The sequence below is a fragment of the Candidatus Eremiobacterota bacterium genome, assembly GCA_031082125.1.
In the GTDB taxonomy this organism is placed as follows: domain Bacteria; phylum Vulcanimicrobiota; class CADAWZ01; order CADAWZ01; family Ess09-12; genus Ess09-12.
This window is the reverse complement of sequence record JAVHLM010000014.1, coordinates 97,726-155,396: the sequence shown is the minus strand read 5'-3', so window position 1 is coordinate 155,396 and position 57,671 is coordinate 97,726. Positions and strand designations below refer to the sequence as shown.

The window sequence follows — 57,671 nt, the reverse complement described above, 5'->3', positions numbered from 1 at the left end:
GCGGCCGAACATGCCGCTTTTTATAGTCCCCGACTCGTTGGGAATGGCCACCTTGACCCGGAATGATTTTGTCTTGAGATCCGCCGCTGCAATGACAGTTTCAACGGAGCCGATAAAGCTCTTGCCCGGCAGGGCATCCAGAAAAACCTGCACCTTGTCGCCATCCTTTATCTGCTCGATCTTCTCTTCACCGACTTCCCCCTCGAAATTCACTCTCGAGTTATCGACAATCCTCACAAGAGGCTTCCCTGTGGACATTGCGTTGACAATCTCGCCAGTCTCTGTTCCCTTGAAGGTGATATAACCGGAAATTGGCGCCTTGATCCTGCAATTCTCCACATTGATGCGTGCCAGGTCAAGGCTGGCAGCCAATGCTTCAATCTGGGCCTTCGCTCCCTCTATTTCGTCGCTGCGCATCATCTTCTGCGCGGAATTTGCATGGGCGAGCCTTACCGACTCCTCAGCATTTTTTATGAGGCTGAGAGCCGTCTCATACTGCTTCTTATTGGTATTGTACTTGAGCTCGTTGATCTCGAGCTGCTGCTTGGAGATGGCTCCCCTGTCGAAGAGCCGCCTCATACGGTCCCTGTCTATTCTGGCATTCTCCATGTTCAGTTTGATCTGCTCGGAATTGAACTGGGCCTGGATCTTGCCCTGGAGAGCCTGGTTGATCCCCACGCTCACCTGTGAATCCTGGAGCTCATAGCCTGTCCGGGCCTTCGAGAGGTTGGTCCTCGCCATGGCGAGGTTCGCCTCCACAGAACGCATCTGCGCCTGGAGTTCGTCATCCTCGAGCTGTACAAGAAGCTGCCCCTCGCTCACCTTGTCGCCTTCCTTGACAAGAACTTCACGGACCTTGCCGGGTATCTTGGAGTATACCTCGACTTCATGGACGGGAACAATGGCGCCGGTGAATCCTATCGTAGGCTGCATGGTTCCCTGGGATACCTTGAACACCCTCACGGACCTCCCGGCAGGCTCTTCCTTGATCTCAGGGGCATGTGCCTCACCCTTGCACCCTGGCAGGAGCGGGAGAACAATAACCGCGCAGGCGAGCAATGCCCCCCGCAAAAACTTCCAGCGCATTGGTGCCCTCTCAGGCAGCCTTTCCTGGGAAATTATGTCAATACCCTGGGTAGAAAAACTTGGTTTCTCTCGCATATTCCACTCCTTTCACGAGGACGCCCATGTTATGGAGAAGGGCTGACCATGATCTCTGGTATTCACAGTAGGAAGAGAGAAGAGACGCATGGGAGGCCAGGTAGCTCACCAGGGCGTTATCGAGCTCCAGGTAAGTGCCCACACCCTCCCTATATCTTACCACGGCTATATCATAAGCCTCTTTTGACTGGTCAAGGTTCGCTTCGGCTGTCTCCATCTTCTTCATGCTCTCCATCACGTCTATGTGAGCGGTCTTTACCTGCTGGGCGATGTCCCTGCGGAGCTGATCGAGGGCCAGATTCGCCTGGGTGAGAGCCTCCTTGGCCTGCTTCACCCTGGACCATGTGTTCCCGCCGTCAAAAATGGGTATCTGGAGCGCAAGCGTGGTGTTCCATGCAGAGGGAACAGTACCGAAGTTCTCTGTCTGGTAATCGTAGTTGCCGATCAGCACCAGGCTGGGATTCATTCCGCCGTACGCGAGGTCCACATTGACCCTGGCGATATCGACGGCCAGGTTGACCTGAGTCATCTCGGGCCTGTTGTCATATCCGATCTCTGTGGCTTCCTCGACAGGGAGAAGATCATAGACTTGAAAGCGGGGCCTTTTCACATCGAGGGCCGTTGACTGTTGGAGGCCCAGAGTGGTTCTCAACCTGGCCTTGGTGACCTCAAGGCCCTTTACCGCAGTGATGACTGCCTGCTCGGCCTGTTTGATATTCACCATCGCATTGAGCACTTCGAACTTGGGGAAGATACCCTCGTCATAGTGGGCTTTGGCGATGGCATACTGGAGCTTCCGCGCATTGATGGCCTCCTGCGCCACCGCTAAGAGGCCCTGGGTTTCAAAGACGGTAAAGAACTGCTTCAACACGTCAAGGTACAAGTTGGACGTCACACGCTCCACCTCGACGGAGGAGACAATATAGGCGAGGTAGGCCTTTTTCTTGGTATTTTCAATCACCCCGAAATTACTCACCAGGTACTGCGCGTTAAAGTTGAAGTCCGTGATCATGTCTGCGCCGAGCTTAAAGCTCCCCATCCCGGGAATGGTGAGGGTTGGAATGGGCCCCCTCGTGGTGAGGGAATTGTTGGAGGTAAGGGTGGGATTGCGCTTGCTCTTCACCTCGTCTATCCTGTAAGCCGATTCCCTGCTTCTTGACTGCGCCGCTGACACATCATTGCTGTTGGCGAGGGCAATCTTCAGGCACTGATCTATCGAGAGGGCTCCTGTTTTGTCGCCTCCGCCGTATTCCTTGAAAAAGGTGGTAAGGTTGTCGATAAAATGCCTGTTCTCCACATCGAGCACCGTGGGCACCGGCGACTCCCTTGAATCGGGAGGGATGACAATGGGAAGCGGTGAGGCAAAAGGATCGGGCTGGCTACCCTGCGCGGAGAGAGGCACTGCCGCCGACAAAAGAACGATGCACGCAGCCATCACAAATGGCGCCGCAAACTTTGGCAGTGCAGTGCAGTGCGATCTGATGCTTCTCACCGCTTGATTCCTTCCAGGATAGTAGTATAGAGGTGTTTTACCACTTCTTCCTCTCTGAGCTTTAAACCGAAGATGAGCCTGTGGCGGGCAAAGATGTAAAGCATTCCCAGTATGGAAAGGGCTGAGAGATAAGGGTCCACTTCCTTGAAAACCTTGAGCGCCACACCTTCCCTGATCACCTCAGCAATGGCATTGAGAACCTTCATGACATGGCCCCTGAGCTTGTCTCTCACTCTCTCACCAGGCCCCATGATATCCTGCATCAAGATCCTGAAGGTGTCAAAATGAGCCGAATCTGAATAGAGCTCGCCATAGAGCGTCAGCACCACCATGAGCCTGTCAGGGGGCGTGCTCTTCTCTTTCATCTTCTCTTCAAGCCTCACGATGATGGCCGAAAAAATCTCCTCGATAATGCTGAAATAAAGGTTTTCCTTGCTCTTGAAATAATAAAAGAGCATTGCCTTGTTCACCTCTGCCTTATCGGCTATCTCCTGGACCGAGGTGCCCCAGAAGCCCCGCTCGGCAAAGAGTGTCTGTGCCGAGTGCTTTATCCGTTCCTGCGTAGTGGCTGCTGTGTTATGTTTCATGGCACAATGCTCTATTCGATCTTTATATATACCGGAAGCGCCTGGAACTCCCGGCGCTCTTCGACAAAATTAACCAACTGGATAATTAACTTCATTATAAAGGGTGGGAAGTGAAATGTCAAGAGGATTATTTCTTCCTGTCCACGTTGATCTTCAGCGCCTTTATATCCTCGCTGAAGCAGTCAATGATCTCTGTGGCAAGCGACAGGATGTCTTCCCTTTTCATTCCTGCATGGCGGCACATGAAGTAAAACTTTCTGCTCACTTTTTTCAGCGCATGGGACTTTTCCGACTGGGTCTGCGCTTCAATCACCGCTTGAAAAGCGCTTTCAAGAGAGATCTCGGGGGTGGGAACATGGTCCATGGGCTTTTATTGATCTCCTCTCATTGTCTCACATGCGGCTCCTGCCGGGAACATGGCGCTACCGGTACCGCTCCCGGTACTGCTTGAGATCTACCACTTTCTCGTCACGCTCCCTGAGGCGCTCGCTTGCTTTCTGCAGCATGGCATGCTCCTCGCTGCTGAGTGACTGCAGGCCGCTCTTGTTAATCTTATCAAGAATGCTGTCCACGTGCTCCTCCAGGTTATGGTTCTCCCGCGGGGATTCGTCAGTCCTTTGTTCTTTCACCGGCATCACCTTCCGGGCGGTCTTTACTGTCTTGTAATTCCTGGCCGCCGTGTACATCTCCTCAAGCTTGTAATTGTACTTCAGGTAGAGGTAGCCGGTGACAAGGCCCCCTATGTGGGCAAAATGTGCAATGCCGCTCCCTGTGGTGGTGATGGTCACAAAGAGCTCGATTACGGCAAAGAGTATCACAAAGTACTTCGCCCGCATGGGAAAGATGAAAAAGACCAGCACAAGCGCATCGGGAAAAAGCATGCCAAAAGCGACGAGAAGGCCGTAAATTGCCCCGGAGGCGCCGATGGAAAGGCTGTTCCAGGAAAATATGCAGACGAAGAGGGCGGCGCCAAGGCCCGTAATGAAATAATACCTGATGAACTTTCTGCTTCCCATGGCATCTTCCACGGGCCCCCCGAACATCCAGAGGGCAAGCATGTTGAAGACCAGGTGCCCCAGGTTCTGCTGGGAATGGACAAACATATAGGTGAAGAACTGCCACACCTTGAATCCCATAACAGCCTCTCTGGGAGTGAGGCCAAGAAGGCCGGTGAGTTCACCGCCAAGGAGGTAATCAAGGATATAGACAAGGATATTGATGATGATGAGGAGCCTTACCGTCCTGGTAAGCCTTCCGAAGATACCCAAGGAGTCTCAACTCTTTTCATCTAAAATGCTTCCTGTGAGAACTATAGCACAGAAAAGAACCTCTTGTAAAGGGCTCTCGAGCCCTCGGAACCACTGGAATGAAAAGCGGCAGGGTTTCTCTTCCCTGCCGCCCATAGGGCCATCGTGAAAAACCTGTTGCCGGGGGTCTCAGTCCAGGATCACGTCAGTGGAGCCGAGCTGCGTTGCTTTCTCATGGGCCCGCAGCGAATAGATGGGACAGCCCTTGATGACATAGAGGCGGGCCAGTATATCATATATGACAGGGTTCTGGGGGTCCTTGTCCTTGATCTCGTCGCATAGATGGAGAAGCTTATCCCAGCATGTATATTGAGAGTAAAGGATGAACATCTCCGTGTAGGCAATGGAATCGAACTTGGGATCCTTCTGCTTGAGGCGCTCGAACTCTTTCTCCCTGCTGAGTACATCGCGTGCCTGGTAGAGGGTGAGAATCTTGAAGGGAGTCTTGCGCACAAGCAGGTCATTGGACTTGGTGAGAACCTGCCAGTAGTAGAGCCCCGTGCCCTTGGTGAGGCTGGGATCGCTGTAAGGATATTTGAAAGTAGGCTCCATTGACTCCTTCTCATACTTGAACACATCGTTTTCATCGAAGAGCTGGAGACGGTAGGGAGGCGTCTTCAGATCATACCAGTAGAACACGGGAGGGAAGGTCCAGTTCTTTACCCACGACGACGCGATCATCTTCTCCCTGTCCTCTTCACCAGGATCATTCACATTCTTGTAAAAATCCTTCCGTAGCTTGTTGAACATCATGTAAGGGAGCTCTCCATCGGAGGTGCTTGCCCGGGGCTTGAGCTTGTCCACTGTGCCGTTATAAGGCGATATGTTCCTGAAGGCAACAGTCCCCTCGGCATTCTCCCTGGCCACTTCCATGTGGTCGTCAAAAAAGTAGATGATGGAGAGCTTTCCCCCCTTGCCTACCCTGAACTTGGTCTCGGGGGGGAGAAGGTCCAGAAGGTAGCACTTGCGCCATTCCTGCTTCGGAAGCTGGATCTCCACATTGTCAAAATTGGTTGCCACGATGGCTACGGGGAGGTTTTCGTCAAGGTCCCGGGCAATCTTGGCTGAAGCCCCTCCCGGGGAGAGCGCTACGGCAAGAAAGGCCAGCAGCACCGCCAGGGACAGGAAACGGAATATTCTCATTGTGTTCACCTCTCATTCAATGATTCTTGAGCCGGGGTATTTCTTTCTCCCCATAAGGTTCTTAAAAAAAGAGAAAATACCTGCTTGCACGGTATTTTCTCTGAAAACCGATCTCAATAAGGCGAAACCCTTCCTCAGCTGCTGAGCTTCCCGAGGGCCTCATCCCACTTCGTATCCTGGGAAAGCTTGAGCTCCTTGTATTCATCTGAAGGAGCCGACGGGTACGAGGGGAGCTCTATGGTGAGGCCATGGGCTCCCTTATGGGCTGCTGTGTGCTGCTCCGCGATGACGGCAGTGCCAATCGCCTCCATCATTGACTTTGCAGCGGTCTTGAGCTCTTCATCCTTGACATCCTTGCTGTTGATAATCCTCTCTGCAAAATCGAACTGATCCTTGAAGCCGTACCAGGATTTTGTGGATTTGATGATGTTCCGAAGGGTCTCCCTGGGAGTAGCGGTGGCCATCAGTTTGTCGGCAAAGGCATCGGTAGCTGCTGCCACGTCCTTCATCTTCGAGAGATCGACGGCTGAGAGTGTCGAGAGGCTGTGCTGAAAACCTTCAGCATCCTTGATGATCTTCTTCGCCACTTCCTCGGGGGTGATGTCGAGCTTTTCCCTCAGTGCCCTCTGGAGGTTCCTGAGGCTTTTCTGCGTTAATATCTGCGGATAGGGCCACCCGTCGGCACCCTCGGTATTCTCTGACGCCACCATGAAGCCCGCTGAGTCTTTAAGTTCATATCCCACCTCTGACGTCGCCATCAGGCAGGCATCAAATCCCACGATATCGAGCTTCTGCCCCCCTTCTTTCGCGGCATCCTCAAGAGCCTTATTGATGTCCCTGGTCTTCATCCATCCGCCATGGGAGTCATCCTCGACGGCGCCGGGCCACCCGCCGCCGTGATCGGAGATGATTACCATGTAGTGCTCTGCCGGATAATTTTTCATCCCCCATGAGATGAAGTCAGTGAGCGTCTTGGGATCGGCCATATTGACCTGGCCCATATCATTGAGCACCGGTGAATTGAGGTTCTTGCCGTCACTGTCATTATTGAGAAAATAACGATGACATCCCGGCCACGCACCGCTCATCGACGAGGGATTTTTCCCGCGATCGAGCTGCAGCAGCACGTTGGTGTTCTTGTCTGATCCCACCGATTCGAGATCAATGGCATCCTGGAGAAGGGCATCCTCAAGGTTATTGTCGGCGGCCGAGTAAAGCATGACGGTCCATTTTTTCTTTTCCACGCCGGGAGTACCGTCATCGGGGGGTGCCTCTCCAAGGCTCACCGTGTCGCACGATGCTCCTTCATTCTCATGAGCCTGGGGGGCCGGCATTCCCTGGGCCCTCTCAAAATATGGTGAATGTCCCGCGGGCTGAATCTGGGTCATTGATAATGCACCTCGCTTACTTTAAATATACTCCTATTATATCTTTTAATGCCTGCCGGGGGAATTGACAAAATGTAACATTATGGCCAGGAAAACTCCTTGGTGATGTTGGTGAGCATGAGATCCCTCACTTCCCTCTCATGGGCGGCATTCCCCAGGACCCACATGAGCTTTACAAGGGCCGTTTCAGGGGTCATGTCATGAGCCATGAGGGCTCCCATCTCCTTGAGAAGCTTCCCCGAGGGGTAAAGATCCTCGGCCGACCCCATCTCGCACTGCGTGGCCACCACAATAGTGACTCCGGCCTCTATGGCCCTCCTGATGCCTGGCACAAGGCCCTGGGGCCCTATGGGAAGATTTCCCGTGCCGTAGGTCTCAAGGACAATCCCCCTGGAGCCTATTGACACGAGGCCGTCAATCGCATCGTTTGAAAGAGAGGGGAAGACTTTGAGCAGAAAAACTTCTGTCACAAGCCGGGGTCTCAGCAGGGGGCGGGCCTGTGAGCGGTGCCGCGCGTCCCTTGAGAGGCTGAGGCGGACGCCGGCCGTCCCCAGGGGATCATCAGAAAAGGACTTGAAGGCGTTGATGTCAAAGCCGCTTATCTTGCGGGCCCTGTTGCCCCGCAGAAGCTGGGTGCCGAAAAAGATGCAGACCTCGGCAATGTCCATGAGGGCATATCGCACGGAATTGATGAGGTTGTTTCTCGCGTCAGTGGCAAGCCTGCTCGCCAGCGGTATCTGGGAGCCGGTGAAAATGACGGGCTTGCCCAGGTTCTGGAGGATGAAAGAGAGGGCTGCCGCAGAATAGGCCATGGTGTCGGTGCCGTGGAGGACCACAAAGCCGTCATAATCATCGTACCGTTCATAGACAAGCCTTGCTATCTCGACCCAGTTGGAGGGCTTCATCTCTACGCTGTCAATGTTGCACACCTGGCAGGCATCTACCAGGGCAAGGGACTTAATCTCAGGGACAAAATCCAGGATCTCCCGGGCCGTGTGGAGCGACGAGAGGGTCTCCGAGTCCATCGCAATGGTCCCGCCGGTAAATATCAAGAGCACTCTGTTCCCGCACTCGTCCCTCATTGGGGCTCCTCTCCGCAGAATGGCTTCCTCACGGGAGAGTATTCTCCAGGTCTCACCTCTCTCCTTCCCGGGCGGGAGCCTGCAGGTTTTCAGCGCTTTTAGTGAGAATTTAACGTCAGGGCCATCTCATATGAAAATATTGCTAGTCGCGCTTGATATCAACGAGGAGACCGTCCAGGAGCTTGCCACGCCTTTCGGCCTCATGTACCTCGCGTCATACCTCAAGTCCCGATGGAAAGGCAAGCTTGAGATCTCCCTCATTGACGGAGCACGTGATGATATCCCCGAGGAGGCGGACCTTATAGGTATCTCCTCGATGTCCCGGTCATACCGGAGAGCCTGCGCACTTGCCCGGAAAGTGAAAGAGAGGAGAAAGATCCCCCTTATCGTGGGAGGCTCCCACATCACGGCCCTGCCCCATACCCTCGATCCTTCCTTTGATATCGGGGTGAGAGGTGAGGGCGAGGCCACCTTCCTTGAGCTGGTGACCCTCCTCGCGGAAAGGGGGAGCTTCATCCCTGAAGACCTGGCAAAAATCAGGGGGATAGTCTTCAGGGAAAAAGAATCTTTGAGGCTCACGGAAGACCGCCCGCCCCCTCCCTCCCTCGAAGAGCTTCCTTACCCCGACAGGAGCCTCTGGGATCTCACCGGGAGGGCGAAATACCTCTTGAGCTCGAGGGGATGCCCCTTTGACTGCGTCTTCTGCGCGATAGCGGGGAGCCGCTACCGCTTTGCGCCGGCAGATTATGTCCTCAAAGAGCTGGAGAGCCTTTACCAGGCATACAAGCCGCCACAGATTGTCTTTCAGGACGATCTCTTCACGGTAAACCCATCCAGGCTCAGGGCCATTGCCGAGGGAATCGAGGCCAGAGGCCTCAGCAGGAAGGTGGCTTTCGCCGTTTCACTCAGGGCGGACTCAATAAGCGAAGAGACTCTGAGGCTCCTCAGAAAGATGAACGTGGCCCGGGTTTTTATGGGCATAGAGTCTGGCTCCGAGGGGATGCTCCGCTATTACAAGGCAGGCAGGATAAGCGTTGAGGACGTGCAAAGGGCCCTGGACCTCTGCCTGAAATTCGGGATACCAGTAGAAGGCTCCTTCATCATAGGCGCTCCCCGGGAGACGCGGGAGGACCTTCTCGCAACCTACAACTTCATTTTTCAGAACTACAAGCGCGGGGCCCTCGACGGGGGAAGCATAAACATTCTCACGCCCTATCCCGGAAGCCATGTCTGGGAATACGCAAAGGCACGGGGGATTGTAAGTGACACAATGGATTTCTCCCTGCTGAACATGACGCTCAACACCTTCAACCCTTACACCTGCCTCTATCTGAACGAAATAATCCCCCTTGAGGAGTTCATTGAGTACCTGGAGATTTTTGAGGATCTTCACTTCACCATCATCCAGAAGAGCTACAGGACCCTCGGCAAGAGCTATGAGAAGCTCTTCTTTCAGAGCAGGCTTGACAGAAAGCTTCTCGAGAGATTCAAAAAAGAGAAAAGCCCCTAGCTTCAGGCAGGTGAGGAACAGGAATCGCAGAAGAAGGCTCCTTCCCCAAGGATCGTCTCTGCAGGCGACAGGCATCTTTCCAGCAGCATGGGAGAGGTGAGGTACTGAGTGCATCGCTGACAAAGGGGCCCGAAATGGATAAGGGACAGTTCCATCCCCGGTGAAGCCGTGATACAGGGGCACTGAAGCGTCGATGCGACGATCCGGCACAGAAGGCCCGCCTTTTCTTCATACCCTTTCTCAAGCCGGGTGAGCACGATGAGACGGGGGGAAAATAGCTCATGGTAGAGAGCCAGGCCCATCACCCCGGTCCTGCCGCCGGCGAACCTGTCGGGAAAACTTCTTGTGATATCGAAATTCTCCCGCTCCAGAGAGCCCATCTCTGCGAGGAGGAGAGTGTTGGCTCCCAGGATGCGGTCCCACGGAAGCTCAAGAGGCTCGGGAGGTGCTTTTGCCAGCAGCACGCTCCTGTCACGCCAGTAGATAAGGAGGTTGACAGGCCTGTATTCCTGTCCCCCGCTTCCGGCTCTTCCAGGGAAAGCCACCATTGAGATATCACCGTCATATATGCAGTACTGAAGAGAGGGAGAAACATCAAGAATATGGAGGGTCTGCACAAAGTCCCTGTACCTCGCGATAATCCCAGAGAAGGCTCCGAAGACCTCCGGGGTAACAAAAAGATCAAGCTTCCGGTAAGGAAGGTCCTCCCTCAGTGAATAGCCTGCCTGGAGGAGGCGCTGGGCTTCGTCAAAGCCTTTCTCCTTATCGCGAAGCAGTGTCATGACCTTGTGGCCGGCAGCGAGAAATTGCTCGTGGCGCACCTTGGCCTCCCGCATCCCGCGGGCCCTGGAGAGGGCGCTCAGCAGCATCTCAAGTGCGGAGGCTGTCTGGTTCTCCGGTGATGTCACCACCACTGCATCTATGTCACGGAGCGAAAAAGGCCCCCCTGAAAATGAATGTCCCGCGGGATTCACAAGGATGCCCCGGGACCCGGCCCGCAGAAAGTATCCCTGCCCCTCCAGGACCGCAAGAAAGGGGTCACTCTCGGATGCCGGTTCCTCAGAGTCTGCAGCGGTGGCGATAAATTCACGCTCATGCTCCCCATCCCTGCTCTTCCTGGCCCTCTCCTCTATCTCATACTTCCAGAACTCGTTCAATATGTTGTTTACCAGCGCCTCATGGAGCTCTTCCCCGGTTTTCTCCTCTCCGGTACTGGCCTGGGTTTCTTTTCTCTTGTAGCGGCGGAGATATTCATATTTAAACTCAAAGAAGGGGCGCCTCGCATCAGAGGAAGGCAAGGCCTTCAGAACCCTGTAGATAAGGCGCGCGGCATCGTCATACTCCCCGGCGAGCTCAAGGGTCACGACTTTCTGCATCATCACCTCGACGTTCTTGGGGTGCAGTTCCAGGCTCCTGTCAAAGCATGCAATAGCCTCACGGTAAAGCATCCTCCTTGCGAGAACCTTCCCCATCTCAGCGAGGACCGCGGCATTCCCGGGGTCGCGCTGATAGTATCTTTCAAAGGATGCAGAGGCCTCCTCCCAGAGTTCACATGCCGCAAGTGCTCTTGCCTTTGCGAGAAGCGCCGGGGAATGGCCCTCGTTGAGCTCCAGGACCCTGTTGAAATGTGCGAGCGCTTCTCTGAAACGGTGGGTCTCAAAAAGAGAGAATCCTTTGAGGGAGAGCACTTCCGGGTTATTGGGCGAAACAAGCAGGGCTTCATCAAGCACGGCGAGTGCCTCCCGGTAGCGCTCCTCCTTGAAGAGGGAGTACCCGAGATGGTGGAGGGCTGTCATATCCTGAGGAACTTCCCTGAGAACATGCCTGAAGCATTCCTGCGATTCCTTGAACCTCCCGAGCTTCTCCAGGGAGAGGCCCTTGTGATAACGTGCCTTCACGTTCCCGGGAACTTTTCGAAGGACCATGTCGAAGGCTTCAATGGCCTTCTCAGGCATACCCAGATAATAGTATGAGAAGCCTTTCTCCAGGTAAAGCCCGGGCTGATCGCTGTCAATCCCGAGGACCTTGTCTGCCTCCTCAAGGGCTTCTCTCCAGTTGCCCAGCATGTTAAGGGAGCTCACTTTGCTCACTAAGGACTCGAGGTAGGATGTGTCAATCCGTATGGCTTCCTCAAAGCTTGCAAGGGCCTTTTCATGGTCGCCCATCTTTGTGAGAGACTCGCCTCTGCTCTTCCAGGACTCCTTGGAGTATGGATCTGCCGCTATGCAGATCTCAAAAAGCTCTATGGCTTCAGGGTGGTTTCCCATTGCGGCGAGTGCAAGACCCTTGTGGTAGAGAATCGTGTAATTCTGGGGTTCCAGGGTAAGAACGCTGTCAAAATACCTGAGGGCCTCGTCGGAATTTCCCAGTTTCTGGCAGAGGATGCCCATCCTTCCGAGGAGGGCCGGATTTGAGGGCTCCACCGCCCTTGCCCGCCCATAGGCCTCAAGGGCTTCATCATGATGCTCCAGGTCATCGAGCACGATCGCAAGGTTGAGCAGTGCCATAAAATTCCTGGGTTGCCCGGCAAGCACATGCTCAAGCCCGTCGAGGGCGAGGTCATGAAATCCCATTCTGCGGAGTACGATGGCTCTCTCAAGGACGAGGTGCAGGTTTTCAGGCTCCCTGCCGGCGAGAGAATCATAAACGCCGAGCGCACCGCGGAGGTCACCCAGCGCAGCCAGCAGTGAAGCCCTGTGCATCAGGGACCTCAGGTGTGATCCGTCAATGGCAAGGGCCTGGTCAACAAAGGCAAGGGCCTCATGGAACTTGTTCAGCTTCGCGCTGCATATGCCCGCATCGAGGAGAAAAACGGGGTTCTGGGGTTCAAGATCAATGGCTTTTCTTATCTTGAGGAGGGCGTCATCAAACAGCCCGTTGATGGCATTGAGCTTCCCCTCAAAAAAGAGCTTGTAGTGATAATCACCAGAGTCTCTCGCCTGGCGGATAAGCTCCTTGCATCTGAATATGGCTTCATCCTTACGCCCGATGGCATCAAGGTCGTTATTCAATGCCGGATAATCCATAACTCTCCTGTGGCAGGTGAGGGGGGCTACTCAAAATCTCTCTTGTCAAGCCCTTTCAGAAAATCACTGGGCTTGAGATTTTCTATGTATTTCTTGAATTTCTTGAGATCCTGCTCTTCCGCCGACTTGTCAACGACGGTCTCTTCAAGCACAATCCTCTCAGACACGAAGATAGGGGCATTGGCCCTCAGCGCAAGGGCAATGCTGTCGCTGGGGCGGGCGTCAATCTCTATGGTCTTGCCCTCCATCTCCAGGACTATCTTGGCATAAAAGGTATTGTCATGGAGATCGTGGATTACTATACGGTTGACTGTGGCCTTGAGCGATTCTATGATGGACTTCATGAGGTCGTGGGAAAGAGGGCGGGGCACCGGTGTTCCTTCAAGGGCCAGGGCAATGGCTGTGGCTTCAAAGGGGCCTATGAGGATGGGAAGATAGCGCTTCCCTTCAAAATCCCTCAGTATCACCACGGGATCATGGGTGAGGAGATCGATGCCCAACTTGTCAACCTTCATCTTTCTCATGATTAAAATCCTTTTCCAGTAATTTTCACCGCAATAGACCCTACAGAATCCATCTTTATATATCCCGCCGGAAATTCCTTCTTTTTTGCCGGCGGGGTGCTATTTGAGCGACTGCCTGATGTCATTTGCAAGCACAAGGAGCTCTGCCAGGTCGATTTTGTACTTTTTTTGAAAATTCATCAAGGCGGTGACCAGGCCTGTGACCTGCTCCTTTGAAACACCATAGTCCGTTGCAGGGTCCCCCGTTTTTTCCGTCTGTGCCTTCGCCCTTTTGTCGATGACGGAAAGGCCCATATCAGAGAGGTTTTCCACTATGGGCACAAGGTCCTGGGCAAGAATTGCGTGGGAGCGCGAAAAAGTCATGAGCCTTGCAAAGATCTTCTGCATGTCCTCACCCGAAGGCCCCTTGGCCGGTGGGTCTGAGCTCTTCTGAAAGCTCATCACCACTGCAGTCACATCCCTGCCGAGGGCCAGGACATCTTCACCTGTGATCTTGTATCTGCCCATGAAGCCGCCAAGATAGGTAAAGAAGTCCTTCACTCCCTTTTGCGCCGTGGCAAGGTTTGCCGTTGAGGTGCCCTGCTTCTCGCCGTAATCTGCGATCAGAGTCACGAGTTTTACCGCTTCGCCACCGAGAGATTCTATATCGGCATCGGAGAACTTGTATTTCTTATAAACGCTGTCTATCGTTGCCGAGAGCGTTTCAAGGAGGCGCGAGTCAACCTGGTCACCCGCGGCCTGCTTGAACTCTTCAAGCATCATCTTGTTCTGCCCCTCCGCACAATATCCCGTCCCGGGAATAAGAAAGAGCGAACAGGCCATAATAACAGAGATGGCAGCTCCTGCAAGAAAAAGTCTCATTTTGTCACATCCTTTCACCAATTTCTGGAGATATTACGAAAAAAGGGCCTCCCCTATTCCATTGCCTCTCCTTCCCTCAGGGTTCAATCCTTATGAGCTCGAAGTCGGTGGTGCCCCCGCCGAGCCTTTCGGCCTCACTGACATGCAGGCGGGGGTCAATGCCATAAAGGTCCTGAAAAACCGATGCACGCTCCCCGGCGAGAAAGGCCTGATCACATGCCACAAGGTCATGGGAGGCAAAATACCCGATGTCGCCCATCACTAGCCTTCCGGGGGCTTCGATACAGTCGCAGTGCGCCGAGATGTTCATCGCCACGTTCAGAAACGCTTTCTTCTCCCCGAAGCGCTCCACAACAGCGCAGGCCGACGATGCAATGGCCTTCCCCAGATTCTCAATGCCCACAAGGGCTATGGCTCCTTCCGGACAGTAATCCATGCATATGGTGCAGCGCATGCAGAAGGGGCTTGTGTTCACCATACGGCCATCAACGACCTGGGGGAAGTGCCAGGGGCACTCCTCATTGCAGCGCCCGCACCCGTTGCATTTCCCGCTTTCGAAGGTGGAGGAGACTTTCCTGTGGAGAGAGAGCTTCGTCTGCCTGGTGACACATCCCATTCCCACGTTCTTGACGGCCCCGCCGAATCCCGTCATGCGGTGGCCTTTGCAGTGGCTCACCACGAAGAGGAACTGGCACTCGGCAAGGATATCGGCCATCAATATCTCCTCGGCAATCCCCTTTCCCTTGAGAAGGATGCCCCTGCTCCCGCCCAGGCCGTCACCGCAGATAAATGGCGCCCCTGTAGTCGAGAGGCTGAATCCCTGGAGATTGACGGTCCGGTAGTACCCGAGCCCCGTGGCTCTCGTGCATAAATAGAGCGCTGTCGTGTCCATGAGGAAGGGATCGCCTCCCCTCTCCTTGATGGCATCAAGGACAATCCTCAAGGTGAGAGAATCGACATGGTAAGGATTTCCCAGTTCTCCGGGGTGGAATTTCACCGCCACCACATCGCCCCTGCTGAGGGAGGAAAGAACACCGCTCTCGGCAATAAGGCGCTTGATGCCGAGAATCCTGTTCCTGGTGGGATGGGACTCGAGAAAATGCACTTTCGCCATGGGAACCCGCTTTCCGGTGCAGGTCACTACCCTGCCACCTCACTGATCAATTCTTTTCTTTACCGAGCCTCTCCTTTAAAGGTCAAGGGAGGTTTTATGGGCGGCAGTCTCGAATCTGCCTCTGATGGATGAGCTTTACGATGCCTTTATCAATGCCCGAAGAAGGAAATTGCGCTCTTTTCTTGCAATTTCCGGCGTGGCAGTGGGCATATTTATGTTCATCGCCGTGGGCTCCATCTCCGAATATTTTCACGAGCTCTCGGCCTGCTTCAGGAGGACCTTCTCGGGGAAGCTCTTTCTCTGCGAAAAGATGAGCTTCTGGGCAGGAGGAGGCCTCATTTCCGAGACAAAACTCTCCCTCATTGACGCTATACCGGCCATCAGGACCTCCATCCCCCTGCTGATCGGGCGAATTGATCCCCAGGAGCTCTTCACCCTCGGGATGCCTCCCACGCTGGTAGGCATTCCGCCTGACAAGGCCCCCCTCTACCTGGACAGGGCGCCCCTCGCCGAGGGGCGCTTCCTCATGCCTTCGGACACCGAGGCACTTGTGGCCGGTTATGACGTAGCCACCCGCTACCGCCTGAAAACCGGTGAACCCTTTCTCGTGCGGGGCAGGAAATTCACCGTGAGGGGAATTCTCAGGAAAACCTCCACCCTCATTGACAGGCAGGCTCTGGTTCCCCTCTCCGCAGCTCAGGAGAGCCTTGGGCGCCCCCACCTCTTCACCAGTATCATCATTATCCCCAGAGATAATGAGACCGCGGAAAAGGCAGCCGGGGACCTCAGGGCGCTCATCCCGTGGGCCCTGGTGATCTCGCCGCAGGAGCTCCAGAAGGAGATAGATGAGAATATGGCCTACTGGGAGCTCCTCACCATGGTGCTCCTTGTCCTTGCAGGGATAGCATCTATGCTCTGCGTATCGGTGATAATGGTAATGGCCGTATCGGAGCGGACAAGGGAGATCGGCCTCAAGAAGGCCCTCGGTGCTGAAAACAGCCATATCATCAAGGAACATCTTGGGGAAGTATTTCTCATATGGGCGGCGGGATGGCTCATGGGAACCCTTTTGAGCCTCACCCTCATCACTGTTTACCACCACCTGCCGCAAAGCTGGAGCATCTCAATCTTTCTCGTTACGCCGCGCCTTCTGGCCATTTCACTGCTGTGGACCTTCACTGTCGGTATAATCTCCGCCCTTGTTCCCGTCAGGCAGGCCCTCGCCATTGATCCGATAAAAGCATTGAGGCAATGAGCTGATGAACCTTCTTACCTGTTGCGGACTCCGAAAAACATACCGGCGGGGGCCCCACACCGTGGAGGCCCTCAAGGACATTTCCCTTTCCATAGAGAGCGGCGACATCATTGGCATCCTCGGCCGCTCCGGGAGCGGCAAGACCACGCTGCTGAACCTCCTCGCCTTCCTGGACAGGCCTTCGTCGGGGACCATCACCCTGAAAGGGAGGGAGATAAGAACCGAGAACCCTGCCCTCCTTGCCAGGGAGAGAAGAGAGCACATCGGCTTCATCTTTCAGCAGTTCAACCTCATTGCTCACCTCACTGCAGCGGAGAACGTGGCATTGCCTCTGAAGTATTGCGGCATACCAAGGCGAAAAAGGATGGAGCGGGCCTGTGAAATGCTTGAGATGGTGGGAATGGGTCATCGCACCGACTTCAGATGGGGCGAGCTTTCTGGAGGTGAGGCCCAGCGGGTGGCAGTAGCAAGGGCTCTGATCAATAGGCCGTCGCTTCTATTTGCCGATGAGCCCACTTCAGAGCTCGACAATGAGAATTCCGAGATTCTTCACCGCCTGATTGCCAATCTGGCAGGCACCATGGGAGCCGCCGTGGTGATCGCCACCCATGACCCCGCCATCGCCACCTGCACCACAAGGCTCTTCACCATCAACGACGGGACCCTGGAAAGCGGGCAGGGCTGATCTGGATGCATGCCTCTTATTTTTTCTTCTTTGGACCGCCCTGCGGGGGACTGCCGGGACCGCCCTGCGGGGGACCGCCTGGACCACCCTGCCCCGACATGGAACCGCCGGGGCCCATCATCCCGCCTCCCTGAGGACCGCCGGGACCACCCTGCTGAGGACCACCGGGACCGCCGCCCTGCTGAGGACCACCGGGACCGCCGCCCTGCTTGGGGCCGCCGGGACCGCCCTGCTTGGGACCGCCGGAACCGCCGCCCTGCTTGGGACCGCCGGGGGGAGTGAGCTTTATGAACTTTCTGGGCTTTTTGTCGTCCTTCACTACCTTGTCCCATTCTCCCATTCTCCCCTCCAGAAAGGAGACCCAGTTCTGGGAAAAAGTGTCGGGATAGGCCTTGCAGAGCTCACCCATCATCTTGTGGAGCTTCAGCATCTTTTTGTTGGTCGTGATGCATATGGTGCGGGCTTTCTGAATCGTATCATAATTTTCAGGATCAGCTTTGATCTCTTCCAGGATCTTCATCTGCTCATCAATAATCTGCGAGAGCTTGAACTTGATCCTGTCAGCCTGGGGAGTATCGGCAGTGAGGTTTCCCATCTTTTCGAGGGTATCCTTGTAGTATCCCTCAACGGCTCCTATCATATCCTTGGGAATAGCCCATGGAACAGGCATTTTCTGGCTTCCCTTCTTGTCATCAGGCCCCCCCTGAGAATCACCGGGGCCACCCTGGGGACCGCCCTGCTGGGGACCACCGGGACCGCCCTGCTGGGGACCACCGGGACCGCCCTGCTGGGGACCACCCTGCTGGGGACCACCGGGGCCACCCTGCTGAGGACCACCCTGGGGGCCACCCTGCTGGGGACCACCGGGACCACCCTGCTGGGGACCACCGGGGCCGCCCTGCTGAGGACCACCCTGGGGACCACCCTGCTGGGGACTGCCGGGGCCGCCCTGGGGACCCCCGGGACCACCCTGCTGGGGACCACCGGGGCCGCCCTGGGGACCCCCGGGGCCACCCTGCTGGGGACCACCGGGGCCGCCCTGGGGACCCCCGGGACCACCCTGGGGACCCCCGGGACCGTTGGGAGGTATATCCATCTTGGGGAAAGAGCTCACCTTGTAGATGACATTCAGAAACATGTTATAGCCCCTTGTAAAGCTGTCGTAAGGGCCATAGAGAAAGGAATAAAGGAAGGCTGACACTTTCTCCTGGGTGTTATCCTCCTTGAGACGGGCGGGATAATCATCCTTCCACACCACGACACCTATGGATTCCGTTTTTGTCCCGGCGATAACGGCCAACTGCTTTGCGATTTCATCTTTCTTCTTCTTCTCCTGCTCTGCCCGCCGCTCGTCTCGTTTCTGCTGAATATATCTCTTCATTTTGTCAGTCTCATTCTTGTCATAGAGATAGGTGACAAGGCCAAAAATGATGAGGCTTACCACTAATGACGAATAAAAAAACCTCTTGTAACCGGGGCTTCGATCCGTTGAATTGACAAAATCAAACATTCCCATCGTGCTTACCTCCAGTAAGTTCCTAGGATTTATTGTAAACTTTTTCTCATGAAGAGTCAACGGGGAAAGGTATGGCCTTGGAAAGATTCATACATTTTTCCTCTCTTGAAGGAACATGAATATAAATGTCACAATATATACTGACGCACATGGCAAGCTTTATATTTCCTGTAACAGGCTAAGGTTTATACTGATGCAATCTGGTATGCTTTCAAGTATAAGAAGGATACGCAGAGAATACCTGATACCACGCGGGGGTTTCTCTTGATAGAGATAAAGGGTCTCACCAAGGTATACAAGCTCGGCAGAATTGAGCTGCCGATCCTCAAAGGAATAAGCTTTACAGTGAATGCCCGGGAGTTTGTAAGCATCATGGGACCCTCGGGGTCGGGAAAATCAACGTGCCTTCATATTCTCGGCTGCCTCGACAGGCCCTCGTCGGGCTCCTATATGCTTGACGGCAGGGAGGTAAGCAGGCTCTCGGACAGCGAACTTGCCAGGGTGAGAAACAAGAAAATTGGCTTTGTGTTCCAGAGCTTCAACCTGCTCCCGAGGGCCTCGGCGCTCCAGAATGTAGAGCTTCCCCTCATCTATGCCGGAATATCAAAGAGAATTCCGCGGTGCAAGCAGGCCCTTGAGAGGGTCGGCCTCGGGAAAAGAATAAAACACCGTCCCTCGGAGCTCTCCGGAGGCGAGCAGCAGAGGGTCGCCATTGCAAGGGCCATCGTCAACGACCCCGCCATACTGCTGGCTGACGAGCCCACTGGAAACCTTGACAGCGTCTCCGGCAAAGAAATTATGGCCATCTTCACCGAGCTTCACCGGCAGGGCATGACGGTGCTCCTGATAACCCATGACCGGGGAGTTGCACACTACGGAAGCAGGATAATCCATTTTCTTGACGGCGCCATATCAGAGGAAGAGGAGATCGCGGCAGAGCACCCTCACCAGGAGGGAACCACCGGGAGCCCCCCGCCTGAAAATAATGCGCCAGAAGGGGGGAAGCCATGAGGAGAGCTTTAAGAGCCCTTGCAATCTTCCTGGCAATGCACCTGTGCCTGTCTGCCTCATGCTGTTTTTCCCAGGAAGACGTGGCAGGCACCGCTGATGTGCTCTCCCTTGACCGCTGCGTGCAGATCTGCCTTAAGAGGAACTTCAGCCTCATGCAGGCCCTTGAGCTGCTCATAGAGAAAGAGGCTGATTATTATGTCTCGATGAGTGACAATCTCGCCACGAAAGTGGGCTCATATTACAAGAACGGTACCACAGTCCTCAATCATGGGTATGAGGAGATGGAGGCGAAGGGCGAGCTTTCCTATAAGATGCCCCTGGGGGACACGGTAAGAGCCTCCAGTGAGATCATAAGGACCAATTTCACCGACCTGGCAGGCTACGATCTCTCCCTTGAATACCGGCACCCCATGGCCAAGGGCTATGGCCCCCTCATCGGCTGGAAGGAAGTGAGAAAAAGCCAGAGAAACTGGACCATCCAGGAGCTCCAGTACTTTCTCTCAAAACAAGGCGTGGTTTCTGAGGTAATAAGGAAGTACTTCACTCTTCTCCAGTCAAAGAAACTCATTGATGTCAATGAGGAGGCGGTAAAGAGCGCCCGGGAAAATCTCCGGATCACCAAGAAAAAGTTTGACGAGGGGATGGTCTCAAAAATTGATCTCACCCGCGCTGAGATCCTGCTGGTGGAATCGCAGGACGGCCTCCTGAGCGCCCAGAAAACCTGGCAGGACAGCAGGGATTCCCTCCTTCTGACGATGGGCCTCGACGCGAGGAGGAAATATGACATTGATTACACCGTGCCTTATACCCCAAGCGACTTTCTCGAGGAAGAGTGTCTTGATCTTGCCCTCCTGGTGAGAAAAGAACTCATGGTGAGCGGCGAGGATCTCATCCAGAACCAGGAAAACGTCGTTATCGCAAAAAACAACCTCATGCCGCAGCTTGACCTCGTGGGAGGCTACGGTGCCACGCGGAAGGATTTCCTCTTCGGCTCGGGAAGCACCGGCTCTCTTCTCTATCCCGCCTGGAACGCGCGCATTGAATTCTCCATCGACATCAGCAAGCGGGCTCTCAGGGAGGAGCTTCTGAAGGCCCAGAGGCTCGTGGCGCTTGCCGAGCAGAAAATAGCCGACCAGAAAAGAGAGATTGTCAAGGAAGTGAGGGAATACATCCGTCTTGTGAACCTCAACCAGAACAAAGTGCGGCTCCGGGAGGAAAATCTCAGGGCGGCCGAGGAAAGACTCCACCTGGCAAAAAGGAGCTGGGAGGAGGGGCTCATCAACAACAGGGAGCTTGTTGATGCCCAGCAGGCCCTGGTACAGGCCCAGAGCCAGCTCCTGCGCGCCAAGATTGACTATATCATCGCCGAGTATGAGCTCAGGAAATCCATTGGCTATGACCTCTCCTACCTTATCAGGCAGGAGAACAGGGAGAAAAGAGCTCCCCGGCCCGCCAGAACAGTGACAGAATGAAATAAGAAGGGACAAGCTCCATGAAGGCTCTGAAAGTGCTTTTCACCCTGGCGCTCATTGCCGGCCTCCTGTACGGCGGCTACTACGCCTATGCAAGGTTCATACCCAGGAAAAAGGAAGTCGTGAGCATTCCCACGACAAAAGTACAGCAGGGCGACTTTGTCATCAAGGTGACTGAGATAGGCAAGGTGAAAGCCCGTAAATCCGTGCAGATCTCTGCGCCTTTTGGAGGCAAGATTATCAAGCTCTGCAAGGAGGGCTCCATAGTAAAGCCGGGAGATTTTCTTGCCCAGATGGATACAACGGAGCTGACACGCAAGCAGAGGGATGAGACCCTCAGCTACGAGCAGGCCCTTGCTGACGTCCAAAAAGCCGAGGAGGAGCTCAGGATAGCAAAAATCAGCGCCCAGCTCGATATCAAGGACAAGCTGTCGCAGCTTGATTATGACAGGAGCGAGCTGGAAGATGCGAAAAACAAGCTCAAGAGGCAGCAGCGCCTTTTCGCCGAATCAATCGTCATCAAGGCCGATGTGGAAAACGAGGAGGTGAAGGTTCGGTCAAAAGAGCTGGCGGTAAAGAAAGGGCTGATTGCCGTGGAGATAGCAAGGAAGAAGAGCCTCTCAGACGAGAGCAAAAAGCGCGCCGAAATAAACATCCTTGGCTTGAAAGGCAAAAAGAACAGGCTCGATGCAGAGGCGGCGACGGAAGATCTCAGCCAGGCCACCGTAAAAGCCAACGCGAGAGGCATCGTGGTGTTCCAGGACGTGTGGAGGTCAGGCCAGATGGGAAAGCTCAGCGAGGGTGATGACGTGCACCGCCGGGAGAACATCATGGAGATCCCGGATCTTGCGTCGCTCCTCGTGATAGTGCCGGTAAGAGAAACAGAGATTCACAGGGTGAAAGTGGGCGCAAAGTGCACCATAAGCCTGGAAGCCGATCCCAGCTCGCTGTTCCATGGCAAGGTGGAAAAAATTGACAGGATAGCAAAAGAGCCTCATCCCTGGGAAAATCCCACGGCGCCCGGCCAGAAAACCTTCGAGGTCACCATCGGCCTCAAGGAGACCGATGCCTCAAAGATCCGCCCCGGCATGACGGCCAACACCGATATAATTGAGAAAAAGCTTGAAAAAGTGCTGAACCTCCCCATTGAATGCGTCTTTTACCATGAAGGCAAGAAATTCGTCTATATCAAGGAAGGCGAAAATTACGTGAAAAAAGAGGTCGATGTGGGCGAGCGGAACGAGAACTTCGTGGTGATCACGAAAGGCCTCAAGGGAGGCGAGGATGTGGCGCTCCGCGATCCCACCAAGTCCATTGAAGAGTCCGAGGCTACCTCAAAGAAGGAGAATGGCTCCTCGCCTGTGGACCTTGTCCCCAAGAACGGAAAAAAGGGAAAGGGGAAATAGCTCCTGAGGGAGCCTCACCGGAATGAACCTATTTGAATCGCTTCTCACAGGCTTCCGCGAGCTCTGGTCCCACAAGATGCATTCACTGCTCACCATGCTCGGCGTGATTTTCGGCGTGGCAGCAGTGATATCAATGGTATCCATCCAGGAGGGAGCGCGGCAGGAAGCCATTGAACAGATAAGGCGCCTCGGCACCAACATTATCCTCGTGAAGAGATTGAACGTCGAGGGAGAAGAGCTTGAAAAATCCGACAAAAAATCTCCATCGGGGCTCTGTTACGGTGACGCCGGGGCCCTCATGGCCACATGTCCCCTTATCAACGGCGTTGCCTGCCTGAGAGAGGTCACTACAGAGATAAGGGGGGCCGGCAAGAAGCCTGTCAATGGGAAAATCTTCGGAGTGACGCCCGATTATCCCCTGATCACCAATATGAAGCTCCGGAAAGGGCGTTTTATCACCTATCACGACATAGACCGCTTTGAAAATGTCTGCGTACTTGGTGCCGCCGTCAGGAGGCAGCTCTTTGCCTTCGAAGACGCAATCGACAAAAAGGTGAAAATCGGGAAGCGTTTTTACATCTGCATCGGTGTAGTGGAGGACCGCTCCTCTTCAGGGGGGTCAACAATAATGCAGTCCAGGGACATGAATCTCGACATCTATATCCCCATATCCACCTCAGTGCAGCAGTTCGCCCTCTCCACATCGGCCACCAACATAAGGGGCGGGGGCTCCATGGCTTCCCTCAGGGATGTGATACAGCGCATGAAGGTCCGCTATATTCTTGAAAGAGCCCCTGTTTCAGAGATAGTGGTCCAGGTCATGGAAGAGCGCCAGATCCTTGAGATAGCTCACATCATAAAGACAGTGCTGGGGCGGAGGCACAATAATATCAATGATTTTGAGATCGTCATTCCCCTTGAGCTTCTCAAGCAGAGCCAGGAGACCCAGAGGATTTTCAACATAGTGATGGGCGCTATTGCGGGGATTTCACTGCTTGTGGGGGGCATCGGCATCATGAACATCATGCTCGCCACCATCACGCAGAGAACAAGGGAGATCGGCATACGGCGCTGCCTGGGAGCCACAAAGATCAATATCCTGATCCAGTTCCTTATGGAGTGCCTGGTCATCACGACACTCGGAGGGATTATTGGCGTGGCCGTGGGAATTCTTCTTGCGAAAAGCATTTCCTACTATGCCCAATGGACAACAGTGATATCTTATCTGGCACTTGTCGTTGCCCTCTCCGTCTCAATAGGAACAGGGGTGATCTTCGGCCTCTACCCGGCGTACCGCGCAGCATCCATCGATCCCATCACGGCTCTTAAATACGAATGACAGGAGTGCTCTCATGGAACTCACCATTACCACCTGGAATGTGAACTCTCTCAGGGTGCGCCTCCCTTCCGTGCTGGAATGGATCAAGGCCCATGGGCCTTCGGTCCTCTGCCTCCAGGAGACCAAGATCCAGGACCACGACTTTCCGGCGGGAGAGTTCAGCGCCCTTGGTTACGAAAGCGCCTGGTACGGCCAGAAAACTTACAACGGCGTCTCGATACATACAAGGGGATCCCACAGCGATGTTCGCCAGGGACTCCCCGACGCCGTCTTTAACGAGCAGAAGCGCGTTATTTCCCTGGTTTATGAGGGTATCACGGTGGTGAATGCCTATATTCCCCAGGGAGAATCGGTGGAATCAGACAAGTTCGCTTACAAGCTCGCCTTTCTCTCCCAGCTTCGAGATTACCTTTCAGAGCTCATGGCAGGCCGCGAGCATGTGGTCCTCGCCGGCGACCTCAACATAGCTCCCGATGAGCGTGATCTCTTTGATGCAGAGCTTTTCCGTGGCCAGGTGATGTTTCACCCCAGAGAGCACGCCTTCCTTGACGAGTTAAGGGGTATGGGACTGAGTGACGCGCTGCGTATCCACAGCGGCGGGGGGGGAATATACAGCTGGTGGGATTACCGGGGGGGAGCTTTCTGGAAAAACCAGGGCATTCGCCTTGACCACCTGTGGATAAGCCCTTCCCTTGCGCCCTTCTGCTCGGGGGTGACGGTGGATACCTCGGAGAGGAAAAGGAAAAAGCCCTCCGATCATACGCCGGTGACGGCAACGCTGAGGAGATAACCGATGTTCACGGTGCTGAAAAAAATTGCCTCATTTATCCTCTTCCTTGCCGGGATTATCCTGGGCTTTTACGGCGCCGTGCTCTTCATCGTGTACCTCCTCGGGCTCCAGCATATCAGTATCGCCCTTAAACCTCTGGGGCAGGATGAAAAAAAACCGGGCCGCGTGGAAACACCGCTTCGCGAGAGGTATTACGTGCCCTACCGGGTAAAAAGGAACGCCCGGGGCACGCCGCACACGCCAAGCGAGTTTGAAGGGATAGTCGATGCCGATAAGCTCATGGATATAGCGAAAAAGTCCCTGGACCTGAAAGACTACGAGAGGGCCTCTGAAGCCATTGGGAGACTCGAGGAGCTTCAGCCGGAGTACCGAGACCTGGCCTGGTACAAAGGGCTCGCCGCCGAAGGGGAGGAAAACATTGAAGAGGCTGCAAACAACTTCGATGCTTACGCGAAAAATCCTGGCAGGGACTTCCAGAAGCTCCTCTATATCGCTGATTTTTTTATAAAGCAGAAGAAATATGCGAGAGCTTCACAATATATCAGGGATTCCAGAGAGATCAAAGAGACGCCTGAATCATATTATCTGTCGGCGCGGTGCTCCTACTTCAAGGGCGACTACAAAAAGGCGATAGCGGACCTCAGGCATATCATGAAAAGCGAGAAAGACTACCCCGATGTTATCGAGCTTCTCGCGGAGTGCCAGCTGAAGTCTGGCCAGGCTCAAGATGCCATCAAGACTTACGAGGAAGCTTACAGGGTGGAGCCCAGACCCTCGTTTCTCAGGAAGAAAGCAGATATAGAGAGCGCTGCCGGGAGCTTGAGGACCGCCATGGCGACCCTCAAGCATTACCTCAATGTTGAGGCAGATCCGGAAAAACTGAAAGAAGCAGAAAAATTTCTTAAAGACACCACCCTGAATGCCATGAAATCGGTGCCGGCGGAAGTGGAGCGCCGCACGGATTTTCTCCCCGGGATCAGAGTAATGGGAATCATGCGCTCCGGGGGAAAAGCAAAGGCTTACCTTTCAGTGGAGGGCGCGATAGAAGAGGTAATGCAGGGAGACATGGTGGCAGACCGCTACCTCGTCCTTTATATAAGGGAAAGCCACATCATCCTTATTCACGGCGAGGACTATTTCGTGCTGCGCCCCAACTGAAGCCGGGGGGGAGGGAAAGGCTTGACAGGCGGCGAGCCATGGCGTATAATGAGTGAGCCGTGGAAAGCAGGCACGCGATGCGTATAATGGCCTCCGGGCCACCTGCCGAGGCAGGACAGGAAACACAGATCACTTTCTCCTGGTGTAATCTTGCCTTCCCTTTCTGCGGAAGGCTTTTGTTTTTTAAAACACTATTTCAGAAAGGAGGTGAAAACCTTTGAAAGGAACCCATAAGCAGGTGATGGCAAAGAAGGATAAGATCCTTGCCGAGCTGAGAGAAAAATTCGGCAAGGCAAGCATCATTATCTTCACCGATTACAGGGGCCACGAGAGAGGCCTTAATGTAAAGGACATCAGCGAGCTCAGGAAGCGCTTAAGGGAGCACAATGTCGAATACAAGATAGCGAAAAACACTTTGATTTCAAAGGTTCTAAAGGAAAAGGGGCTTGAAGGAGCCGACGAGTACCTGAAAGATCCCACAGCGGTAGTGATAGGCTACGGCGACCCGGTGATGGCGGCCAAGACGCTCACCACCTTCGCCAAGGAGAAGAAGACGCCCGCTTACCCCGACGGACTGCCCCTCATCAAGGGGGCGCATCTTGAAGGGCAGAAGCTCAACAGGGCCGCAACAATGAACGTGGCAACCCTTCCCTCGAGGAATGACCTGATCGCGCAGCTCCTCTCCCTCATGAACGCGCCGGCACAGAAGGTCATGGGCATTCTCCAGGCACCAGGCAGGGATATGCTGAGCATTCTGGACCAGTGGAACAAGTCCCGGGAGGGAAGCCCGGCATCGTAAAGAACATTCCCGCATATTTCAATTTCACAGGAGGACAAAGAAAATGGCTATTGACAAGAAAGAACTGGTAGAGGTAATCTCAGGCCTCACCCTTATGGAAGCTGCCGATCTGGTGAAGGAGCTCGAGGAGAAGCTCGGCATCAAGGCATCAGCCCCCATGGCAATGATGGCAGCGATGCCCGCCGCCGGCGCAGCCGCCGAGGTGAAAGAAGAGAAGACCGCCTTTGACCTGGAGCTCACCGAGGTGGGCAGCAACAAGATCCAGGTCATCAAGGTGGTCCGCGAGGTCACCTCTCTCGGCCTCAAGGAAGCCAAGGACCTTGTGGAAGGTGCTCCGAAAGTGGTAAAAGACGGCATCACCAAGGAAGAGGCTGAAAAGATTAAGGCCAAGTTTGAAGAAGTCGGCGCCAAGGTCGTCATAAAGTAGTTTTACAACACATCTGCCTCTCCGGGCAGGAGGGAGCCTCTTGCTCCCCCTGCCCGGTCACAGGCATCCCTGGATTCCTGAACTTCCAGTGCATTCCCCCTCAAGATAAGCGTCACCGCGCCGGAACAGTCTGTTCTTAAAACCCTTATCCCCTTCTTCTCAAGTCTCTCTATCACTTTTCGCGAGGGATGGCCATGGATATTGCGGCGCCCCACTGAGATGAGGGCATACTCCGGGGCAGCACTCCCAAGCAGCTTCTCTTTCGTGGAAAGGCTGCTTCCATGGTGGGCAATCTTGAGCACCTGGGACTGAAGGGCATGAGGGCGGCAAAGAAACTGCTCCTCGGCAGACCCTCCCAGGTCGCCCATGAAAAGCATCCTGGTCTCTCTATAGACAAGCTGCACCACAAGCGACATGTCATTTTCATCAACTCCCGTGAAATCACGCGGGGGCCACAGGACCCGGAGGCGGGCGCCGCAGGGGAACAAGAACTCATCGCCGGCATAAGCTTCCCTCTCGGGGATTGTGCGGGCAGAGAGCATGCTCACTAGCTCGCCATAGATCCCGCCCCGCGTACATCCCGGCCCATGGACGAAAAGCCCAGTGGGGATGGCTTTTAGCACGGAAACAAGCCCCCCGGCATGATCATCATGACGATGAGAGAGCATCACAAGCCCGAGCCTCCTTATCCCCTGAGCCTTGAGGAGGGGAACAACGACACGCTCGCCGGCATCGAATCCATTTTTTCCTGCCGCTCCGCCGTCTATCAGTATGGCAGAAGAATCAGGAAGGCATATCAGGATGGCGTCCCCTTCTCCCACATCCATGACGATGACTTTAAAAGGCATAGCTGAAAAACCGGGCCATGGTGCGAGGAGCCCGCAGATAACAATAGCCCATGCGAGGACTCTCCTGAGCAGGACGGAACCATAGCCTGTCTTTAAAACCGCCAGCGAAGCGACGATAAGATAATACCAGAGGATAAGGGACCATGAAGGCCGCACTACAGGGAGAGAACAGCCCGGCACCGAGGAGAGCGTCTTCTCCGCCCAGAGCATGAACGAGAGAGCCAGTTCGTTAAGAAAGGCGCAAGGCGCTCCAAGGGGAAGCCATAGCAAGCCAAGAATCCCTTCCAGGATCCCGAGGTGGAGAAGAGCCACCGCAGGCGGCACCACCACCAGGTTGAAGAAGCAAGACAGGGGAGCGCACTGGAAAAAGTGAAAGGCCACAAGAGGAGTAAGAATGAGCTGCACGGCGCAGGAGATAAGAAAGAGCTCAAGAAAATAGCGCAGAAGCCCTTTTTTCCTCTCCCAGCACTGCTGGAAGAGGGGCACTCCGATAATAATACCCGCCACGGCACCGCAGCTGAGCTGAAACCCTATATCGAAAAGGCTCTGCGGGCTCACCGCCATCATGACAAAGGCGGCGCAGAAAAGGGTGTTTGCCAGATCCGCCTCCCTGCGGGCAAGGCGGGCCAGGAGGCACAGTGATGCCATCAGAGAGGCCCTCACTATGCAGGGAGTGGCACCGGCCATGAAAGTATAAACCACTATGACAGGAAGGGCAAGAAGGGAACCATGGCGGCGGCTCAAACCAAGGAGACGGCACAAAGCGAGGACCGTACAGGTGAGGAGCGCCACATTCATTCCTGACGCCGCAAGGAGATGAAGGGTCCCCGTCACCCTGAACTGCTCCTGCAGGTCATCTGAAATGGCACTCTTGTCGCCAAATACTATCCCCGAGAGAAGAGCGCATTTTTCAGAAGCATGAGAGGCCTTGAAGACCTTCTCCATTGAGCTCCTCATATATGAGGCCATCCAAATGAGAGGATTCACCGCACCCCTTCCCCTCCAGACAAGAGCGCCCGGCCGGCGGATCTCAAGCTCGTAGCCATACCCATCAAAGCGCCGGGCCCTCTCGTTGTTGAAAAGACCGGGGTTTCTGAGCGAGAGGTATTCTCTCAGGACCCCGTAGGCTTCTATCTGATCACCGCACACGAGGCCGCCATGGTCAGCTGCGGGAGCGGCTTTCACGAGAATCCTTACAGAGGGGACTTCCACTTTCTTCCCGGAGCACGTCACCCACTGGAGAGCAACCTTCAACCTGGCGCCTGACAGGGAGTCATCGGCGGCCAGAATTGTCCCCCTTATGCTGACAGGGCGTCCGGCAAAAGCTCTCAGAGGGGAGTGCCTGTGAAGGTGATCCCTCACCCTGTAGGAGACAAGACCTGCGAAAAAGCATACGCACATAAGGAGACAGCAGAGGTCCGGGATCCGTGCACACCTTGCCGCAATGAGCCCTGCGAAGAGAAGCACCAAAGCGATGAGGAATCCGGGAGCGCGCAGAGATGCAGTCAGAATGCCTGCCGAAAAGAGAATAGCCATCGCGATTACAGGGCGCTCCCTCATGATTCCTCCTTTATGAAGCACCTTGATCCTACCTCGTGAACATCAAAAATATGTTGCCCCTTTGTTTCCACGAAGTAAATTATGGCGGCCAGGTTATCCACAGCTTCCCGCTCAGAGGTATATGAGAGAAAAGGGCGAATCATACTTCTATGAAGGGGGCTACTCTCAAAGAGCGTTACCGTGTGCTTGATTATGTGGCCTCAGGGGCAATGGGCAATGTGTACAGAATCCTCCATCTCCCCTCAGGCGCTCTCTATGCCCTCAAGGAGCTCATCGACACCTCCCCCGATCCTCTGGATAAGGAGGCGGGGCAGCTGCGCTTTCTCAGGGAAGCCGATCTTCTCGCCTCCCTCTCCCACCCGTCCATACCCAGAATCCATGATTACTTTGTAGAGAAGGGACGCTGCTTCATGGTAATGGACTATATCTCGGGCATGGATCTGGAGGAATACCTTTCCTTCGTAGGGAATCCCGGCCTCGATGAAAAAGAGGCGCTCGCCATCGGCATCAGGCTCCTGGATACTCTCTCGTACCTCCATCAGCAGGTCCCTCCCATCATTTTCAGGGACCTCAAGCCTGCCAATATCATGCGCTCAAAGCAAGGGAACATTTATCTGATAGACTTTGGCATTGCCAAGGTTCTGAGCGCCCGCCAGAAGGGGGCAAACCTGGGCACGGCCGGTTATGCGCCCCCGGAGCAGTATATGGGGACTGTCGATGAGCGCTCTGATATTTACAGCCTTGGCGCCACGCTCCACCATCTGCTCACGGGACGCGATCCCCGCAATGGCGAGCCATTCACCTTCCCTCCCGCAATGTCCCTGTGCCCCGCCATCAGCGAGGCGCTGGAAGCGGCGCTCCTCAGGGCGCTTGAAAAAGACACCCGCCGCCGCTTCAAAAGCGCGGCAGAAATGCTTGAAACGCTGGTGGCTATTAACGAAGGAACTGCCACTTCCGACAGGAGCTTCAGGGATATCGCCATTTCATCCGGTCATTTAAGAAAAGACAGCGGCTCACGCGACGACGCCAGACTGAGGGCCCACCTCGCGATGGGCGCCAGGCATATGGAAGGCGGCCGCTTCTTTGAAGCGCGTCAGCAATTTCTTGAATCCCTTAAACTTGGTGAAGACAGTGAAGAAGCCCTGCTGAATCTTGGGAAAGCCTCGCTGAAGCTCAATCTCTTTGAAGAGGCGAAGGAGGCTTTCTCAAAGGCGCTGCGGCTTGATCCTTTCTCTGCGGAGATAAATTTTTTCCGGGGATTGTGCGAGGACCTCAAAGGGGAAAAGGCGAAGGCCCTTTTCTTTTTTCAGAGGAGCCTCTCTTTTAACGCCCTGAGGACCCGGGAGCTCCTCCGAACGCATACCGGTCTTGATCTCTGCGGCTCATGCTCCAGCATCATATCGCAGAAAGCACGGTTCTGCCGGTACTGCGGGAAACCCTCCGGCAGCATCCCGGGTGCCTCTTTTTCATCCCTTTCAATATGCCAGGAATGCGGCGCTGAGTTTGCCAGTGAGATCCCTGACAGTTTTTGCAAAAAATGCCTGAAGACAATGGGTTTCTGAGGAGGAGCCGTTGATGAAGCTTTTATACTATAAATGCTTTGACTGCGACAACAGGTGGATTGATTTCACCGGGAAAGGCAAAGAGACCCGCTGCGGCCTCTGCGGAAAACCGCATATTTCCGAGCCTGTCTTTATCAGCAAGATAAGAAGGACCCTCGAGGTGCTCAACGAGGAAGTGAGAAACCTTGAAATCGCCCCTCACACCGGCAGGAGCAGAAGCACTGTCCTCTATGACATGTATCTCGAGGTCGCCCCTGTTATTCTGGAGCGCTCCCACCGTATTTTCTCGATTGCCATTGATGAGATATGCGAGGGGCAGTATTCCTCCGACGTGATGAGCCGCCTCACTCTCAGCCTTGTGGCCCTTGCAGACCTTGGCTTCTCAATTCCTTCGGCCCTCATGGCCCATATTCTCTCCCTCTCTCTGGTGCTCAGAAACCATGACAACCGCTTCCAGCGCTCCAACGACGAATTCCAGCAGATTTCCCAGGTCCTGGAATATTCCCTCCTCTCCAAAAACCTCATGACTTTTCACATGATCATCAAGCTCCTTGATTTCTACAGGGCCATGGAATGGAACGGCCTCACCCTGCTCAAGGAATGGCTTGCCGCTATTCACCTCATGAACTACCAGAACCTCATGAAAGAGCAGAAGAGCTCTCCCGATGATTCCGGCCAGGGGAAGCTGAACCTGGCCTGCTACCATCTCATGGAGGCCCGCCGCCTGATTAACGAGTGGGAGCATCAGCAGCTTCATAAAAAGATCCAGAGAAAGATACATGAAATAAATGAAGCTCTTGAGCAGCAGAAGGGTGAACCCATGGAGGGCAGGAATATCAATGAACCCGGGGGGCTCATTGACACCCTCAAGATAGATAAAAGGATTGAGGTCATTGGGAAGCTCATCAGCGACGGCATAGAGAGGGGAACTTACCAGCTCGTCGGTGACAATGCGTGCAGCGAGGGAAGCCTCCAATTCATTGAAAAGCTCATTTTCATGGGGCCATCGATTCTCAACGAGGAGCAGAAGCGGGAGATCCTCTGGGGAAGCCGTTTCTTCCCCGAGAGTGTTATTCACTTCGCCACCGCCACCTGCCAGTTCATTCTTGATAAGAAAGCTCTGTCAACGCAGCTTCTTCTCGAGCACCTGAAGAAAACCTCAAAAGCGGTGAAGACCTTGCTTGGAAAATCAATTGAATGGCTTAATGAAGTGGGTAAAGACGATATTGAGCTGCTGAATTCATTTATCGTGTGGGGACCGGACGAGATTCTGATAAGGGAGTTCCAGCGGGAGGACAAGGACAGGGGGACATGTCAAGAGATAAAGGAGGCCGAGGAGTAGCCATGTTGTACCGTATGGAAACAACTGCCGGATCCTTATGGATAAGGATGTTTCCCCGTCAGGCGCCTATGAGCTGCATAAAATTCAGAGAATTGTGCACAAGAGGCTTCTACCGGGGTAAGGAATTCTCAGCTCCCATCCAGGGGAAAATGATTCTTCTCCCTCAGAGAGATATGCAGGGTGACGGCGATGAAGAGGATAACAGCATGCTCCCCCTCGCAGGATCACTGGGAACCTACAAGAACTGCTTCTGTTTCCTTCTCCAGGATGGTTCCGAGGAGGTGACCGTCATAGGACAGGTATGGAGCGGCGCAGAGCGTCTCATATCCCTTGATGAGAGCATAAAAATCATTGATATCAAGGAAATAGAGCCCTACGAAGTCCCCATAGCCCTCCCCTCGTCGGGATACCCGGAAATCGATGAGAAAAGCGATTATTTCTCCTTTGCTTACAGGAGCCCTCATTTCTTTTCCTGGGGAGTGAGCCCGAAAGGAACCCGTTCCTATGCCTTTTACGTGCTCTCCACTCCTCTCGGCCACTTTCCCCTTCTCACCTCCATCAAGGGTAAAAGAGTGCTCTGGACCAAGGTTCTCTCTCGGCTCCTTCCCCACAGCTCCCTCCTTGTCATGAAACGAAAACGCTTTGATACGCCTCTCAAGATAGCACTCTCCGATGAAGGCACAATCTGCCTCCACATTCCCCATGACAACACAATAGTTATCCTTGACGAGAAGGGATTCAAGGTGGAAGAGTTCAAGATTCCCGCGCAGTCTGTCAAGGGGGACCGCTGGGAGCTGAAAGATTCCCACATCCTTGCAGGATCTGGGAAAGACAGGATCCTGCTGCGCCAGATCTCCGTCCTTGATGATGAAGAGACAAGAGACCGGCTCATGCTCTTTGAAACAGAAAAGAATTCTTTCCACCAGATCCACGAGATGAAGTACAAGGCTTCAGAGAGCGCCCCAGGCGGTTTCGAGCGCTCGACGTACATTTTTTCCCAGAATCTCCATTATGTAGCCTTCCTGGGAACCCGGAACGAGAAGGACGACACCCTTATTATCACCGTAATGCTCTTTAATACTGAAGAAAAAACCATACGCATCTTTCCGGACCTTCCTATAAAATCGCTGGCAGACTGTGACCTGAAAACAGAGGAATACGCCCTGAGCGGCAGCATCAGCAATGCCGGAGATGTCGGCATTCTTTTCACCACCCTGCACAGGCGGAAACCCTTCGCCATCTGGGCGGTCTTTGACCATGAAAATACCATGCTCTTCAAATCGCTGCTCTTTGAGGGCTCCCTCCACCCCGACAGCACCATCCAGTATTTTCAGACAGAGAATCTTCATGTCATCGGGAGCATTAGAAAAGATGCCGCTCAGGATCTCTTTATCTTTGACTGCTCGGGAAAACTCCTGGAGCAGTTCACCATTGAAAAGCCTCCCAGGACGCAGACCCGTATCTTTCTGGATGAGAAAAGAGGACAGCTCCGCTTCTCCATGATGAGCAAGGTTAAGGAGGGAGAGCGAAATTCTTATCATTTCATGGACCGTACCATTGCAATCAGCGCAACTATCGGGTCAGTGGCCTCAAGGGAGGAGCTGAGAAGGCAGAAGGTGGCCGATTATGCCGGGAGCATAGAGACTCTCAAGTCACTGGAAGAGAGAAAAAGACAGCTCGAGCACCAGTTCAAGTACGGCTCCATCGGGGAGAAACAATACCGCTCAGAGATGGCTCATATAAAGGAGAAATCAGGAGAACTCTTCAACAGTGACGAAGAACTGCCTCCCCAGCTCCCTAAACAATTGAGGGCCGGGTATATCGAGGGCATCATATCGTGGAAACATTATTACGAAGGGATGAAAGCCCACAACAGGAACCTGGTGCTCCTGAACCGCGAGGAACGGCCCCTGTACCACCTTACCATTCCGGAACACTATTTCCAGTGAAGGAGCCGCCATGGAAAGAGAGAAAGACTGCTATTTCGTTGTAGGAGCCGCGCCGCTTTCTACAGAGGAAGAAATCCTGAGAGCTTACACGATAAAGGCAAGGCTAATCTGTCCTCACCAGGATCCCCGCCTCAAGCTCTGTGCAAATGAGAGGATGGAAGAACTTGTTGACTGTTTCAATATTCTCTACGACAAAGCATCGAGAAGCGAATATGACGGTCATCAGCGCTTCCAGACAAGAATCGGCAGGGAGGGAGAGACCGTGGAGAAGAGCGACGAAGAAGCACAGCGGCGCACAAAGCCGGGAGCCTTTGAGAGAGCCATTCCTGATAATGAGAGGCAGGCAGAGGTGCACTTCAAAATGGGACTCTCTATTCTTTCCGGGTTTTCTGACATGGAGAAAGCATCAAGGGAGTTCGCTCTCGCGGTGAAATATGATGAGCACCATATGGGAGCCTGCTACAACCTGGGCCTCATGGCATACCGACAGGGAAATTTCAAGGAAGCCCGGGGCTGGTTTCAGGAATATCTGAAAAGAAAGATAGATGATCCCGATGCATTGAAAATGGCGGCCTCACTTGAAGAGGAACAGGCCCCGTGATCACTGCTGCCCCCCGTAAACGAGGAGCATTGCTGCCAGAGCCTCATGCTTTTCCTTCAATGCAAGGCCAAGGGGCGTCCACTGGTCAGGTGTCGAATCCCTCACATTCACAAGGGCACCCCTCAAGATCAGTATTTCCGCGATATCCTTATGGCCGTTCATCGCCGCGTAATGCAGAGGCGTCTTCCCCGTGGAATCCTTCACCTTGGGATCACACCTGCGGGAGAGCAGGTATTCCACCGCTTGTTTCCTGCCATTGGCAGCCGCCTGGTGGAGAGGGGTCTTGCCGGAGTAATCCCTCGCCTCCAGCAGCGATTTATCCACATCCGCCAGAGTCTTCATCCCCCCGAGATTTCCCTGGCCGGTCAGCACATGCATTGTGCCGCATCCGGCCAATCTGAGAACAACAATCAATATTATGACGGAAACAACGAATATACCTATCTTTCTTGCCATGCCGGACCTCGCTTACTTAAGTCAATGCCCTCTCCCTCGCGGGGAGAGGTATGTTCATGATCTCCCTCTTCAGCTCGTCAAGCGAAGGTCCCAGCAGGGGAGGGACAAGCCGTGACAGGGAACGGTAGGTGCCTCGAAATTCCAGCGCAGTGTAAGTGATATCGGACTTCATCATGCGGCGCTCGAAATCAGGCGAAAAATGACCCACTTTGACAAGCGAAACAGGGGGGGAGAGGGAAAACACCTCGTGATAGTGTTTATATATTGAGAAAAAAGAGGGATCAGCATTTTCATTGCCGTCTGTCACTATGATAAGATGCTCATAAGGCACGCCCTCTGAGATAAGTGCTTCTAAAGCTGATCCGATACTCGTCGGGCCGCCGGGGGAGAACTCCGAAAAAATCCTGTTCCACCCTTCATAAGAAGCACTCCCGCTTTCAATTTTGAAAGCCCTGGCGTCAAAGAGATAAACCGAACACCTGGCTGACCCGAGAGCTGCCATGAGCGCTGCAGTCATTTTACCCGCAGTGAGGGCCCCGTCAATGCTCCCTGACTTGTCAACAAGGAGCGCGACAGGCTTCCGAATCCGCTCCTCCTTCAAAGCCATCTCACTTATCAGGGCGCTGATCTCCCCCTCATGGTCAGGGGGCTCCTCAAAGGTGCTCATCATCATCCTCTTATGGCCATGAACGGACCGCCTGGGGATTATGGGAAATGGTCCGACTTTCTCCTCCAGGAGGGCTCTCACCTCGTCGCTTTTCAAAAAGCCCCGCTGCAAGAGAAGGGGCAGGCTGCACCTTATCTGATCATGGGGCGCCTTCTCCAGGAGTCTCAGCACAAGAGAGGAGGTGAGAAATTTTATTGTCTTGAAACATATGGGGAGTGGCAGGCCATTTTCATTGATGAGCCTTTCGATTACCTCATCTTCATCTTCAAGGGAGAGCCTCTTGAGGGCATAAAGAGCGCTGCCGGGCGGGGGATCACCGCTGAAGAGAATAGCCTGGACCCGCTCCGAGGGCTTCACATGCAGCGAAGCATACAGGTGCTTGAGATACCGGCGGCTCTCAAGGGTAGCCAGCTCAAATCTTTTCCTGTCATCCTCGAGGGCCTTCAGAAAATGTATCACCGCAGTACGGGCACTCCGGGGGAATTTCTTCTGCACTCTCTTGCAGTAGTCAACAACCCTCGAGACTTCCTGGGGGGGAAGCTGCTGGAGGAGCACGAAGCTGGCCTCGCGGTGCTCTGGAAGAGCGCCCGAGAGGAGATGGGCGAGAAAGATGTCTTTGTGCTCCCTCACCTCGCCATGAAGGATATACCAGCAGGCAAGATGGCCATAGAAAAGGGGATCACAGGAAAGTATGCTGTTATGAAGCTTCTGAAGTACTTCAAGCGAGCGGTGCAGGTTGACCAGAAAGGTGTTGAGCATGGCCTTTCTGAGCTCCTCACCCTTGAGGGGACACTGCTCAAAGCCCGGAGAGACGTTACCGCCTGCCCGGGAAAACGCGAAAAATACCGGATATCTTGTCATCACACCTCGAATGAAAATGCCCGTACGAGTTATAAAAGCTATTTCGCCACATAGGGATTCGAACCCCTTCCTCAGAAGAGGATACCTTGAAGTTTGTGAGCTTTTATGGTCATTGTACGGGCATTTTCATTATAGAATATCCATGGCGGTCTGTCAAATAACCGCATTGACAAAAATAAATATTCTGATATAATATGAAATACCTTAAGCCAAGTGCGGAGATGGCGGAACTGGCAGACGCGTACGTTTGAGGGGCGTATGGGCAACCGTGAGGGTTCGAGTCCCTCTCTCCGCACTCTTCTTATGTACCCCCGTATATTGACCCACATTATCCTCTCATCTCTCATGATGCCCTCTGGTATGCTCTTGAGTATAAACCCTGTCAAGCCTTGCCGCGAGCAGGGGGACGATCAGCACAGCAATGAGCGCGTCAGGCAGAAGATAGGTGGCGTTATACACCATTACATAGAAAAGAGGATTCTGCGGGAGGGCCTTGACAAAAAGCGACAGGAAGAGCACTCCAGATAGCACATGGCAGGCGAATCTCGCCCCGAAAGCCGAAAGGACTGCAAGAACATCCATGAGAGGGGAGCGTCTCTTCCCGGCGAAAAAGCCCGCCACAGCCGCTGCGCCAAAAGCGAGGGGATAGTCAAGGAGAAACTGCACGGGATGAATCACGAAGATACTCTGGGTAAAATGGAGAAGCCCGTATGAAACCCCGGCAAGAAGCCCCGGAAGGACGCCATAAAAGAGGGAAAAAAGGACAAGGGGGACCATCTCAAGCGAGACTCCTCCCCCCTGGGGCATATGGAGGATTTTGAAACAGCTCAAAAGCCACGCAAGCGCCACGGAAACGCTGCCTGATACCAGCATTTTCAGAGGGCTTTTCCGGTGGATCTTCCCTTCATGAAGCGTCACTTGCTCATCGCCGTCCCGCCCCTTCAGAAGAGCTTCCTGCTGTCGAGCAGAAAGGTCACGGGGCCGTCATTGACCAGATGGACTTTCATCATTGCCTGGAAAATGCCTTCCTGGACTCTGGGGGTATATTCATTGAGCTTCTTTATAAAATACCGGTAAAGTGAGTCCGCTTTCTCCGGCGGGGCCGCCTTGCTGAAGCTGGGGCGCCGCCCCCTCCTGCAGTCGCCATAGAGGGTGAACTGTGATATCACGAGGAGGGCGCCCCCGGTATCAAGCACCGAGAGGTTCATCTTTTCCTCGGAATCTCTGAAAACCCTGAGGTGGGCAATCTTTTCCGCCAGGTAGTCCGCATCCTTTTCAGCATCGTCATCCTCCACCCCAAGGAGTATGAGAAAGCCGTGGGATATGGCCCCGCACACTTTCCCGTCAACCTCGACAGATGCTTCTGTGACTCTCTGTATCACCGCTCTCATGGCAGGGCTCCTTACAGGTAGTCTTCCTGTGACGAGGCCCGGCCCACGGCGATTATGCCCTTGAGGTGCGAAAGCCTCTTGATGATGTCGTTGAGCTGCACCTTGTCGCCGACCTCTATGCAGAGGCCTATATGGGCCTTGCTCTTCTTGACCTTGGCGTTGCAGGCCAGGGCCGGCACCTTGGCCTCGTTCACGGCATTCATTACCGCGGCCAGGAGCCCGTCGCGGTCCCAGGCCTCGATCTCGAGCTCCACGTTATACTTGATATCCTTTCTCTTCTCATCCCAGCCCACTTCCACGACACGCTCCGTCTGAAGGGTGAGGGAAGGCATGTTGGGGCAGTTTCTCCTGTGGATCGAGATGCCCTTGCCCAGCGTGATGTAGCCGATGATGTCGTCGCCGGGAACGGGGCTGCAGCACTTGGAGAACCTCACCAGCACGTTGTCGATGCCCTTGACCTTGATACCCTGGCTCATCTTCTCCTTCTTCGAGGGGGCGCGCTTGGAGATAAGCACATCCTCCACGGGCTTGGGCATCTCGTCGCGGATCTTTGAGAGGACCTGGGGAAGGGAAGTCTCACCGTAGCCGAGCGATGCATAGAGATCGTCGAGGGTCACGAAGTTCAGCTTTGCAGTAACATGCTCCATCAGCTCGGTGTTTGAGAGCACGTTCTCGATGCGCTGCCGCTTGAGCTCCTTTTCGATGATCTCCTTGCCCCTTATGATGTTCTCCTCGCGGCGCTCCTTCTTGAACCACTGCCTGATCTTGTTCTTGGCATGGTTTGACCGGCATATCTTGAGCCAGTCGAGGCTCGGCGTGGCGTGCTTGGAGGTGATAATCTCGAGGATGTCGGCGTTCTGGAGGCTGTATTCAAGGGGGACAATCTTTGCGTTCACCTTGGCTCCCACGCACTTGTGCCCCACCTCCGTGTGGATCCTGTAGGCGAAGTCAATGGGCGTGGAGCCGGCGGGGAGATCGACGACATCGCCGCGGGGCGTGAAGACAAAGACTTCCGACTCGAGGAGATCGAGCTTCAGGTTCTCGATGTATTCCCTCGCATCCTTGGAGTCAAGCTGCCAGTCCACAATGCGCCTTATCCAGGGATAGATCTCCTTGGCAAGCTTCTCGTTCTTGTTCTCCTTGTAGGCCCAGTGGGCGGCAAGCCCGAACTCGTTGATGCGGTGCATCTCCCATGTCCTTATCTGGATCTCAAGGGGCTCGTCTCCGGGGCCGTATACCGTAGTGTGGAGGGAGCGGTAGCTGTTTGACTTGGGAACGGCTATGTAATCCTTGATCCTGTCCTTCATGGGAATCCAGAGGCTGTGCACAGTACCCAGGACCGTGTAGCATTCTTCCACGGTGTTCACGATAATCCTCACGGCAAAAAGATCATAGATCTCGGAAAAATCTCTTACTTTCTTGGTGAGCTTCTGGTAGATGCTGTAGAGATGCTTGGGCCTCCCCTCTATATGGGCCTTAAGGCCATGCTCGGCCAGTTTCCGCTCGATGATGGCGATGGCCTCGTGGATCACCTTCTCCCTGTCGGCCCTCCTTGCCGTCACCTTCTGCTCCAGCTCGACAAATTTTTCAGGCTCCAGGTGGGAAAAAGCCAGGTCCTCGAGCTCCCATTTTATTCTCCACATGCCGAGCCGGGAGGTGATGGGTGCAAATATCTCCAGGGTCTCCTTGGCTATGTATTTTCTCTTCTCGGGGGCAAGCGACGAGAGGGTCCTCAGGTTGTGGAGCCTGTCGGCGAGCTTTATCAGGATGACCCTTATGTCCTTGGCCATGGCAAGGAATATCTTCCTGAGATTCTCCGCCTGGCTCTCGGCTTTTGATTTGAATACGGGGCCCTGCTTGCTCTGCTCCTTGGAAGCGCTTATGGCGGTCAGCTTGGTGACGCCGTCAACAAGCATGGCGATCTCCTTGCCGAACTGCTTTTCTATCTCCTCGTAGCTTGCCACGGTGTCTTCTATGGTATCGTGAAGAAGACCCGCTGCAATGGAGGTAGTGTCCATCTGAAGGTTGGCAAGGATGGTGGCCACCTCGAAGGGGTGAATGACAAAAGGCTCGCCTGAAGCTCGCATCTGGCCGTCATGGAGCCTCGTGGCGAAATCATATGCTTTCCTGATGAGCTCCAGATCCGCCGAGCCGTTATAGCTCTTTACCGTGTCCAGGAGCGTTTCTATATTCATGGCATCCTCCATGGTTCCAATTTTTTATTATAGCACATCTGGAAGATGTTTTACAGACATGGGGGGGAAGGGCATCAGGAATCACCTATACGGCAAGGATCTCACTTATGCACCGCACATATGGAGGATGATTTACAGACATGAGCGGGAAAAGCATCAGGAATCACCTATGCGGGCAAGGATCTCCCTCTTGCACAGCTCAAAATCCTCACGGTAAAGGTCCCTGAAGCGCAGGAAGGAATCCCGCTGCCTTACCAGCGATGAGAAATACCTGGATTCAATGAGGCCCTCCTCGGTAAGCTCTTCACCATTGCAGAGCCTGTAGCCGTCACTGTCCTTTTCCACGAGGCGAAGCTCCGACAATATCTTCAGGGCCACCTCGAGGGTCACTTTCCTTATCTTTTCATCACCCAGCTTCTCCACCACGGCTTCAAGCCTGTCCTGAAAAAGGTTCCGGGAGCTCATGTGATGAAGCGCCCCCTGAATCCTCACAAGCATCTCCACAGAGGGGATCACAAGATCCTGGATGCTCATCTCGTAGGCAATCTCTTCATCGCTGAAAAGGAAGTGCACTCTCCTCGCATTCCTGAACCAGCGGTGGGAAAAATGGGAAAATGAAGGGGGCGGGGAAAAGAGCACAATGTCCTCTACGGGACTGCACTCCTCTCTCTGTTCAAGAAAACTCATCACTGCAAGAATTTTTCCATCAGTTCTCGGGATGATCCCTTCCCTTTTGAGCTTCTGCTCAAGAGCCGTTTTCTGACGGGGAGTCCTCACCAGAATAAGGCCAGACAGGGCATATCTGATTATTTCCCTCACGTAGCCGGTCTTTTCCATCACATTCCTGGAGTTAATGAGAAGGGGACCTTTTTCACCGCCAGGGGCTCCCCGGCCCCAGGGCCCCGAAAAAAATTCCCGGGGCTCCCTGCAGATGAGATGGGAGTTCCTGTCAGGATACAGTATATCCTCAACCTTGAGGCTCACGGCCCTCCGCCCCTGGAAGCTTTCCAGCTCAGGGGTCACCACCATGTCGTAGAGGACTTCACTTTTGAGGAGAAGGGGCAGAAGACGGGCCTTCTTGAAGGCGATTGCTTTCACTGACACTTCACCCTGCCGAAGATGCAGCTTGAGGTGAGAGCCTCCTCCCACGCACCTCATGTCGCCGATCCTCATTCCCCTTGCAATAAGCAGAGGGGGAGGATTCTTTTCTCCAAAGGGCTCAAAGAGCTCAAGCTCCCTGACGGAGACCATATCAAGCTCGTCGAGGGAAACCTCGCAGTCGGCGCTGTGACAGGGTCTTTCCTTTACCGCCCGGTCCGGTGCCTCTCTGAGCCTCTCCTTCAGGGCAGGGATATCCTCCCTCTTAATCGTGAAGCCCCCTGCAGAGCGGTGTCCTCCATATTCCCTGAAGAGATCGGAGGCGTTGGAGAGGAGCTCATAAATATTGTGGCTGTTAAAGGCTCTTGCCGAGCCCCTCCCCGTGTCACCGGAAAGAGCTATGAGAAACACAGGCTTCCCGGTAAACTCCGAGAGGCGCGCGGCCGTGATGCCTATCACGCCGGGATGCCAGGTGTCGCTCTCCATCACGAGCACTTCATCTTCAAGGAGCCGGGGCATTTTTTCCAGAGAGAGGAAGAGCTCCTTTCTTATCCTCTCCTCCACTTTCTGCCTTTCGCGGTTGAGGGTGTCAAGCTCATGCACTATCCCGCCGGCTTCCGCGGAATCCTCGCATGTGAGAAGCTCAACGGCTCTTGATGCCCTTCCCATTCTGCCGGCGGCGTTAATGCGGGGTGCCACCTTGAAGGCGATATCCTTCACGGTGAGGCCTGCCTGTTTTCTCAGGGCTGCCTTCAGGAGCTCCTTGATTCCCGCCGCCTCTGACGAGGCAAGCACCTTCATTCCCTCTCTTACAAGAATTCTGTTCTCTCCCACAAGAGGGACCACGTCTGCAATGGTGCCAAGGGCCACAAGACCAAGAAAATCCCGGGGGAAAGGAAGTGACATATCGAGCGACAGGGCCTCGATGAACTTGAAGGCGAGGCCCACACCGGCAAGCTCCTTGAAAGGAAAAGCGCAGCAAGGCTGCCTGGCGTTGATTATTGCCTCCGCTTCGGGAAGCACGGGGGGCACCTCATGGTGATCGATGACCACGGTGGAAATCCCCAGGCTCTTTGCAAGGCCTATCTCCCGGTGGGCCGCCATGCCGCAGTCAACGGTGACAATGAGGGAGATGCCGTCACGGCGGGCCTGTTCTATGGCCTCGGCTGACACGCCATAGCCATCGTTCACCCGGTGGGGGATGTAGTAATCAACGCAGGCGCCCAGGCGGCGGAGAAACTGCAGAAGCAGCGCTGTTGAGGTGACGCCGTCAACGTCATAATCGCCGAGGATCCTTATGGGCTTTCCATCCCTGAGCGCTCCCCGGATAACATCGATGGCCCGGAGCATCCCTGACAGAAGCAGGGGATCGTGGCGGTCATCAAGAGTACCGAAAAGAAAGCTTCTTGCCGGTGAGGGATCGGAAAAGCCCCTTGAGAGAAGAAGGCGCGCTGTGAGGACCGAGACTTCCAGCTCCTCTGAAAGCCACTTCTCGCAGTCATTCTCCCGGGGGGAAACCCTCCAGGCTGAGCTCTCTTTCAATGACAGGGATATCATCGGCTGCCCTGAAGCGCTGCTTTCACAAAGGTGATATTCTTTTTCATCATGGCATCATAAGCGTCGGGATAGGTGGATCCGCTCTGCATGGTGGCGAGGTAGAAGAGCGGCAGGCCTTCGTGGAGGGCTTTCTCCTTCTGGGGCGAGACCGCGGTACCCGCCTCGAGAAACACGGCCTGCACTTTCTGAGCGGTCACCAGATCCTTCAGACTCTCCAGTGCGTTGCTTCGCTCCGCTTTATTGAGAGTGATGTTGCCTACTACTTCCAGGCCATAGTCCCGGGCAAGATAGTCAAATATATCGCCTTCCAGCACAACCCTTCTATTGGAGGCATCTTTCACCGCTTTGTCGAGTGAATCGCCAAGGCCTTCAAGAATCTTGACGTACTTATCGGCCTGCTTGTTTATCTCCTTGGCCCCCTCCCTGTCAATCTCTCCTATGGCTTTCTGAATATTCCTCACCTGCAGGATCGCCTTCCTGGGACTCATCCATACGTAGGGGTTGAGAGACGACGAAGGATTCTTCAGGTTAAATGCCTCTATCCCTGATGAACAATCAAGGATCTTGATGTTGGGATTCACCTTGCTCACGGCATCGACCAGAAAGGCGTCAATCCCCAGTCCGTTTATAATGAGCATATCTGCGGCGGCCACTTCTTTTGCCCTTTCTTCCGAGACGCGGCACAGGCTGGGATTGCTCATATCATCCCTGATCACCACCTCAAGGGAGATATTTTTCCGGGAGGTGATGACATTGGCAGTGAAGCAGTACACAGGGAGAAAGGAGCAGTATATCTTGAGCGGGGGGCCGGGCGCTGATTCCTCTACCTTGGTCTGCTGATCGGGCCCCATGCAGGAAGCGATACAAAGGGCGCCCAGGAGCGCCGCACAAATGACTGCAAGCTTTTTCCACATACTACTCTCCCTGTCGCGAGGAAACTTCTCAAAAGGAACGAAGGTGCTGTGGCAGATGTCGTTATATCTCTTGCGGAGCGGAAAGCTAGAGCTCCTCGAGTATGATGTTCACTATCTCCATCTCATCAATCTTTTCCACGATCCTGAGATTTTTCTCCACCTGCTTTTTCAAGCCCATGTCACGGGCTGTCCTCAGCGCAATCTTGAAATTGACGAGAGCCTTTTTCATGTCTTTCATTTCGAGGTAGAGAAGCCCAAGCTCATGATGGGTTTCAATAAGCCTCGTGGTAGGCTCTTTCCACCCCAGAATCTCCATGCTCTCGGTAAAAAAGCGATAGGCACCGTCATAATCCTTTTTCTTCCTGGCGATGATGCCGGACAAGGTTTTCGCAAAAGCGATATCGGAGCTCTGGGGATACTTCTCAAGCACTTCAAGGGCCATACGGGACATTTCATCGGCTTCCTTCACCAGGTCCTGCTCAAGGTAGGCATTGCAGAGGTCAATGTAAATCCTGCCCATGTTCACCGTGTCCTGGAGCTCCTTGAAGCGCTCAAGCCCCTCCCTGAGGTACGAGATGGCCTCTTTCCCCTGGTGGATGTGGAAATAGCTCAGCCCAAGGTTCCTGTAGGTGTAGGCAAGAGCCCTGTTGTTGCCGAACCTCTTGCACATCTCCATGTCCTTCAGGTGGTATTTTACGGCGTTCTCATAGTCTTCTTTCTGCATGAACACGTTGCCAAGCTTCCCGTAAATGGTAGCCGCCTCGGCATCGGCGCCGAGATCGGTGCATATCTTCTCGGTTTTGCCCATAAAGAAAAGCGCCTCGTCGAGCTTCTGCACGTCAAGGCAGAGCTGGCCGATGCTGTTATAGACTTTCGCCATCCCGAAGAGGTAGCCCACGTGGCTCACGATCTGCAGGGCCTTCTGGTGGTAGCTCAGGGCTTCGCGGTAATTGGATTTTATGCTGTGGATCACGCCGATGTAACGGTATGCCTCGGCCTTTTCCAGGCTGTCCTCCCTCCCCTCGAGAATGGTGATGGCCCGCTCATAGCTCGAGACGGCGTCATCAAATTTTCCCTTGCGGAAGAACTGGAGCCCTACCTGAATTATGGCGGCAGCCTTGATGATCCGCACCTCCGCCGTCTCCTCCATGTTCTTGAGAAGCTCCATGCACTGCTCAATGAGCTCTTTCCCTTTCTGGTGGTCGCCCATCCTGGAGTTGATGGCGCCGAGATGGTAATAGGAAAGGGCGCACTCCTCGGGGATATTGTCTATCTTGGCTGTTTCCAGGGCCTCTTCAAAGAACCTGATGGACTCGGCATATTCTCCCTGGAAGCTCAGGAGCTCCCCCTTGTTGATAAAGACATTTACCAGCTCATTCTTTGCATGGAGGGAGCCTTTGAGGCTTATTGCCTTGTCGAGGGCCTCCATCGCGGACCTCCATTTCCCGGTGATCTTCTCAATTTCGGCTTTCCTGGAGAGGAGCAGCACCTTCTTATCTGAGGCGGCGGGAGAGGATCCCGAGGCTTCAAGAGAACGGGAGGCCTCGGAAATCTCCATGAGGGCCTTCTCATACTCAAATGCCTGTCTCAATTCCTCCGCTTTCTCAAGTTTTTCCTCTATATACCTGTCAAGCTCCGTAGTTGCCGTTGTACCCTGTTCACTGTTTGCTTTTGACTGCTTTCCCATAAAAATCTCCTCACCGATAATTGAAGAATATATACGCGATTCCAGATATATTTCTCTAAACAGAATGGAGGTCTTCTTTTAATTCTTTATGGGCGGTGGTAATCCTTCCGCCTTGCCCATTATTTTCTGAATGTTCCTTATGAGAGGCTTTTTCTCTTCCCTCTCGAAACAATACCTTGAGAGGGAAAGCCATGGAGAAAGCATTCCATGGTAAGCGAGGAGTGGTTTCCTGTGATGAAAAAGAGCCTGCGGAGCATCCTGCTGTGCCTGGCGATATTCCTGGCCGTGGAAGCCTTGCCGCTCTCTGCATCCCCGGAGGCATTGATAAAGGCAGAGGCACTGGTGAAAGAGGGCCGGATCAAGGAGGCCATCAGCGAGTACCTGAATGCCGCACGGCAGGATCCGGCCTGTGCAGAAGCCTATGACCGCCTTGCCTACCTCTATATGACGGAAGGACGTCGCCAGGAAGCCGAAGAGGCGGCCCGACATGCCCTCAGCCTCAAAGCCACGCTCCCTGTCTCAAACAATATCCTGGGAATGTTGGAAGAGCGCCATGGAAACCTGGCCACCGCTGAGGAACTCTATAAAAAGGCGATCCAGGAGAGCCCCTCCTACTCAAGAGCTTACAATAACCTGGGAAACATCTGCCTCAAGCGCGGCGACTTTCAGAGGGCCGAGGAGAACTACAGGAAAGCCATCTCATATGAAGAAGGCCTCGCCATGGCCCACAACAATCTTGCCTACACCCTTGAGTTCGAGGGGAACCTCAAGGATGCGGAGAAAGAGTACGAAAGGGCGCTTGCGCTTGAGCCGCGCCTTGAGATAGCATCCCTTAACCTGAAGAGGCTCCGGGCAAAAGCCTCTCAGCCCCCGGCGACGGAAGAGGACCGCAGGATTGCTGAGAGCATATGCGCCTACCGCCTGCCCGAAGGATTCCGCCTGCTCAAGGGCCTTAAGCCGGATGACGGCGGGAAAGTCGCCCTTTTTGAATACCGTTATTACCAGAGAGTGATTCTCAGGGAGCTTCCCGCGGACTCCCCTTTCAACGAGGCCGTCTTTACCCAGATGATCATGGAATACAAAAAAGAGCTCCTGAATCTCCTTGAAGGCCTTGTCTCGATGAAATCCATGAAAATCACGGGTCAGGGCTATTACACCGTGGGGAAGGAAAAGGTCCTCGCGGTACTGACGGAATCAGAATCTGAAGGGACTTCCGTTGACGGGATGTTCACCCTTGTCACCCGCCCCCCCCGCAACAGAAGCATCCTCATCGTCTCGCTGGCGCCCAAGGGAATGTTCAGGAAGGACGTGAGCGAGCGGTTTCTGAAAGGCATTACCTTCGAGAAAAAGGGGTGAATAGCTCTTCTGTGCCACCGTCACCGCGCTATCTGAAAGCATATCACAGCGGCATGCTCAGGGAGAGCACCAACAGGGCTTACGCACTTCTTGCAAGGTGCCGGCTCTGTGCAAGATTTTGCGAGGTGGACCGCACCGCCGGCGAAAAGGGATATTGCAGCATCACCGACAAGGCCGTCGTCTCAAGCTACGGGCCTCATTTTGGCGAGGAATCGCCTCTGGTGGGCCATGGGGGATCGGGAACCCTCTTTCTCACTTCATGCAATCTGCTGTGCACCTTCTGCCAGAACTACGAGATTTCCCACCTCAGGCAGGGTGAAGAGATGGGGCCGCGGCAAATAGCAAGAATCATGCTGTCGCTCCAGAGGAGGGGGTGCCATAACATAAATTTCGTGACCCCTTCCCACCAGCTTCCCTTCCTTCTCGATGCCCTTGGCATTGCAGCCGAGGGAGGCCTCACCATCCCCCTGGTCTGGAACTGCGGCGGATATGAGTCGATGGAATCCCTCTCCCTCCTTGACGGCATTATTGATATTTTCATGCCGGATTTCAAGTTCTGGAGCATCGGGCCCGCCCTGGAGCTCCTCAATGCCTCAGATTATCCGGAAGTCGCCCGGAAGGCTCTCAAGGAGATGCAGCGCCAGGTGGGAGACCTGGTCATGGATGAAGAGGGAATCGCCTTCCAGGGCCTTCTGATAAGGCACCTGGTGATGCCCGAGAATATATGCGGGACAGAGAAACTGCTGCAGTGGATAGCCAGGGAGCTCTCCCCTTCAGCATATGTGAACCTCATGGCGCAGTACCGCCCATGCTTCAGGGCAGGTGATTACGGTCCGGCACGGAGAGGCATCACTGACAGCGAATATCGTCAGGCCCTTCTGTGGGGGAGGGAGCAGGGATTGAGACTGGACACAGACAGCTCTCCCCGCCATAAAGCTTTCAGAATATGGGACTTTCTTGACAATGGAGAGGGCCGGTGATTGCCCCCCCGGAGAAAAGGAATCGTCCCCTGGAGGGAAGAATCTTACCCAGAGAAACAAAGAAGAGGTGACCAATGGATCCACAGGAAAAAGCAGCCATTTTTGATAACCTGGCAAAGATTGATTTCCTTACCGGCGTGGCTCGGGAAAAGCTTGATGAGCTCTCCGAGAAGCTCGTAAGGATCTCTTTCGATGCAGGCGATCATATCCTCAAGGAGGGAAGAGCAGGTGGGGCCTTCTTCATACTTGTCTCGGGAACGATCTCCATCTGGGCTGAAGGCAATGAAGGCTCCAGCATGAAGCTCAGCGAGCTTACCCCTTACTCCTACTTCGGTGAGATAGCCCTTCTCACCAATACGAGAAGAACAGCTACCGTAAAGGCAGAGAGTGATGTGGTGGTCTACATGCTCGGCAAGGAGGCTTTCAACTCAATCCTTATCTCTGACGCCTCCATCAGGCAGAGGCTTGAGAAAGTCGCGGGAGAGAGAAAGCACGAGACTGACAAGGTGCTGTGCGTCGATCCAGAGGCCTCGCCTGCCTTTTTCTCAAATCCCATAGGGAAATAGCAGACACTTCTTTCCTTCACCGGCGGGCCTCACATGAGAAACCAGTCGATCCTGTCCTTGTATTCTTTTACCTCGAAATTCTCCCCGGAAAAGAGCAGGTTGGTAAGATAGGCCGCAGCCTTTGAGGTGGCACATTCAAACTCAGCGGGACTCTCGGCAGTTCCCCCCCCGGAGGCCATTTTCTCCCTCAGCTTTTTCTCTATATCTTCAACGGTGGCCTCAGCCTGGCTGTAAATGCTGCCGGGCTGAAAGCCCTCCCTTTCTCCCTGGTGGCCGATGAAAATGGTGGGTATGGAGAGGGCTCTTGACTCATAATGAAGGTTGTAGCCGGCATAGCCTACCAGGACGTCCACTCCCCTGAAAAGCTCGAAGAGAGGAAAGTATTTTATGTTGTGCCATATCTCATGAAAGTCGGTGAAATTATAGGGCGAGGCGAACCTGAGCACGTAGGCGTCGTTGTGGATCTGCATGAAGGCTTTCTCTACAAGCTTCATGAACCGCTGCGCCTCCTCCTTCTTCCCCGTCGCCACGCCGAGGACCACTTTCTCATCACCCTTGGCGAGGAGAATATCGCGGGCCGTCTCGCGGGAGAAGAGCTCATCGGCGTCGCGGATCAGCAGTGGACAGGCCACGAGCTCCATAGGATGATCAAGGGGCGGGAGGGCTTCACAGTCAATCACAAGGTCATAGTAAGACCGGGTATATTCGCAGAACTTGACAGGATCAATAAGATCATGAGGGATATAGCGCCTGAGCAGGATCTTCCTGAAAGCACCTCCCTCGAGAAGGGGAACCAGCTCGCCCCTTATGCCCGCAGGGTAAGAATCAACAACCAGCAGCTCGGGGTCCACCTCCCCGATAAGGCCCCTGATGAGGTTTCCAGCATGGTCATCGATCTCCACGAGGTTGCGAAGATAAATAAAGTGCACATCCTCAATCTCAAGAAGGTAATGAAAGGGAGAGTTTGTGAGAATCGCAATGGTGCCCTTTACAAACCTTTTCAGCTTTCTTGATATGGCGGCAGCCCTCGTGAGGTGGCCCATGCCGCCTCCCAGGCAGTAAAAGAGCACCCGCGCTTGCTGTATGTCAGAATCCAAGGGTACCTCCCTTTCTTCTCGTCAGGCTACCACCATTTTTCAGTCATGTCATCGCCTGACTCGCTCGATTCCTGCATCTTGCTCATCTCTATATAGAGGCTCTCCAGGTCAAAATTCTGCGAGGGAGCCTCCTCGCTCCTGCGGGACTTTCCCCCTTCAAAATCGGAGACCATGGTGTCGAAGGCATTGATATCGAGGTCCACGCCTTCCAGCGAGAGGTCAAGCTGCTCAAGGTCCTCGACAATCACCTTTTTTACTTCGGCATCCTTTTTTTTCTCATCCTTTACCACAATCTTCTTCATTTCAATCTCAAGTGAGTCGAGATCCCATTCATCGAGATCGGCCCTGGTTGCGGCAGGCGCCTCCTTTACCGGCGCGGCCTCCTCCCTGCGGGGCACCTCTATCCTGCCCACTTCCCTGATCTCGACGGCATCAAGCGCTTCGAGCAGTTCGTCAACATCTTCGTCATCTTCTTCCTTTTTCGGTGGCAGAGGGGAGGTCTCCTCTTCCTTGAGCGAAACTCGTGGTGATACGTCGGCTCCCTCTGCTTCCTGGTCAGGCACTTCATTGTCCAGAAGGGACAGGAGCTCGTCAACTTCCTCTTCATCGGCGGATTTCGGCATCCTGCTCTTGAGGGCGGTACCTGCTTCCTTGCCGGGCACCTCTTGATCGGACCCCTGAAAGGCTCCTGACTCCTTCTTCTGCTCCCTGCCGTGCTCCTCCGTGGCAGAGAGGGGAAGGGCCTGGGCGGCAGTCGGTACCGCAGTCTTCTCCTCCCTCTTGAGCATATTGACATTGATAAGCTTCATTTTCTGGAGCAGCATCACATAGGTCCACACATCATTGAGGAGGATATTCCCGAACTGCAGATCAAGGGCCATGAAGATCTCAAAAATCGAGTTCTCCCCGTTGATGAGGTTGTGGATCTCGCTGTATACGTTGAACTTCTGGCAGAGGGAATTGCTGGAGAGCCATTCCTTGGTGGCGCGGTGAATGCGCTGGTACACAGTCTTCTTGAAGATGCCCTTGAAGGGCGCCTGGATAATTTTTTCCGGGATCAGAATCTGGGCATCACGGTATTCCTTGGGAAGGGTATTAAGGCGTGAGAGCTCAAAATGAACCTCCTCGCCCCTCTCCCTCAAGGTCATCTCCATGGCTTTAAGCTCCTTGATGGCAAAAGCTTTTACCGACTTGATGATCTCATCGACGCGCTTCTCAAAGATTTTATCGTCATAATAGGTGAGGATCGAGTCAATGTTGAGCTCCTCTCTTTTGATAAGGTAGCTCGCTTTTCCCACCTCATTGTAGAAAGTGATGTCCAGGTCCCTGGGATGGGCGAGATAAAGGCGCTCAATGGCCTGCTTGAAAAAATTGTTAATCCTGTTGAGGGAGCCGGCCTTCTTGATAAGAAGGAGATGACGGGCAAAAGCAAGATCAGGAGAGACAAGAAAATAGGCCGAAGCCGCCGCAATGAGGCCTGCCCTGAGGAGCTCCGTGGCGTCGACATTTTCGGTGGAATCGAGGTTGGTCCCCCTGAAGATGTCGTCATGGGTGAGCATCACCGAGGGGATGTTAAAATAGTTGTCAATGAAAATAGTGTAGTCGCCCGGTCCCGAGATTGTCTGAAGCTCATACTGCAGGGGCCGCCTTGAGCCCTCCATCGAGACATAGCGGGAATTTTTCCCCACTATTTCTGCCACAGAGCCCAGAAGGTCCTCAAGAAAGCTCTCGGTGCTGAACGAGGGGGTGCAGACACGGAGGGGGGTCCCGATCCGGTCAGGCGATTCGCCGACAGAATCAAGGTTGATACAGGCCACTATGTTCTCCACCTTGTAATAATTCCAGTGAAGCCACGCAATGGGCCCGCTGTATTCGGGGACCCAGAGAAACCTTATGGTTCTCTTGTTTTCGGAAAGCTTCCTCTCCCCGGTGAGCTTCTTCAGGCACCGTGCTATCTCGAGCAGGAGGGCACATCCCGAAGCGTTATCATTGGCCGATGGCTTGGGGTTGCAGAGATGGGAGACAAAGAGCACTTCCTCCGGTTCTTCCTCGCTTCCGGGAAGGCATGCCTCAACGATGTCAAGGGTGCCGTCGCTGAGCTCGGCATTCACCTTGGCCATTACCCTCACTCTTTTTCCCTGGGCGAGCAGGCCCTTGAGCTGCTCTGCCCGCCGCTTGGAGATGCAGAAGCCGAAAGGTATCTGGTCCCTGTCGGCATCGATGGGCATGAAAGCGTCGTGGATGATCATATCGGAATAGTTGTAGGCCCGCTCATCAGAGGGATACCTTATGAGGCCCTGGACCTCGTATTTAATCATGTAGGGATAAATCTCACGGGCAGGACCCGTGGCCATGATGATGGCGTCCTTGACGCGCTCATCCTGGAACTGCCATTCCTCGGTCCCCGTACCGATGTCCACAAGGTCGGCCACCGTCACGGCGCTCTGAGAGTGGGCAATGAGGTAAAGGGGAATATCCTTGAAATCACAGAGAATCTCCTTATGGGGCTCGGTGAGCCAGAGCTCGGCATCGACGGCTTTCCAGGCAATGGGTGATTCCCAGTCCCAGTGGTTGATCTTCCCGTCAGCAGGGTACTCATTCATTGCAGCGTCGAGGTACCCATAGTCCACAAGCTTCTGCCTGATATATAAAGCAGCTTCATGAAATCCCGGAGAGGCCTGAATGCGATGATAGTGGCTCAAATGCAGGACATGCTCTTTCGCTTTTATTCCGGACAGCTCTTCAAAGAGAATGTCTACGAGTTCCTGCAACAGCATAAAAATCTCCAGGCTCTCAGAAAAAGAATAACAAGCCTCCCCTCTCCGGGAACATTCCCTTATTCGGAGAAGCTTTCCTCAAAATACCCATGAAACACTAAAACTACATGCTTCTACAGACGCACTTCTTCTCCTTTGAACCTGTTTTCTTTAAGAAGTGTTCAGTATCCGGGGATTTTTTTCTCTCCCTGATGATCGTCAACGCTGTTTCTGAATACGTACAAACAAAAAAGCAGAGAAACTCTGCCTTTCATAGGTCATTTCTGCTCCTTGTGGAGCTTTCTGTCTCTTCTCCCCCGCGGACCATACCCTTTTCCGCATTTCCCATCTGGTCGAGGCGCTTCTTTACTCTTTCTCCTTCAAGTGTATCACGATATGCCACCCATGTAAAGGGGGACAGACTCCATTATTTACAAAATTTTCATGTAAAAGGGGGGGCCCCGCCCGGAAAGCCCCGCGAGGAGATGGAGGGGAAAAGGGAGAAGAAGAACAGGGGTATTCCCCGGATTCTGAAAGGAGGCACCATGTCAGAACCGCTCGAGGAAACCACGATTCCCCCCGAGACACAGGGAGCAGAGCAGGCTTCCATCGCTTCAGTGACGCGACTCTTCATGGGGAGGCGCCCCCTTATTTATCTCACCACCTGTGAAGAGGACAGGGCTCTCGACATCGTGAGCAAGGCCTCACAGCTATACTCGGGAAAAACATTGCCTCTCCACCGATGGAGTCCCACCAAGGGGCTTGCAGGGGCTCATGACGCTCTTGCCTTCAGGGAACCCCTGGCGCTCCTCGAGCACATCGCCGCCCAGAAAGATCCCTGCATTTTTTTCCTCGGAGATTTTCATACCCACTTTCATGGAAACCCCGCAGTGACAAGGAAAATCAGGGATCTTTACTATGACCTCTTTGACAGGGATATCTTCATCGTTCTGGTGGGAAGCATAAGAGATATCCCTCCCGAGGCCGAGCATGAAATTGCCTCCATAGTCATCGAGCCGCCCGATATCTCCACCCTCAGGGACCTCATAAAAGCCGAAATTAAAAGGAAAGGCGCAGAGAAACTGGGGCTTGAGGAACAGGATATGGCAAATGCCGCAAGGACCCTCCAGGGCCTCACGCAGAGCGAGGCGCGCCATGCCCTTCTCTGCACCATCGCCTCGTCAGGCGGCAGAAACGACTTCATCAGCAACCTTCAGAAAGAGAAAAAGCTCCACATCAAGAAGGAAAGCCCCATGGAGTACATCTCCCATGTCACGCCCTTCGGGCATATCGGCGGCCTCAAAAACCTTAAAGACTGGCTCACCAAGCGCAAATCCCTCATGCACATGGAGGGGGCATATTCGAGCGAAATCATCCCCAAGGGCATCCTCCTCATGGGAATCGCAGGGTGCGGGAAAAGCCTCTCGGTGAAGGCTATCGCCTCACTGTGGGAGCTTCCCCTTTACAGGATGGACATGATCAAGATATACAGCGGTGTCTATGGAAAGCCCGAAGAGGCCTTCATCAACGCCTGCAGGACCATGGAGGAAGTGTCGCCTGCTGTGCTCTGGTTTGATGAAATCGAGATGGGCATCGAGCTCGGAGAGACACACAGCGGCGAGGCAGCGAGGATCTTCGGCTTCTTCCTCACGTGGATGCAGGAGAAAAGGCCCGGCCTGTTTCTTGCGGCTACGGCAAACCGCATCGATCTTCTCCCTGCGGAGATCCTGCGGAGAGGTCGCTTTGACCAGATATTCTTCATCGATCTCCCCACAGAAGATGAGCGGCTTGACATCTTCAGGATTCACCTGGAAAAGAGGGGGCACAACCCTGACTCCTTCGACCTCAAGCTCCTGGTGGACCTCACTGATGGCTGCAACGGTGCCGAGATCGAGCAATGCGTCATATCAGCGGTGGTGGAATCGAGGATAGGTGGGCGGGAGCTTACCCAGAAGGATATCATAGCCGCAAAAAGGCTTATCGTTCCCCTCTCCAAAACGATGGGCGAGCAGATCCGCAGGATCAAGCAGTGGGCCTTCAACAGGGCGACCCCGGCATCGTGATCCTCACCGGGAGTTTCTTATGGCGAATTCTATTCTCGAGGTGAGTCTCGTGATGATCCTGGAGGCGCTCTCCGTGGCTCCCTGCCTGTTCGTAACCCTGTACCCCGCGTAGTTGTTGGTCTTCTCAACAAGCTCGAAAGCCTCGGGGGAGCAGGTGAACTGAGCCTTCTCCGATTCTTCAAGCAGAGACGCCCCCCTGCTGTCAAGCACCTGGCATGAGCCTGTCACGGTGGCGACAGGGGGGCTTGGCCTTGTATCGGCAGAAAGGGCGAAAAAGCAGCGGATCTGGTACTGTCCTCCCTGGTCCTTGAGGGCGTTCTCGAGATAGTCCGCCAGGCTTTCCATGCTTTTCTCCACCCGGCCCCTGTCAAAATCAAGGACCAGCTCGTTGCCGCTCAGCTTCTCAAATACCGATATCCTTGAATAATGGGCTTCATAGGAGAATTTTATGGGGCCCTGCGTCTCTTTCGCCAAAGGATTGGGCCTTACAGGGACCTTTGTTCTTGTCACCGCGACAGTAGGCGAGAGATCGGCAAAGATCTGCTGCGTTCCTCCGGGGGTAAGCTCATAGGAATCCTTCCACTCCCAGTAATCCTTCTTCTTGAGCGTCACCATCACAGAGCTCCGGAAAGGCTTTACGGTATATTCCAGGGGAGTCATGCCTATTTCCTGGCCATCCAGCAAGACAGTGGCACTTGCGGGAGAGGAATCTATGGCGAGGAAGGCTGGGGGGATCACAGGAACAGTCGAAGGGCTGGGAATGGGGCTGGGGCTTGCCTTCGCGACAGGCGAGGGAGAGGGCTTTTTTGCCACGGCGAGCTCCTGTTTCTGCAGAAGAATATTCCTGACAAGCACCTCGCCGCCGGTGACAGTGACCTTCTCGCTGTAAGTCTCATAGCCGTCCTTCTGGATGGTCAGGCGATAATCGCCGGGCTTCCTGTCATAGACCTTCAGGGGAGAGAGGCCCAGGGGCTGCCCGTCAATGTTTATGAAGGCATCAGGGGGATCGGTGGTAATGTCCATCGAAGGCATTGACACGCCTATCTCGGCATTCAGAATGGCCTTGTCATTCTCCTTAAGCTCCACCGAGGCTATATAGGGCTGAAAGCCGCTTTTGGTGATCTTCACCATGTAGGCGCCAGGTGCAATATTTGAAGCCCTCCAGTTGGAGGTCGTATCAAGCTTTCCCTCTATGGGGGGAAAGTCCCCCAGCACCCTCTCAAGGAGCACATCGGCATCAGATACATTGCAGGTCACAAGGAGTTCTGCGCTGCCCTTGTTTTCCGCCATTCCTGCCCTGCCGGTCACGGAAAGAGAGACCTTCTGGCGGGAATAGTAAAGGTACGACGCAAGGTAGATGACACCGAAAAGGAACACCAGGATTGCTCCGAGGGAGAGGAGAAGAGCCCTGTTTTCCTGGACGAAGGGTTTGCGCCGCCCGAACAGAGGCTCATCGAGCCTTATCTCCTCTGGCGGGACAGGGGAGGGAATCAATGCAAGGGAAGCCTCCTCCTTTTCGGCAGCGGACTCCTCGTCGGTGAGTATGGGCTTTTTCTTGGTCACCTTTGAGGGCTCAAGGTCTTCCTCAAGAAACACTCCCGGAGCCTCTTCCCCCTGTTTCCTTATCTTCTTGAGCAGCTCTCCCGAGAGGACCGCTCCCTTCCTGAGATTCGCCGCGATAAACTTCCGTGAGACTTCACGGGCAGTGAACAGGGTGTTCCGTGTCCTGCGCGCCTTGCTCAGGTTGAAGCGCTCGTTGGGAAAATTCTTCTCCTGGTAAAGATACTCCATGTCATCGAGAAGCTCTCTCAAATCACCATAGCGCTCCGTCAGGTCCTTCTTCATGGCCCTCTCAATCATGTAGTTCAGCACCTCGGGAAGGGAAGGGTTAAGGGACTTCGCATGAAGGGGGGTTTTCTCCCCGATATTATTGTAAAGCTCCTCGTCGTTATGGCCCGCAAAGGGGTGGCTTCCCGTGAAGAACTCATACATGAGCACCCCAAGGGAAAATATGTTGGCGCTCTTTGTGAGAGGCTTTCCGTCCACGACCCCGGGAGCCGAGTAAGGGGTGAGGTTCTCAAACCTGTCGATATCAAGCAGGGTCCTCACCTTCTGCTCCCGGAAAAGATGGGAGCAGACCATGAAATCGGTGAGCTTGACGGTATTATCATCTGAGATGATAATGTTTTCCGGCTTGAAATTCCTGTGGAGGTAGCCATGATCATGGGCGCAGCAGAGAGCTTCGGCTATCTTCTGAAAAAGGTAGACTCCCTGGAGCACGTGAGTATAATAACGGCCGCTTTTCATAAACTCGGCGAGGGTTTTTCCCTTTGCGAGCTCTTCGGCAAGGTAAATCTGCTGTTCATGCTCAAAGCAGTCATAGAGCTCGGCGATAGACTCATGGGAGAAGCGGGAGCGCTTCTCCACCTCATCCAGAAAGTTCCTCACGGTATCTTCGAGCTGCACCCGCAGGAGAAGGGAGGGCACGATCAGCTTTTTGACGGCCACTTCTCTTGAGGCATCGGAGTCCGTGGCAAGATAGACGATGCTGTGGGGACTTCTGCCCAGTTCCTCCCTGAGCCAGTATTTTTTTATGAAGACTTCTTCCATTGCTGCACCTTGTGGCACTGTCGCATTGTCGCTGAAGTTTCTTTCAGAGAAGGTGAAATTCCTGTAGAGACTCTCCCCGTTTTAATGGCCTTGGCGGACTTCCTTACCACCGGTGCAGGGCTTAAAACAATTATTTACAAAATATTTTCCGCCATGGTATTTACTTTTTTCCCTGCTGTCGTGATACACCAATTAAGATAAGTATATCCAATTGGATATAAGAAACGGAGGAGCAATCTCATGATGACGAGTACGATGGGCGTTCCAAGCAGTGACATGTACAGCTATTATCCCAGCTATGGAGACAGCACTGCCACGAGCCTGCTGGGCCTCGCAAGCTCTAATATGTATAGCTATATGCCAAGCTACGGCGGAGGGATGAGCACGAGTCTCATGGGCTATCCCAGCAGCAACATGTATAACTATATGCCCAATTACGGCGGCTATGGCGGAGGGATGAGCACGAGTCTCATGGGCTATCCCAGCAGCAACATGTATAACT

General features: G+C 54.1%; 45 protein-coding genes and 1 tRNA gene (1 of these 46 running past the window's edge). 21 read left to right on the top strand and 25 right to left on the bottom strand.

What is annotated here, in order from left to right; all coding sequences use genetic code 11:
• The 8 genes from RDV48_16515 to RDV48_16480 all read right to left on the bottom strand — a co-directional run.
• Positions 1-1,161, bottom strand: the 5' portion of a protein-coding gene (locus RDV48_16515; GenBank protein ID MDQ7824407.1) for an efflux RND transporter periplasmic adaptor subunit. The gene continues 315 nt to the left of window position 1, outside the view; only the first 1,161 of its 1,476 coding nucleotides appear in the window; it begins with the start codon at positions 1,159-1,161; the stop codon falls past the left edge of the window.
• Positions 1,124-2,653, bottom strand: a complete 1,530-nt coding sequence (locus tag RDV48_16510; protein ID MDQ7824406.1) for a TolC family protein — start codon at positions 2,651-2,653, stop codon at positions 1,124-1,126. Before RDV48_16510 ends, RDV48_16515 begins: the two co-directional genes overlap by 38 nt.
• Complete coding sequence (locus RDV48_16505) at positions 2,650-3,240, bottom strand: TetR/AcrR family transcriptional regulator (GenBank protein MDQ7824405.1); 591 nt, start codon at positions 3,238-3,240, stop codon at positions 2,650-2,652. The genes RDV48_16510 and RDV48_16505 overlap by 4 nt, the downstream gene beginning before the upstream one ends.
• Before the next feature lie 127 nt (positions 3,241-3,367).
• Positions 3,368-3,604, bottom strand: coding sequence for a hypothetical protein (locus tag RDV48_16500; GenBank protein MDQ7824404.1), 237 nt, complete (start codon positions 3,602-3,604; stop codon positions 3,368-3,370).
• A 58-nt stretch (positions 3,605-3,662) separates the two neighbouring features.
• Complete coding sequence (locus tag RDV48_16495; protein ID MDQ7824403.1) at positions 3,663-4,508, bottom strand: rhomboid family intramembrane serine protease; 846 nt, start codon at positions 4,506-4,508, stop codon at positions 3,663-3,665.
• Between the two features lie 168 nt (positions 4,509-4,676).
• Positions 4,677-5,690 carry a hypothetical protein gene (locus tag RDV48_16490; protein MDQ7824402.1) on the bottom strand — a complete coding sequence of 338 codons (1,014 nt, stop codon included), beginning with the start codon at positions 5,688-5,690 and terminating at the stop codon, positions 4,677-4,679.
• A gap of 134 nt (positions 5,691-5,824) precedes the next feature.
• A complete protein-coding gene (locus RDV48_16485) occupies positions 5,825-7,078 on the bottom strand; it encodes a clostripain-related cysteine peptidase (protein ID MDQ7824401.1) in 1,254 nt (417 codons plus the stop codon).
• Positions 7,079-7,158: 80 nt separating this feature from the next.
• Positions 7,159-8,160 carry an asparaginase gene (locus tag RDV48_16480; protein ID MDQ7824400.1) on the bottom strand — a complete coding sequence of 334 codons (1,002 nt, stop codon included), beginning with the start codon at positions 8,158-8,160 and terminating at the stop codon, positions 7,159-7,161.
• Positions 8,161-8,290: 130 nt separating this feature from the next.
• Between RDV48_16480 and RDV48_16475 the strand changes: the two genes are divergently transcribed.
• Positions 8,291-9,670 (top strand): radical SAM protein, encoded by a 1,380-nt coding sequence (locus RDV48_16475; GenBank protein MDQ7824399.1) that lies wholly within the window; start codon positions 8,291-8,293, stop codon positions 9,668-9,670.
• 2 nt (positions 9,671-9,672) lie between these two features.
• Here the strand turns inward: RDV48_16475 and RDV48_16470 are convergent, their stop codons facing one another.
• The 4 genes from RDV48_16470 to RDV48_16455 form a co-directional block, all read right to left on the bottom strand.
• Positions 9,673-12,696 (bottom strand): tetratricopeptide repeat protein, encoded by a 3,024-nt coding sequence (locus RDV48_16470; protein MDQ7824398.1) that lies wholly within the window; start codon positions 12,694-12,696, stop codon positions 9,673-9,675.
• A 26-nt stretch (positions 12,697-12,722) separates the two neighbouring features.
• Entirely contained in the window at positions 12,723-13,220 is a 498-nt protein-coding gene (locus RDV48_16465) for a bifunctional nuclease family protein (protein MDQ7824397.1), read from the bottom strand.
• 99 nt (positions 13,221-13,319) lie between these two features.
• On the bottom strand, positions 13,320-14,081 hold the full coding sequence (locus tag RDV48_16460) for a hypothetical protein (protein ID MDQ7824396.1): 762 nt from the start codon (positions 14,079-14,081) through the stop codon (positions 13,320-13,322).
• Between the two features lie 76 nt (positions 14,082-14,157).
• Positions 14,158-15,222 (bottom strand): DUF362 domain-containing protein, encoded by a 1,065-nt coding sequence (locus RDV48_16455; GenBank protein ID MDQ7824395.1) that lies wholly within the window; start codon positions 15,220-15,222, stop codon positions 14,158-14,160.
• A gap of 97 nt (positions 15,223-15,319) precedes the next feature.
• On the opposite strand from RDV48_16455, the gene RDV48_16450 reads away from it, so the two are divergent.
• Together RDV48_16450 and RDV48_16445 are read left to right on the top strand one after the other, a co-directional pair.
• Positions 15,320-16,450 (top strand): ABC transporter permease, encoded by a 1,131-nt coding sequence (locus RDV48_16450; protein MDQ7824394.1) that lies wholly within the window; start codon positions 15,320-15,322, stop codon positions 16,448-16,450.
• 61 nt (positions 16,451-16,511) lie between these two features.
• On the top strand, positions 16,512-17,135 hold the full coding sequence (locus RDV48_16445; protein MDQ7824393.1) for an ABC transporter ATP-binding protein: 624 nt from the start codon (positions 16,512-16,514) through the stop codon (positions 17,133-17,135).
• Positions 17,136-17,151: 16 nt separating this feature from the next.
• Here RDV48_16445 and RDV48_16440 read toward each other — a convergent pair whose 3' ends face one another.
• Entirely contained in the window at positions 17,152-18,651 is a 1,500-nt protein-coding gene (locus tag RDV48_16440; GenBank protein MDQ7824392.1) for a hypothetical protein, read from the bottom strand.
• A gap of 264 nt (positions 18,652-18,915) precedes the next feature.
• On the opposite strand from RDV48_16440, the gene RDV48_16435 reads away from it, so the two are divergent.
• From RDV48_16435 to rplL, 8 genes are all read left to right on the top strand, one after another.
• Positions 18,916-19,662 carry an ABC transporter ATP-binding protein gene (locus RDV48_16435; GenBank protein ID MDQ7824391.1) on the top strand — a complete coding sequence of 249 codons (747 nt, stop codon included), beginning with the start codon at positions 18,916-18,918 and terminating at the stop codon, positions 19,660-19,662.
• Positions 19,659-21,134: a TolC family protein gene (locus tag RDV48_16430; GenBank protein MDQ7824390.1), complete on the top strand. Its 1,476-nt coding sequence runs from the start codon at positions 19,659-19,661 to the stop codon at positions 21,132-21,134. The genes RDV48_16435 and RDV48_16430 overlap by 4 nt, the downstream gene beginning before the upstream one ends.
• A 20-nt stretch (positions 21,135-21,154) precedes the next feature.
• Entirely contained in the window at positions 21,155-22,540 is a 1,386-nt protein-coding gene (locus RDV48_16425) for an efflux RND transporter periplasmic adaptor subunit (protein MDQ7824389.1), read from the top strand.
• Positions 22,541-22,562: 22 nt separating this feature from the next.
• Positions 22,563-23,879, top strand: coding sequence for an ABC transporter permease (locus tag RDV48_16420; protein ID MDQ7824388.1), 1,317 nt, complete (start codon positions 22,563-22,565; stop codon positions 23,877-23,879).
• A 13-nt stretch (positions 23,880-23,892) separates the two neighbouring features.
• Positions 23,893-24,669, top strand: a complete 777-nt coding sequence (xth, locus tag RDV48_16415) for an exodeoxyribonuclease III (GenBank protein MDQ7824387.1) — start codon at positions 23,893-23,895, stop codon at positions 24,667-24,669.
• Positions 24,670-24,672: 3 nt separating this feature from the next.
• Positions 24,673-25,827 (top strand): CDC27 family protein, encoded by a 1,155-nt coding sequence (locus tag RDV48_16410; protein MDQ7824386.1) that lies wholly within the window; start codon positions 24,673-24,675, stop codon positions 25,825-25,827.
• Positions 25,828-26,044: 217 nt separating this feature from the next.
• Complete coding sequence (gene rplJ, locus RDV48_16405; protein MDQ7824385.1) at positions 26,045-26,626, top strand: 50S ribosomal protein L10; 582 nt, start codon at positions 26,045-26,047, stop codon at positions 26,624-26,626.
• A 49-nt stretch (positions 26,627-26,675) separates the two neighbouring features.
• Positions 26,676-27,053, top strand: coding sequence for a 50S ribosomal protein L7/L12 (rplL, locus tag RDV48_16400; protein MDQ7824384.1), 378 nt, complete (start codon positions 26,676-26,678; stop codon positions 27,051-27,053).
• A 2-nt stretch (positions 27,054-27,055) separates the two neighbouring features.
• On the opposite strand, the gene RDV48_16395 is transcribed toward rplL, so the two are convergent.
• On the bottom strand, positions 27,056-29,461 hold the full coding sequence (locus RDV48_16395; GenBank protein MDQ7824383.1) for a DNA internalization-related competence protein ComEC/Rec2: 2,406 nt from the start codon (positions 29,459-29,461) through the stop codon (positions 27,056-27,058).
• 149 nt (positions 29,462-29,610) lie between these two features.
• On the opposite strand from RDV48_16395, the gene RDV48_16390 reads away from it, so the two are divergent.
• The 4 genes from RDV48_16390 to RDV48_16375 are packed head-to-tail and all read left to right on the top strand — an operon-like array spanning position 29,611 to position 34,915.
• Positions 29,611-31,023, top strand: a complete 1,413-nt coding sequence (locus RDV48_16390) for a protein kinase (GenBank protein MDQ7824382.1) — start codon at positions 29,611-29,613, stop codon at positions 31,021-31,023.
• Positions 31,024-31,033: 10 nt separating this feature from the next.
• A complete protein-coding gene (locus RDV48_16385) occupies positions 31,034-32,365 on the top strand; it encodes a hypothetical protein (protein ID MDQ7824381.1) in 1,332 nt (443 codons plus the stop codon).
• Positions 32,335-34,314: a peptidylprolyl isomerase gene (locus RDV48_16380; protein MDQ7824380.1), complete on the top strand. Its 1,980-nt coding sequence runs from the start codon at positions 32,335-32,337 to the stop codon at positions 34,312-34,314. The genes RDV48_16385 and RDV48_16380 overlap by 31 nt, the downstream gene beginning before the upstream one ends.
• Positions 34,315-34,324: 10 nt before the next feature.
• Positions 34,325-34,915 (top strand): hypothetical protein, encoded by a 591-nt coding sequence (locus RDV48_16375; protein ID MDQ7824379.1) that lies wholly within the window; start codon positions 34,325-34,327, stop codon positions 34,913-34,915.
• On the opposite strand, the gene RDV48_16370 is transcribed toward RDV48_16375, so the two are convergent.
• Both RDV48_16370 and RDV48_16365 read right to left on the bottom strand, forming a co-directional pair.
• The gene (locus tag RDV48_16370; protein MDQ7824378.1) at positions 34,916-35,257 is read right to left on the bottom strand and encodes an ankyrin repeat domain-containing protein; all 342 of its coding nucleotides are present in this window, start codon (positions 35,255-35,257) and stop codon (positions 34,916-34,918) included.
• A 130-nt stretch (positions 35,258-35,387) separates the two neighbouring features.
• Positions 35,388-36,899: a hypothetical protein gene (locus tag RDV48_16365; protein ID MDQ7824377.1), complete on the bottom strand. Its 1,512-nt coding sequence runs from the start codon at positions 36,897-36,899 to the stop codon at positions 35,388-35,390.
• Between the two features lie 215 nt (positions 36,900-37,114).
• Between RDV48_16365 and RDV48_16360 the strand changes: the two genes are divergently transcribed.
• Positions 37,115-37,194: transfer RNA gene (locus tag RDV48_16360), tRNA-Leu, on the top strand.
• 41 nt (positions 37,195-37,235) lie between these two features.
• Here RDV48_16360 and thiT read toward each other — a convergent pair.
• The 6 genes from thiT to RDV48_16330 all read right to left on the bottom strand — a co-directional run bounded on the left by thiT (position 37,236) and on the right by RDV48_16330 (position 45,741).
• Positions 37,236-37,817, bottom strand: coding sequence for an energy-coupled thiamine transporter ThiT (thiT, locus tag RDV48_16355; protein ID MDQ7824376.1), 582 nt, complete (start codon positions 37,815-37,817; stop codon positions 37,236-37,238).
• 23 nt (positions 37,818-37,840) lie between these two features.
• Positions 37,841-38,290, bottom strand: coding sequence for a D-aminoacyl-tRNA deacylase (gene dtd / locus RDV48_16350; protein ID MDQ7824375.1), 450 nt, complete (start codon positions 38,288-38,290; stop codon positions 37,841-37,843).
• Positions 38,291-38,301: 11 nt separating this feature from the next.
• A complete protein-coding gene (locus tag RDV48_16345) occupies positions 38,302-40,485 on the bottom strand; it encodes a bifunctional (p)ppGpp synthetase/guanosine-3',5'-bis(diphosphate) 3'-pyrophosphohydrolase (protein MDQ7824374.1) in 2,184 nt (727 codons plus the stop codon).
• A 156-nt stretch (positions 40,486-40,641) separates the two neighbouring features.
• Entirely contained in the window at positions 40,642-43,140 is a 2,499-nt protein-coding gene (gene recJ / locus RDV48_16340; protein MDQ7824373.1) for a single-stranded-DNA-specific exonuclease RecJ, read from the bottom strand.
• Entirely contained in the window at positions 43,137-44,054 is a 918-nt protein-coding gene (locus RDV48_16335) for a metal ABC transporter substrate-binding protein (protein MDQ7824372.1), read from the bottom strand. Before RDV48_16335 ends, recJ begins: the two co-directional genes overlap by 4 nt.
• Positions 44,055-44,139: 85 nt before the next feature.
• A complete protein-coding gene (locus RDV48_16330; protein MDQ7824371.1) occupies positions 44,140-45,741 on the bottom strand; it encodes a tetratricopeptide repeat protein in 1,602 nt (533 codons plus the stop codon).
• 234 nt (positions 45,742-45,975) lie between these two features.
• Here RDV48_16330 and RDV48_16325 point away from each other — a divergent pair, with 234 nt between their 5' ends.
• From RDV48_16325 to RDV48_16315, 3 genes are all read left to right on the top strand, one after another.
• Positions 45,976-47,097 (top strand): tetratricopeptide repeat protein, encoded by a 1,122-nt coding sequence (locus tag RDV48_16325; protein MDQ7824370.1) that lies wholly within the window; start codon positions 45,976-45,978, stop codon positions 47,095-47,097.
• A gap of 11 nt (positions 47,098-47,108) precedes the next feature.
• A complete protein-coding gene (locus tag RDV48_16320) occupies positions 47,109-48,077 on the top strand; it encodes a radical SAM protein (protein MDQ7824369.1) in 969 nt (322 codons plus the stop codon).
• Positions 48,078-48,151: 74 nt separating this feature from the next.
• Positions 48,152-48,643, top strand: coding sequence for a cyclic nucleotide-binding domain-containing protein (locus tag RDV48_16315; protein MDQ7824368.1), 492 nt, complete (start codon positions 48,152-48,154; stop codon positions 48,641-48,643).
• A 29-nt stretch (positions 48,644-48,672) separates the two neighbouring features.
• Here RDV48_16315 and RDV48_16310 read toward each other — a convergent pair whose 3' ends face one another.
• Entirely contained in the window at positions 48,673-49,740 is a 1,068-nt protein-coding gene (locus tag RDV48_16310; GenBank protein ID MDQ7824367.1) for a hypothetical protein, read from the bottom strand.
• A 26-nt stretch (positions 49,741-49,766) separates the two neighbouring features.
• Positions 49,767-52,517: a DUF4910 domain-containing protein gene (locus RDV48_16305; GenBank protein ID MDQ7824366.1), complete on the bottom strand. Its 2,751-nt coding sequence runs from the start codon at positions 52,515-52,517 to the stop codon at positions 49,767-49,769.
• Positions 52,518-53,041: 524 nt separating this feature from the next.
• Between RDV48_16305 and RDV48_16300 the strand changes: the two genes are divergently transcribed.
• Positions 53,042-54,559 (top strand): AAA family ATPase, encoded by a 1,518-nt coding sequence (locus RDV48_16300; GenBank protein MDQ7824365.1) that lies wholly within the window; start codon positions 53,042-53,044, stop codon positions 54,557-54,559.
• A 3-nt stretch (positions 54,560-54,562) separates the two neighbouring features.
• Here the strand turns inward: RDV48_16300 and RDV48_16295 are convergent, their stop codons facing one another.
• The gene (locus tag RDV48_16295) at positions 54,563-57,169 is read right to left on the bottom strand and encodes a serine/threonine-protein kinase (GenBank protein MDQ7824364.1); all 2,607 of its coding nucleotides are present in this window, start codon (positions 57,167-57,169) and stop codon (positions 54,563-54,565) included.
• A gap of 240 nt (positions 57,170-57,409) precedes the next feature.
• On the opposite strand from RDV48_16295, the gene RDV48_16290 reads away from it, so the two are divergent.
• The coding region (locus tag RDV48_16290; GenBank protein MDQ7824363.1) for a hypothetical protein at positions 57,410-57,671 on the top strand (262 nt) is incomplete at its 3' end.

Coding starts and splice junctions, on each gene's coding strand:
- RDV48_16505 (MDQ7824405.1), bottom strand. CDS start 3,240: ATGAAACATAACACAGCAGCCACTACGCAGGAACGGATAAAGCACTCG.
- RDV48_16500 (MDQ7824404.1), bottom strand. CDS start 3,604: ATGGACCATGTTCCCACCCCCGAGATCTCTCTTGAAAGCGCTTTTCAA.
- RDV48_16490 (MDQ7824402.1), bottom strand. CDS start 5,690: ATGAGAATATTCCGTTTCCTGTCCCTGGCGGTGCTGCTGGCCTTTCTT.
- RDV48_16485 (MDQ7824401.1), bottom strand. CDS start 7,078: ATGACCCAGATTCAGCCCGCGGGACATTCACCATATTTTGAGAGGGCC.
- RDV48_16480 (MDQ7824400.1), bottom strand. CDS start 8,160: ATGAGGGACGAGTGCGGGAACAGAGTGCTCTTGATATTTACCGGCGGG.
- RDV48_16475 (MDQ7824399.1), top strand. CDS start 8,291: ATGAAAATATTGCTAGTCGCGCTTGATATCAACGAGGAGACCGTCCAG.
- RDV48_16470 (MDQ7824398.1), bottom strand. CDS start 12,696: ATGGATTATCCGGCATTGAATAACGACCTTGATGCCATCGGGCGTAAG.
- RDV48_16465 (MDQ7824397.1), bottom strand. CDS start 13,220: ATGAGAAAGATGAAGGTTGACAAGTTGGGCATCGATCTCCTCACCCAT.
- RDV48_16460 (MDQ7824396.1), bottom strand. CDS start 14,081: ATGAGACTTTTTCTTGCAGGAGCTGCCATCTCTGTTATTATGGCCTGT.
- RDV48_16450 (MDQ7824394.1), top strand. CDS start 15,320: ATGGATGAGCTTTACGATGCCTTTATCAATGCCCGAAGAAGGAAATTG.
- RDV48_16440 (MDQ7824392.1), bottom strand. CDS start 18,651: ATGGGAATGTTTGATTTTGTCAATTCAACGGATCGAAGCCCCGGTTAC.
- RDV48_16430 (MDQ7824390.1), top strand. CDS start 19,659: ATGAGGAGAGCTTTAAGAGCCCTTGCAATCTTCCTGGCAATGCACCTG.
- RDV48_16425 (MDQ7824389.1), top strand. CDS start 21,155: ATGAAGGCTCTGAAAGTGCTTTTCACCCTGGCGCTCATTGCCGGCCTC.
- RDV48_16420 (MDQ7824388.1), top strand. CDS start 22,563: ATGAACCTATTTGAATCGCTTCTCACAGGCTTCCGCGAGCTCTGGTCC.
- xth (MDQ7824387.1), top strand. CDS start 23,893: ATGGAACTCACCATTACCACCTGGAATGTGAACTCTCTCAGGGTGCGC.
- RDV48_16410 (MDQ7824386.1), top strand. CDS start 24,673: ATGTTCACGGTGCTGAAAAAAATTGCCTCATTTATCCTCTTCCTTGCC.
- RDV48_16395 (MDQ7824383.1), bottom strand. CDS start 29,461: ATGAGGGAGCGCCCTGTAATCGCGATGGCTATTCTCTTTTCGGCAGGC.
- RDV48_16390 (MDQ7824382.1), top strand. CDS start 29,611: ATGAAGGGGGCTACTCTCAAAGAGCGTTACCGTGTGCTTGATTATGTG.
- RDV48_16380 (MDQ7824380.1), top strand. CDS start 32,335: ATGTCAAGAGATAAAGGAGGCCGAGGAGTAGCCATGTTGTACCGTATG.
- RDV48_16375 (MDQ7824379.1), top strand. CDS start 34,325: ATGGAAAGAGAGAAAGACTGCTATTTCGTTGTAGGAGCCGCGCCGCTT.
- RDV48_16370 (MDQ7824378.1), bottom strand. CDS start 35,257: ATGAAGACTCTGGCGGATGTGGATAAATCGCTGCTGGAGGCGAGGGAT.
- RDV48_16365 (MDQ7824377.1), bottom strand. CDS start 36,899: ATGACAAGATATCCGGTATTTTTCGCGTTTTCCCGGGCAGGCGGTAAC.
- dtd (MDQ7824375.1), bottom strand. CDS start 38,290: ATGAGAGCGGTGATACAGAGAGTCACAGAAGCATCTGTCGAGGTTGAC.
- RDV48_16345 (MDQ7824374.1), bottom strand. CDS start 40,485: ATGAATATAGAAACGCTCCTGGACACGGTAAAGAGCTATAACGGCTCG.
- recJ (MDQ7824373.1), bottom strand. CDS start 43,140: ATGATATCCCTGTCATTGAAAGAGAGCTCAGCCTGGAGGGTTTCCCCC.
- RDV48_16335 (MDQ7824372.1), bottom strand. CDS start 44,054: ATGTGGAAAAAGCTTGCAGTCATTTGTGCGGCGCTCCTGGGCGCCCTT.
- RDV48_16330 (MDQ7824371.1), bottom strand. CDS start 45,741: ATGGGAAAGCAGTCAAAAGCAAACAGTGAACAGGGTACAACGGCAACT.
- RDV48_16325 (MDQ7824370.1), top strand. CDS start 45,976: ATGAAAAAGAGCCTGCGGAGCATCCTGCTGTGCCTGGCGATATTCCTG.
- RDV48_16315 (MDQ7824368.1), top strand. CDS start 48,152: ATGGATCCACAGGAAAAAGCAGCCATTTTTGATAACCTGGCAAAGATT.
- RDV48_16305 (MDQ7824366.1), bottom strand. CDS start 52,517: ATGCTGTTGCAGGAACTCGTAGACATTCTCTTTGAAGAGCTGTCCGGA.
- RDV48_16300 (MDQ7824365.1), top strand. CDS start 53,042: ATGTCAGAACCGCTCGAGGAAACCACGATTCCCCCCGAGACACAGGGA.
- RDV48_16295 (MDQ7824364.1), bottom strand. CDS start 57,169: ATGGAAGAAGTCTTCATAAAAAAATACTGGCTCAGGGAGGAACTGGGC.